Origin of the sequence: Paenibacillus sp. FSL L8-0435 (genome assembly GCF_037965655.1) — a bacterium.
In the GTDB taxonomy this organism is placed as follows: Bacteria; Bacillota; Bacilli; order Paenibacillales; family Paenibacillaceae; genus Paenibacillus.
Map to the genome: position 1 here is coordinate 6,574,045 of NZ_CP150185.1, position 57,671 is coordinate 6,631,715.

Sequence of the window (57,671 nt, forward strand, 5' to 3'; positions counted from 1 at the left end):
TTTCTCGGCAGCAGAATGTACGTCTTGGGTCCAGCAGCTCCGCGCTGCACGTCCTGATTTGACGGTATGGGCTTACACGGGATTCGAATATGAAGAACTGATTACCGACCCTGCAAGAGCGGAGCTTGCCCGGTTGTGCGATGTGATTATTGACGGTCGATACGTTGAAGCGGAGCGTGATGTCTCCCTTCCCTTCCGCGGCAGCCGGAACCAGCGTTTGATTGATGTCCGTGCAACACTAGCCAATCGAACCATCGTTACAATGCAGCTCAGTATGCGGTAAACATTGGTTTTATTCTCCTCAACAACTAACAAGGCACGGGTCCCCAGGGGACTCGTGTCTTGTTGGCGTATCACAGTCTGCTTTAAGAAATAGGTTTTATCCATTCTCTCTATTTCCTTCTCTATTGCATGACGATATATTATATAGGTAGTTATTAAGTTAGCATTTAAAATTTAACCGTTTACATAAGGTAACCAGGGAGGAATCATCTTTTATATGGATATTGTTCAAGCATTAATTACATGTATGCCTTTCTTTCGAGATACGATTCGTCAGGATGTAACCCTCTCCGTGATTGATCGTGAAAAATTCCTATATTTCTCAGCAGGGGAATCGTTAAAGCAACTGAATTATCAACCTGGCGACCCTCTATTGGATGGAAATCGAAATTTTGCTGATCTCAACGGCGGTACAGTCAAACGATTCGATCACTACCCTAAAGATTTATTCGGTGTTCCTTTTGACGTGGCTTTCATTCCCATTAAAAACGAACAAGGTGAAGTCATCGCCCTGTTTAACCTGCTCTACAGTATGGATGATCAGGACCAGCTGCAACAGCTCATGGATGCTACCGAAAATCTGACTAACCAGTTAATTGACAGTGTTCAGCATGTGGCAGCACACTCCGAGGAACTCAGTGCCACAACCGAAGAGATCCGGAACAATTCCAAACAAGCCGTACAGAAATCAGGCAATGTAACTCAAGTCGCCAGTTTCATTCGTGAAATCTCCGAACAAACCAATCTGCTCGGCTTGAATGCTGCCATTGAAGCTGCTCGTGTAGGGGAAGCTGGTGCAGGTTTTTGGCGTTGTTGCCAAAGAAATTCGCAAACTGTCTGTGGATACCAAAGAAGCGACGGCACGTATTGAAGATTCTCTTCTCTCAGTTCGGCAATCCATTCAAGGCATGGAGAATGAACTTGGTGAGATCACGGCAAGCTCCCAAGAGCAGGCTGAACTCGTAAACAATTTCATGAGCACAATTGAGCAACTGAATGAAACCAACAAACAATTGAAGCAATTTGTGCAAAAAATGATTACGTTTGACGGTAAATAAAGATACGTTTAATAGCAAACAACAAACTAAAGCCTCCGAATGTATTCGGAGGCTTTATCATTAGCTATATGACTTAACGAATCTCGAAGTGACTGATGCGTACACCTGCTGACAGCACAATGTATACATCCAGCTTACCTGCTGCACCTGTGAGTTCCGCCTTCACGGTAGACCACTGCTGGGCTTCACCTTGTGCCAGTTCCACACGTCCTGCGAGCGTACCCTCCGGAGAGCCGAGTCGCAATTCCAACACAGCACCTGCTTGTTCTGCGGATACACGAGCTTCAATTGCTGCTACCCCACTACCCAGATCGGCATCCTTGAAGGCAATCCATCCCTGCTCTCCAACTACATGGACAGCACTTCCGCCCTCTTTACTCTCATCCAGATCAACACCCAGGTAAGCATCATAATTCTCGGCACGAGTAGCCACAGCCAGATTACGAGCAGGGATTGTCTCTCCTTCTACCGTCAAGTCTGCAACCAGCTGAACATCAGAGGATGACTTGGCAACCATAATAGAGTAAGTTCCACTTTCCACGACATACCGATCACGAGTTACATCCCAGATGGCCAGTTCCTGAACAGGCAAGGTGAAGCTGACTTTTGCTGTAGCTCCCGCTTCGATATGAAGACGACGGAATCCTTTTAAAGTTTTGAGTGGACGTTTCACCCGGGATTTGCCTGCACGAACGTACAACTGTACAACCTCGTCACTGGCAATTGAACCGGTATTGGTTACATCTACAGTTACCGTAACGCTGCCCTCTGTACCCACTTGAGTTGGGCTAAGTTCCAAATTGCTGTATTTAAACGTTGCATACGTCAGACCATGTCCAAATGGATACAATACATTACCTTCAAAATATTGATATGTCCGACCAGATTGAATGATATCGTAATCCTTGATGTCGGTCAGTTGATCTGCTGATTGTACCCATGTCATGTTCAAACGTCCGGCAGGCGCATAGTCGCCATAGAGTACGTCAGCCACTGCGTTACCCAGTTCCTGTCCTGCGTGTGAAGTGTACAATACTGCCGGGATGTTCTCCTGAACCCAATTCGATGTGAATGGATAACTACCCACGATGACCACAACTGTATTCGGGTTCGCGGCATAGACCGCCTCAACCAGACGTTGCTGAGATTCGGCCAGATCCAGACTTGGACGATCAATTTCTTCTTTACCATTTACAAGCGGATTATTACCCACAAAGACAATTGCCGTTTCCGCAGCCTTGGCAGCTTCTACTGCTTCCTCAAGTCCATTCACAATAATATCCTGCTTGAATGTCTCTGTGGCGCCAAAGGTTTTCAGGTCTTCGGACACCGCAAATGCATCGTTTCCACCATTAGGTGCAGTCACCGTTTTGCCATTCCAAGTGGTCAGACCTACACTGCCATCCTCTTGTGGCAACAGGTGGAATACTTCCTTCACGAACCAGCCGTACACTTCATCTGCGGAAGCCGTTACGGTCTCTTCATCTGTGGTCAGATATTTGCCGTTGCTTTCCGCCTGCAAGGTATAACTTCCGAAGCCCCAGTCGGACACCATGAACGTTTCTGCTTCTCCCGAAGCAACAACAGGTGATTTCTCACCTTCTGCCAGTCCAATTTTCTTCCCATTGGCTACGGAAGTTAACGTAATGCGATCATTTCCATCCTTGAACGATACTTTATCGCTGCCTACTTTGCCACGGATCGCTTCAAGTGGGGATACGTTATACGGCATGGTGCCTGCATACCAGTCACGATAGACCGTTCCACCCAGTTGACCAATCACAGCCACTTTACCAGCTTTTGTTTTGTCCAGCGGGAGCGTGCCTTTGTCGTTTTTGAGCAATACCACTTGTTCTCTTGCGGCTCTGAGCGACAGTTCTTTTGCTTTCTCTGTCATCATGGACTCTTCACCGATAGAAGCATACGGGTTGCCCTCTTCCGGATCGAACTCACCCAGACGGAAACGCACACGGAATGTATTGAACAACGCCTTGTCGATGTCATCCATCGTGAGCGTACCTTGTTCCAATCCTTCACGCAGTGCCTGTTTGGACAGCTCAGCATCATCGGTGATGCTATCAATTCCGGCCTTCACAGATTCTACCGTACCCGGTGTGTGGGAATCATAGTATTTATGATCGTTCTTGATGCCCATTACGTCGCCTGCATCACTGACAATGAAACCATCCATGCCCCATTCGCCTTTGACAATCTCGTTCACAAATGGATGCAACAACGCTGGTGTACCATTAATGGAGTTGTACGCCGTCATCATGGACTGTGCGCCGCCTTCTTTAAATGGCTTCTCAAACGCCTTCAGATAATATTCACGCATGTTGCGCGGATCAATGCTGGACGAACCGCTTCCGCGATCCACTTCGTTATTATTCGCAAGAAAATGCTTCAAGGTAGCGACCGCTTTGTAATACTTCGGATGGTCGCCCTGAATTCCTTTGACCAATGCTGTTGTCAGCTCGGCTGTCAGTTCCGGATCTTCACCATACGCCTCTTCATTCCGTCCCCAGCGCGGGTCACGTTCCATATCTACTGTAGGTGCCCACAGGGTAAGACCGTTCACTGCCGGATTGCGTTTATAAAATACACGTGCCTCGTCTCCAAGCACGGAACCAATCTCTTTCATCAAATCCGCATCCCATGTGCATGCCAGCCCCACCGGTTGTGGGAAAGATGTTGCTTCTCCAAGCCAGGCCAAGCCGTGGGCAGCTTCTGTTCCGTGTTTGTATGCAGGTACACCCAAACGGTCTACTGCCGGTTGATATTGCAGCATGGATTCAATTTTTTCATCTTCCGTCAAGCGGGATACAAGGTCCTTCACACGGGTGTCTAACTCTAGTGCTGTATCTTGAAACGGATATTTCGTTTGGTTGGTGGTCATAAAGAATCTCCTTTGGTTATCGGTAGTTAATTAAAATGATAGCGAATACATATATCAAGAAAAAACGGGGATTAATTCGGATGAAATCTTTCTTCCAATAGATAGATTAATCCTTTTATAATCAACGTTTACAGGTGTAAAACCTGATCTCCTTTTCAAAACCTAAAACGATTTCGGTGATTCTATCATATAGCATGTTTAACAAAAAAAACAGAGGTTCTGTGCAGGAAATTGTGAACATCCCCTCTGCAAAATCTAAACAACACCGTTTTTTCCTGGCATAGTCTGGCAATCATGAATAAGAGTACAACGATGTGCGCTGAACAACATCCCATGCGATAGATTGAAGATAATCAAGGAGGAAAAAAAATGAGCGACAATCAGCAGCCCAAGACGGGTCTGCCCCCGGTCCCCGAATCACTGTGGCGTGCTACGCATGAATTCGATAGCTATCCGAAACTGACAGAAGATATTACCGCTGATGTGGCTATTATCGGTGCCGGTATTGCAGGCATTACCACCGCGTATCTGCTGGCACAGACGGGTATGCGTGTGGTCGTGCTAGAGGCTGGAAAAGTACTGGATGGTACGACCGGCCATACCACGGCCAAGGTATCTGCCCAACACGGTGTCATATTTGATGAAATTATGCATCATTTCGGACAAGAACAGGCTCGAATGTACTATGAAGGTAATGCCGATGCCGCGAAGTGGATGCGCAATCTGGTGAAGGAAAAACAGATTGATTGCCAGTGGGCAGAGGAAGATGCCTACGTCTACATTCAATCGGAGGAAAACATCAAAAAACTGGAGATCGAGCTGACCGCCTATGGCAAACTCAATATTCCTGGTGAGTGGGTCGATCCCCTCCCCATTCCGGTTCCCGCAAGAGCAGGCATTCGCATGCCGGGTCAGGCACGATATGATCCGCTGGCCTACCTTCACTTCTTGCTTAATTCAGCCGTAAAACACGGGGTACAGATCTACGAGCATACGACAGTTACGGATGTAGAGGAAGATGCTTCTCTGCATGTAAGAACCTATGGCGATGGCCCATCTGTAACAGCAGAACATGTTGTTGTAGCTTCTCATTTCCCTGTCTATGATCCCGGATTCTATTTCACGCGGTTACATGCGGAACGATCCTACGCCGTATTAGTCGAACCGGAGAAACCCTATGCCGGCGGCATGTACATCTCGGACGATACACCGTCCCGCTCCTTGCGTACCGTCTTACATGACGGCAAGGAACTTATCCTCTTTGGCGGCGAAAATCACAAAACCGGACAAGGCATCTGCACCTTCGGTCATTATGAACGCCTGGAGCAGTTCGCAGCGGAGACATTTGGCATCCGCAACATCCCTTTTCGCTGGTCAGCCCAGGATCTAATCTCTATCGACAAGGTGCCCTACATTGGACCGATTACCGGAAGACATGAACGTGTCTATGTGGCGACCGGGTTTGCCAAATGGGGTATGACGACTGGTACGATGGCAGGACACATTCTTGCGGATCGCATCACTGGACGTGACAACCCTCATGCTGCCATATTCGATCCGGCAAGATTCAAAGCTGATCCTGGTATGAAACACTTTATAGTGGAAAATGTGAATGTAGCCAAGGAATTAATCTCCGGTAAAGTGGGCATTGTGCACAAAAACGTTAGCGATATTGGTGAAGACGAAGGAGCCGTCGTTCGTCATAAAGGCAAACGTGCTGGCGCCTATAAGGACAACAGTGGCAAGCTGTTTCTGGTGGATACCACCTGCACCCATTTGGGGTGCGAAGTCGAATGGAACGAGGGCGAGCGTTCGTGGGATTGCCCATGCCATGGTTCCCGCTTCGATTATGCAGGCCATGTCATTGAGGGCCCTGCTGTGGAAGACCTTAAAGTTCTGGATGCACAAGAATAACCGACATTTAGCGATTCACCTGTAAACCAAAGAAACCAAAGTTCATCTCACAGACCGGATCGGAATCCGCCTTCAGACGGAAGCAACCGATCCGGTTTTTGCGTATGCTGAATTATATAGCTAAACAGACAGCCTCGGCTAAGCATCCAAATTAAACGAACTTATGATCGAGAAATCGTGATACGGAACTATTTTAAAGTCACTACCTTGCATTAAACAGTACTGGATGCTATGATGACTTCACCACTACTGAACAATATACACTAGCGATAAATGAAGCTACGAAGGAGGAACCTGTGTGAATGTGAACATCCAGTTCAAAAAAGGAGTATTGGAGCTGTGCGTCCTGGTATTAATTAACCGCCAGGATCGGTATGGCTACGAACTGGCTCAGGCGGTCTCCAAACATATCGAAGTTGCTGAAGGTGCACTGTATCCCTTGCTTCGCCGGCTTGTGAATGACGGTTACTGCACCACCTACCTGCAAGAATCAAGCGAAGGACCGCCGCGCAAGTATTACCGACTGTCTGATACTGGTCGCGACTACATGACGGCACTGACAACAGAATGGAATGAATTTGTGCGCAATGTCGCAAATCTGATTGAGGAAGGAATCCCTAATGAATAGACAACAATTTATGAAAGCCATGGAAGTTCATCTACGGCCGATGGACCCATTCGAACGGGCTGAGTTGCTCGCCGACTATGATCAACATTTCGAGCTCGGACTACGAGAAGGCCGACTGGAAGAAGAGATTGCTCGGGAACTGGGACACCCGGAAGAGATCGCCAAGGAAGCACTTGGTGATCGTTATGACATTCATACGCCGGGTTCAGATGCGTTCTATGCACCGACGTATCGCGAAATGCGGTCACCTAGAAACAACACCAGAGCCACTCGCAAATTTTTCACAGCCATCGGCCTGTTATTCCTGAATCTAATTCTTGGCATTCCTCTTGGTCTCATAATGTGGTCGGTATGGCTTGTTATTGCCAGCCTATCCTTGCTGGTATTGGCTCCTGTGGCAGCAGTTTTGGACTTTGTATTCCTGGGGCAACTCGATAAACCGGAAATTTTCGTTGCGATTGGCGCTTTCGGTGTCGGCATTTTGTTTGCTATCGTATCGAAGTATGTCTTTAGAGCCTTCAAAATCGTCACTCTTCAATATATTAGATGGAATAAAAACACGATGAAAGGAGATGTTTCCGCATGAGTACCAAAAAATGGCTTGCGCTCGCCGTGATATGTATCGGAATAGGTTTACTTGGAACATCCATCTATGGCGTTCAGTTCGGGGATGAACGGGAGCATTATTCTAAACGATGGGATTTCAAAGCAGATGAATTGCAGAACATTATCATGAATGCTAATTTCAGTGCAGATATTGAATTTGTTGTAAGCCCGGATTCGAATGGTTATATCGAAGTGGATGGCAAATGGGACTCTGCCGTAGTCAAAAGCTTCGAACAAGCCAATTTATCCAACGGCACATTCCAACTGTCTCAGACAGAACGTGAACGATTACAATTTTTCACCCTGTATTGGAATGATCAAGACTCCACAATAACTGTGGCCCTGCCCGAAGGGCACCAATTAAATGAGGTTAAGCTGGATTCTTCTTCAAGTGACTGGGATCTGACAGATCTGAGTGCCAAGCAGCTTGAGCTGAATAACACCTCAGGTTCCATACGTCTGGAAAACATCAAGGTACCCCGTATTGAGCTGGCTCTAACTTCGGGTGACATTACCGCTTCCATGATTGATGGAGACATGACCGTGAAACAGACATCGGGAAGCCTCACTGTTGATCAGGTAATAGGTCATTTAAACAGTGAGATCGAATCAGGTGATATTGAGATCACTGAATTAAACGGCGCAGCCGATGTTCAATTCACTTCGGGTAGCATTCATATTGAACAGTCCCATTCCGCCCCGATTAATGCGTCTGGAACATCAGGAGATATTTTCATTCAAGCTGCACCTGATTTTAACGGAATCTATGATGCTAAGGCTACTTCGGGCAGTGTAGATGTACCTGAATCGCCAATGGTGAGCCGGGAAGTGATCAAGGCCCGTACTTCTTCTGGCAGCATCGAGATTACCAAATAGTGATGAAGCCAATTTCCGAACTGTGGGTAATAATAGTATAATTGAATGCTAGTCCATTTCTAAGGAGGAATTACCCACATGGAACTTAAAAATAAAACAGCGATCATCACAGGTGCCGGAAAAGGTATCGGCCGTGCCATCGCTGAAGCACTTGCAAAAGAAGGAGTGCACCTCGGCCTTATTGCACGTACCGCTTCCGATCTTCAGGCTCTGCAACAGTCACTTAGTCAACAATACGGTGTAAAAGTAACCAGTGCTGTAGCAGATATCTCGGATCGCACGCAGGCGGAAGCCGCTGTAGCAGCCATTGAGATGGAACTCGGCGCGGTGGATATTCTCATCAATAATGCAGGGATCGGAAAGTTCGGGACGTTCATGGAGATGGAACCGGAAGAGTGGGAGCGCATCCTGCATGTTAATGTCATGGGTACATACTACGTGACTCGTGCTGTCCTTCCGAGCATGATCAAGGAAAGTAGCGGCAGCATTATCAATATTGCTTCCACTGCAGGTGAGCGCGGATTCGCTACAGGTTCGGCATACTGTGCATCCAAGTTTGCTCTACTCGGCATGACCGAATCTCTAATGCAGGAAGTGCGAAAGTCCAACATTCGTGTAACAGCACTGACTCCAAGCACCGTTAATACGGAGCTTGCGACCAATGCCGGACTGAAAATTGGCGACGAAGATCGCATGATGCAAGCGGAAGATGTCGCTGAACTTGCACTCGCAACGCTCAAGCTGTCCGACCGTGTCTTTGTCAAAGCCGCAGGCATCTGGACGACTAATCCACAATAGACAGGGTGCCTCTGTCTATTCTAAGGAATCTCTCGCACCTTATTGTTCCCTTTTGCAGGAATTGAGAAACGTAACGAATCATAGCGACGTTATTTCGCCACAAGTCTGTGGAATGTAGCCAAATTACACACACAGCAGTGAAATAAAGCGCCTGAGATTCGTTACATCTCGAGATCTGCCTAGAATCATCTAATAGGGCTCGCTCATTTCGTTAGAAATATAAAAGGACGTTTCCCATTGTACATGTATGCAGGTTCGCATGTTCATGACTTGGGAGCCGTCCTTTTTGTATTTTACAAATGATCCAGACCCAATTCTTTGGACACCGCAATGAGCACCACCGCAGGCTCCTCTCCGATATTGGTCACTTCATGGGGCACGATCGCATTCCAGGTAAACGAATCACCCACGTCAAGAACTTCCACATCTTCGCATTGCTCCGCACGAATCTTGCCCTGCAACACCAGATGGCTTTCCTCCCCGGCATGTTTGCTAACCCCGGTTGAAGCACCTGGCGGTAACTCCACAATGGACATACGCATCGCACCTTTGGCTGTAAGCTGCTGCACCTTGATCTGTCCGCTTCCGGCTGTCGTCTCCTTGCGCTCGTTCTTACGTACCACATTCATCCGCTGCTCCGGTGTAAGCAGCAAATAGGGAAGTGGCACTTCCAGATAATCCGCAATACTTTCAAGCGTAGCAATGGAAGGTGACGTTTTGTTATTTTCCACGTTACTAATAAAACCTTTGGACAACCCCGTGCCCTCGCACATCTGCATGATCGTAATCTGTTTCTGCTTGCGGATCGTACGAATAGCCAAGCCAATATCCATATTGCGTCCCTCCCCTTCTATTGATCTATATAAAACATCAGACGTAAGCTTAGCTACTTCAGGTTATCTATTCGGCACGTGCCTCTACAAATATAATCCGATTGCCAAACGGATCTGTCACGGTCATTTCTCTTGATTGCCAAGGGGTCTCCTCTATACCGGGTCTCGCATGTTTGTACTCTTTCTGACGAAGTGCACCATGGAATGTATCCAAGTTATCCGTTTCCACGCGCAAGGCAGCTCCAGGTGTACAATCTCCATGATGTTCAGACAGATGAATCACGATGGAATCAAGCGAAATCTGCATATATAAGGGCATATTTTGCTCAAATCGATGTTCCCAATCCAATTGGAAACCCAGGTATTCCAGGTAGAACTCTCTAGCTTTATTTTCATCAAATATTCTCAAAATAGGCACGATACTTTTTAACATCCTGATCACGTCCTCGGGAATAAGATATGAACCATGCGCAGCGGCATTTATTGTAGAACCATTCAAGATTTTTTATAAACAACATATATTCATCATACAAAAAAAGTATTGACCCTACAATGAAACCATGATAAATTTTGTTCATAAATAAGAATATTTATTTCATATTAGTGAACTTTATTGTCAGAACGATATATTTAACTCATTCCTCTTCAGGTGGTGTTTTCAATGAATTCTCCTTATATACATGAAGTCCGATTACCGTCTCATTACAATCCAGATCAGCGTTATCCCGTGATTTTCGCCTTACATGGCATGGGATCAGATGAACAGGATATGCTTCGTTTAATGGAGCCTATGCAGTCTGATTTTATTATTGTTGCTATCCGTGGGCCTATCGTTCAGGGTAGTGGTTATGCTTATTTTCAGATTAAAAGCATTGGCAACCCCATCCGTGAATTGTATGATGCCTCCGTGTTGGGACTGCAACAGTTGATTGTTGATCTTTCCGCCAAATATGCTATTGATCCCACGCGGCGTTATATCACCGGATTCAGCCAGGGCGCCATTATGGCAATGACCCTATCGCTGGTGATGGGAGATGCGATTAAAGGCATTGTAGCGATGAGTGGGTACATCCCGCAATTTGTGAAAGACGATTACAAGCTGCAACCCGATTCGGAGCTGTCTGTGTTTATCTCGCATGGAGATCAAGATCATCTATTCCCGCTGCAACTGGGCGAAGATAACGCCGATTTCTTCCGTCAACATACCGATCACGTCACATATGTACCTTATAACGGTGGGCACCAGGTGACCCCCGATCTATACCAACAATTCCAACACTGGCTTCGAACGGATGCAAATCTGACTACCGAAGACCCGAAAGGACTGAATGCATAATGATGCCATCTCTGTTTATTGCTCACGGTGCCCCTTCACTGGCTTTGGAGGAGAATGCGTACACTGAGTTTGTGCAAAAACTTGGAGAAGAACTGCCGAAACCCAAAGCAATCGTATTGTTCTCTGCTCACTGGGAATCCACAACTCAGCTTGTATCCTCGGTAGCCAACTATGAGACCATTTATGATTTCGGTGGTTTCCAGCCCGAGCTGTATCAGATCAAGTACCCGGCTCAAGGACAGGCAAAGACCACAGCCGAGGTGGAACGTTTATTCACAGAAGCCGGGATTCCGGTACAGACCGATGATGTTCGTGGACTGGATCACGGCGCTTGGGTTGTTCTACGCCTGCTCTACCCGAATGCGGATATTCCTGTAATTGCCTTGTCCGTGAATCGCTATCTGACAGGTGAGCAGCAATATCAAGTCGGACAGGCACTCGCTTCCTTGCGCGAGCAGGACATTCTCGTGATTGGCAGCGGCGGAACTGTCCACAATCTGCGTCGATTGAACTGGGAAAGCAATGGCGTTGACCCGTGGGCATCAGAGTTCGACAACTGGCTGCATGACAAGCTGGTGAGCTGGGATACGGAGTCTCTCTTCTCCTATGATAAACTGGCACCTTCAGCTCAAGCCGCCGTACCTACGCCAGAGCATTTTGTACCGCTGTTACTCGCCATGGGTGCGGGAGATCAGAACAAACGGGCATCGCTCCTGTTCAAAGCCTATCAGTATGGCAACCTGAGCTTGTCCTGTTGGAAGTTTGATTAAAGAGGACTATGTAAAAGATTAGTTTCATTTATATAGTAGATAAATAATTAGCGTGGGTTACAGGGATTACCCCTGTAACCCACGCTTATTTGTTGTTAGGAGCGACTTTCATGATGGTTGTATGTAATCGATTGGGATGGAGACAGGTGTGCTGATATGCAACAACCGCCTTTGAATAATGAGACCATTGTAGTATGTAAGCAAGGACTCCGGTTTCTTGTGTGCTTTTCTGGATTATAACTATAATATGAGGTGAAATCAGGCACAGTTTGCTCGCACATCACTCACCATATTATCTGAATAGCTCATACGGAGGGAATTGGATGCCAGAACAGCGTATATATGAATTGATGGATGAACTGGATATGTTGCTGGAGGAGAAGGTACAGGATGAGGAAAACCGGGAGCTACTCAACGAATATCGCGAGTTTGAAGGCGTGACGGATGAGCAACTTGACGCATTCGAGCAGGAGCACGGTATCCGATTACCTGCTGATTTTCGTGCATTTTATAAACGTAAAAATGGGAGTGGTTATGGCTTTCACGTCTTGTTTCCAAGCCTTGAGGAAGGACGAGAGTCCGAGCCATTTTACCTGTTATCTCTGGAAAAGATTCAAAAGGAGCAGTCCACGCTGGTGGAGAACCGCATGGATGATTATTTGACCGATGAAGAGATCCGTGAGCTTGATCCCCGAATCAAACCCTACCTTTTTCAAAAGAAATGGATCACGTTTGGCATGCTTGGAGGTGGCTCACTGTACCTGATGTTCGACTTTGATCCGACAGAGCAAGGAACGGTTGGACAGATTATTATGTACGTGCATGACCCGGATTTTGTATATTATGTCGCTGGGACGTTTACGGAACTGTTGGAACAATCCAACCGGAATTTACGTGCCTTGGAGGCTATCGAGTACTGAGTTGCACATGGTGATATGACCTTTTTTGCATAATGCTGGGATATGTCAAAGCGGTTATAATAACATTTAGTGGAAATGCACATGCTGTATAGATAAACTGCCTTTTCTACACCTAATACATTGATCTGGGAGGAACATACGAAGTGGCTGAACAACCGAAGTCTGAGAGTTTTATGTCTCTCGTCAAAAAAGGAAACACATCCTCAGCCGTAGCGATGGCAGGTAATGCCGTACTTGCTGTGTGCAAAGGGGGAGCTTTCCTATTCAGTGGCAGTGGCGCCATGTTCGCTTCGGCGATGCATTCACTCGCTGATGCCATTAACCAAGGGTTTGTCTTTGTTGGAAGTGTGTTGTCCGAGAAAAAACCTACACGCCGCTTCCCAACCGGATTCGGACGGGTCATTAACATTTTCTGCATGATCGCCGTTATTGTTGTTACCATTATGGCGTATGAAACGATCCATGAAGGCATCCATCTGTTGCAGCATCCTGTTGGTCATACCGGCGGTCTCTGGATTAACATCGGAGTGCTTGTTCTGAACATTGTCATTGACGGGGCCATTCTGATCAAAGCCATGAAGGAAATCCTCAAAGAAGCACGTGCACCCAAAGCCGCCGGATTTGCCTTGGTCCCTGCTGCCATCAAAAATGTAGGCCGTGCTGCGCCACCAACCCGTCTCGTATTCTACGAAGATGTTGTGGCAGTACTCGGTGCGACACTCGCCTTGATCTCCGTTGTAGTCATTGCATTAACCAATTTTGCATTGCTCGATGGCATTGTGACAACAATTATTGGATGTCTGATGATCGCTGTAGCCTTCCGGGTTGGTTATGATAATATGATCGGATTGATTGGTGTTGCGGCTCCCCAGGATATCGAGGACAAAGTGTCTCAGACCATTCTGGCAGACACACACGTTGCCGATATTCAGATGATGCGTATCATTCAGGAAGGCCGTTATTATCATGTCGAAGGTCTGATTGAACTCACCAAAGGACTCAGTCTTGCCGATGCAGATGACATCAAGTTCCGTATTCAGGAGAAGTTGATGACGAACCCCGATATCGCCGATGCTGCCATCTCCATTATTGAGGATGACGGTGTGAACAGCTGGGGCAAGAAACATTCGGATGTAGTGAAATAACAAGCTTCGTTTTGGATAAAAAAAATGACAGAACCCACTCTTCAACAGAGTGGGTCTTTAGCATGTTCAACTACACCCTCATCTAGGGAGTATATTTTCTCCAATTTACGTACCTAGACTTTGGTCTAGGTTCACTTTAACTCCAAAGACGGAGGATAGACTTTTCCAGTTCATGGTATGCTGTGAATAACGAAAGTAATTGCTCTACATACAACTGTTCGGAGAATTGATTTTGTATTGAGAAGGAGAGATATTATGGCTAAACGTACGATCCTTGCGCCTGTTCTCATTTTGCTGGGCGTGTACCTGATTCTGAACCAGGGAGGTTCACTCGGTCCGGGTACGATCTTTGCGAACTTCTGGCCCACATTATTCGTGATTCCACTCGGGCTGTTCTTCCACTGGCTCTACTTCTCCATGATTGGCAGAGGGGTTGGACTTCTGGTTCCTGGTGGGTTGCTGCTCACGGTTGGTATCGTCTGTCAGATCGCCATGCTGTTTAACAACTGGGGGACGATGTGGCCGGGCTTCATTCTTGCTGTTGCTGTTGGTCTGTTCGAATTGTATTGGTTCGGTGGTCGGAATAAATGGTTGCTGATCCCCATCAACATTCTAACAGTTATATCGTTGCTGTTCTTCGCTGTGATGTCGATTGGCACGATGCTGAGCAGCTTGAGCTTTATTCAACCGTTCGTGGCGATTGTGCTGATTATGGGTGGGGCGTGGATCATGGTGGGTCGCAAAAAGCGCATGTAACCCTTTATTCGTTCCCACTTGATCACTGCGGTGACAGAACAACTTCGGATTGCTGTTATCCCCGGATTTTTTTGAATCCCATCTAGCAATGGGAAAATCCGTTGATAAAGGCGACCGCTTCGCTTCCTTCGTTTGTTCTGTCCCCTCCGTTAACGTGTGCACGAAAAAATAACCTGAGCTTTTTGCTCTGAAGCGGGTAACAAAAAAAGGGTTACTGCTTGTCATTCAATTGAAATGACGAGCAGCAACCCTTTTTGTTTTTTTGCAAATCTAACGAACTGTACATACGCTATTGGCGGTTATTTACTGTGCATTTTAAACTCCAGGAACAGGTCGTTATAATGCGAGAGCATTTTTTTACCCAGATTATCGTAGACCTCCAGCTTGCCTGTCAGTGTCTCGTCCGGATAGAAGCGTTCATCCTCGGAGATATCCTCTGGCAGCAGCTTAAGTGCCTCGGCGTTCGGTGTGGAATATCCGACATACTCCGCATTGCGAGCGGCATGATCCGGGTCCAACATGAAGTTGATAAACTGGTGTGCTCCTTCAATATTACTCGCCGTCTTCGGGATAACCATGTTATCGAACCAGAGGTTCGAGCCTTCTTCCGGCACCATATAATCCAGCTTGTCGTTCTCATCCATAATCTCGGACGCATCTCCAGACCATACAAGTCCAACGGCTGCTTCCTCATTAGCGAGTAACATTTTGATCTCGTCTCCGACAATCGCTCTCACGTTAGGTGTCAATGTAGACAGCTTCTTCAGCGCCTCTTGCAGATGATCTTCGTTGGTATCGTTCAGGGAATACCCGAGACTGTTTAATCCCATCCCAATGACTTCACGTGCACCGTCAAGGAGCAGGATTTGATTTTTCAGACGTGGGTCCCACAGGTCATTCCAGCTATCAAACGTCAACCCATCCACCAGTTCGGGATTGAACACAACCCCCACTGTTCCCCAGAAATAAGGGATCGAGTACTTGTTGCCTTCGTCAAAGGACAAGTCCAAGAACCGCGGATCGATATTGCTCAGATTAGTCAATTTGCTGTGATCAATTGGAACGAGCAGGTCTTCCTCTTTCATTTTGCTAATCGCATATTCGGAAGGAATCGCCACATCAAACGTAGTACCGCCCTGCTCAATCTTGGTCAGCATCGCTTCATTGGAGTCAAACGTCTGATAGATCACTTTAATGCCCGTCTCGTCCTCAAACTCCTTAAGCAGATCCGGGTCGATATAATCGCCCCAGTTATAGATGGTCAGCGTGTTGCCGCCAGAATACCCCTGACTCTTGTTCAGATACGAAGCCAGGATCATCAGGGCAAAGGCGGCCACGAATACAATTGCAAATGTCCGTACCAGTTGCTTCATGGACGCAGCCCCTTCCCTCCAGGTGGAATCCGCGTTGCACGGCGGTTAATGAAGTAATATCCAACGACCAGCAACACTGTCAGCAGGAACAACAGGGTGGACAAGGCATTGATGGACAAGGATACGCCCTGCCTTGCTCTGGAGTATATCTCTACAGAGAGTGTGGAGTATCCATTACCTGTGACGAAGAATGTTACTGCAAAATCATCGAGCGAGTACGTCAAGGCCATGAAGAATCCGGCAAAAATACCCGGTTTCACGTATGGCAGCACCACACGCGTCAGAATCTGCCAGGAACCAGCGCCCAGATCCCGTGCTGCATCCATCAGTGTCGGACTCATCTCCTGTAGCTTCGGCAGTACCATGATGACAACAATCGGCACACTGAACGCAATATGAGACAACAGAACCGAAGTAAAGCCCAGTTTGATGCCAATCATGGTAAACAGGATCAGGAACGATGCACCAATGATGACATCGGGACTCACGATGAGCACGTTATTGAGTGACAGCAGCGTATTTTTGGTCCGTTTGCGACGCACATGGTAGATTGCCAGTGCTCCTGCAACACCAAGGATCGTTGAGATCGCCGATGACAGCAGTGCGATGATAAATGTATTCAGCACAATGATGAGCAGCCGAGTATCAGCGAATACCTCTCTGTACCATTCAAGCGTGAATCCTTCGAAGCTGCGCATATGCCCGCCACTATTGAAGGAATAGAAGATCAGATACGCAATCGGTGCGTACAATATGGCGAATACAACGGCTAGATAGACGTTAGACAGCTTTCCGTTTCTTCCCATTACGCACCTCCTTCTTGCCTGATCCAGTCAGGAACATAATAATCGCCATCGCAATAATCAAAAAGACGGCAATCGTTGAACCCATCCCCCAGTCTTGGGTGACGAGAAAATGCTGTTCGATCGCTGTTCCCAGCGTAATTACACGGTTCCCCGCAATAAGGCGGGTAATCATGAACAGAGACAGCGCAGGAATAAATACAGCCTGACAGCCTGATTTCACACCGCTAATCGTCAGTGGAAAGATAACCCGGCGGAAGGTCAGCCACGATGAGGCCCCCAGATCACGCGCAGCGTAGATCAATGATGGATTCATCTCTTCCAGCGCATTGAAGATCGGCAGAATCATGAATGGAATGAAGATGTACACCGAGACAAAGATAAAACTGAAATCGGTGAACAAAATCTGCTGTGTACCAATACCCACGACTTCAAGTAAGGAGTTGGTTAGACCATACGTTCCGAACAGGCCGATGAAGGCATACGCTTTTAGCAAAAGATTGATCCAGCTTGGCAGAATGATCAGCAGCAACCATAACTGCTTGTGCTTCGTCCGGGTCAGCATATACGCCGTCGGGTAGGAGATCAGCAGCGAGAAGGCCGTAATCAGAAATGCATACCAGAACGAACTGAGCGTCATCTGCAAGTACACCGGTGTGAAGAACCGGGCGTAGTTGCCAAACGTGAAGTTCCCTTCAACGTCGAAGAACGAGTAATAGATGACCAGCAGAACCGGCGCCACAACAAACAACACCATCCATAATACATATGGAATCAGATACGCATTGCGTGTGCTGGCCTTAGTCTGCATGAGCGGCCTCTTGATAGGCTTCGAGTCGTTTATCGAACTCTTCCTCGGTCTCGTTAAAGCGCATAACATGTACCGCTTCCGGGTCAAAATAGAGTCCAATCCGTGCGCCTACAACGGCTTTCTTGGTTGAATGAACAAGCCACTCATTGCCCGCATCGTCGTACGTGGATATCTCGTAATGCACCCCACGGAATAACTGGGAGTCCACATTAACCTTGAGCTTGCCTTGGTCTTCCGTTGTAATCTCCAGATCCTCTGGACGAATGACAATCTCTACCGGCTCGTCCCGCTGGAGACCCTGATCGACACACTCGTGCTGTGCGCCAGCGAATTCCACCACAAAGTCCTGCTTCATTTTGCCCGATACAATGTTCGATTCCCCGATAAAGTCCGCCACAAAGCGGTTAATCGGCTCATCATAGATATCATTCGGTGTACCGCTCTGTTGAATCACGCCGCCATTCAGGACAAAGATCTCATCCGACATCGCTAGAGCCTCTTCCTGATCATGCGTAACAAAGATAAACGTGATGCCCAGTCGCTGTTGCAGCTCCCGTAACTCGTACTGCATTTCGGTCCGCAGCTTCAGATCGAGTGCTGACAAAGGCTCGTCCAGCAGGAGAATTTCAGGTTCGTTCACAATGGCACGTGCAATCGCGACACGTTGCCGTTGTCCGCCAGACATTTCACCAATTTCACGGTTTTCATAACCGGACAGATTGACGAATTTGAGGGCTTCCAACACTTTGCTGCGAATTTCAGCTGTTTTCATCTTTTTGATCCGCAAACCAAAAGCTACGTTCTCAAATACATTCAAATGTGGAAATAACGCGTAATCCTGAAATACAGTATTCACCTGCCGCTGGTGGGCAGGCACTCGGTTGATGAGCGCACCGTTAAAATAAATACTGCCCTGTGTCGGCTCCGCAAAGCCGGCAATCAGCCGCAATATCGTTGTTTTCCCGCACCCTGACGGGCCAAGAAGCGTATAAAATTTACCCCGCTCAATCTCAAAGCTGACTGCCTTCAATACGGCTTCATCCTGATCGTATTGCTGAGTCACCGCTTCGAAGCGGATAATCGGTTGTTGTTCTGACATGCTTCACATCGCCCCCTTATACTTGAGGTACATCTTAAGTCTGTACACTTTCGTCCATGTTTCCTTATTGATAACCCATCTATTATATATGATTCAGGTATATCCGCAATGGTTTTGATGTAAACACCACGTGTCATTTCTTCTTATTTTCATAAATCCTGCATACATTACGGGTATATGTCGATATCTACGCATTCATTTGGAAAATAAAGCATATTAGGGATTCCATTTTATGTGTGAGAGGAGTCTTGGCTCTTGGAAATTCGTCGTAACCTGCCTTTGCTAATGACCATTTGTTTCCTAAGTCAGATGGGCGGATTCATGATCCTGCCCCTGTTTCCTTTGTTTATTGAGGAATTCGGCCTGTCCGGCTGGATGATGGGGGTTATTTTTGCACTTTTTTATGTAGGGAAAGTAATTGGTGGTGTTCCTGCGGCGGCAATTTATAGAAAACTCGGAGGAAAAAAGTCGCTCATCCTCATGCTGATCCTGTTGGCAGTCTGTATGGGTGGCTTCGCGCTGTCTACTGCTGCGGTGTTATTCGGCCTGCTACGACTGCTGCAAGGGCTCGCTTCCACGGGCCTTACCGTGGTCGTACGTTCCATCATCGGGGATGGGGGCAATGTAGACAACCGCGGCCTGTACAATGGATATATCAGCAGCAGTGAGGGCGGCGGTATGATACTCGGTCCCGTCATTAGTGGCTGGCTGGCTATGCATTGGCCGCTGTCGGTTCCTTTTTTGCTCGTTACCGTATGTTGTCTGATGGCCGTGGTCGCTGCGATGGGGATGAAGACGACGGCACAAGCTAGAGCCAATCATGGATCTGGGGATACGTTAAGTGATCACCTATTAGAAGATCCTTCGGCTACTGTGACACAAGAACCTATCGATAAATCATCACATTCGCCACTCTCCACGGATAACGTTGTTGTAGATTCCACCATCAGTGAATCCCACCCTTTTGCTGCATCCACTGAACCTCCTCCTTTATCTTCATCACCGTCTGACGCAAAGCATACTCAAGGTTTGTCTACAAGGCTCACACAGCATCAGCAGCTTATCGGTTACGGCACGGTACATTTTCTTGAGATGAGCGCGTATGCGGTATTCCTCACCTATTTTGCACTGTATGCAGCTCACATCATGCATTGGGACCCGTTTGCCACCAGTCTCGCCTTCACCGTCTCCGGGATCTCTACGCTTGCCGCTGCTCCCTTTGTTGGTTATCTCTCTGACCGGTTAGGCGATCGCCTGTTGCTTTGCATGCTCGGCATGTTCCTGATTGGAATCGAAGTTGCTGTATTTCTAAGCACGTCCTCCCATCTATGGGTCTACGTTGGCATGCTCATTGGCGGGGTTGGCGGTGCATGTTACATGGATTCGTTCTTTGCCCATATTGGTGATCACATCCCAGACGAGAGTCGAAGTTCTGTCATAGGCAAAATTGTCTCTGCGGCCGAGATCGGCTCCATCGTATCTCCACTGGTTGCTGCGTTGCTTACGGAAGTTGGATCGCTTTACTCCGTGTTTGTGTTCAACCTGGTGCTGATTGCTGCTGCCATTATAGTTCAGGCCGTGATGCGCAGTCGGTATCGATTGAAAGAGGGGTAGCCCTTCGTTTGGATAAAAAAGGATCACAAAAAATGACCCGCCTGCACAATTAATGTGCAAACGGGCATTTCATTGGTGCATCTCCGGCCTGTGGTTGGTGATTCTCTACCTGTGCATTCTGCTGCTCGCTGCTTCGCGGCTCTGCGGCAGATGCCACACCATCTTTCAGGGTATACGCCTGATCCTGATGGAAAAAGTTCGGCTTCACGATCTCATTACGATAGGAGCTGTGGAATATATGCGTTATAGCCGGGGACACTGGCGGAATCAGCCACACCCAATCTCCGGTCAATTCACGCCCAGCCTTCTCCTCCCGCTGTTCAAATAACTGGAACTGCGCTGCTGCCGTGTGGTGATCCACAATGCTCACACCTGCTTTTTTGAACGAATGCAGCACAGCCACATTCAGCTCTACCAACGCACGGTCCTTCCACAAGGTCGTTTCACTCGAGGTATTCAATCCAAATGCTGCCGCCACTGCAGGCAACTTGTTATACCGAAACGTGTCTGCCAGATTACGGGCGCCGATCTCGGTACCCATATACCAACCATTGAACGGTGCTGCCAGGTAGGACACACCACCAATCTCCAGTCGCATATCGGCGATCATCGGCACACCGTACCAGCGCATGCCAAGCTCCGCAATCTCTTTCCGCTCCGGGTGTTCGATAAGAACTTCCACAATCTCTTCTTCGGGTATAACATACCACTCTGGAGCTTGTCCTTGCGCCTGAATTATGAGTGGCAAGACATCATAGGAGCTACCTGCCCCCTGCCAGCCAAGTGACATCGCCGCCTTGGTCAGTTCCACCGAAGCAGGATCTCCAATAATGCCTTGCTCTGTCTCATATCCTGCATATCGAATGAGCTGATGATTCCAGATACGTACCGGAGTTCCATTCGGCCCATCCGGTGGAAGAATGGTAATCATCGGGATTACTTTGCCACCGTTGGATGCCACATGGATATGATTCAACACAGCTTCTGCTGCCGTCCCTGCCGTATCAGCATGACGTGCGTCCACGATCCGCAATTTATCCCAGAACAGCCGCCCGATGCAGCGGTTGCTGTTCCGCCAGGCCATTTTACAACCTTGCTCCAATTCTTCTGTGGTATGCACATAAGTACCAGTTACTTCGATCTCTCCCATAACGGCAACAAGCCGGGCCTCTGCGTCTTCACGCGAATGGCCCAGCTCTTCATAACATGTATATATAAACCGTTCAGCTTCTTCCTGCAATTGTTCCAGGTCTGACCGCATCGTTCATTCCACCATTCTGTACATCTTGAATGCCATCATTATACGGCAAGCGCACCGGATTTGTAAGCGAACGGACACTTTGTTCACGGACTCTACATATCGTTGTCAGGATGTAGGGTGACTTTGCTTATTTGCCCAGAAATGCGGTTAACATCCAGACCTCTTTATCCAGCGCAGCGGTGAATCCAATCAGCATATCTTCCGTTGCGTTATCCTCTGCTTCTCCCGCTTCGTGAATGCCTTGATGAATCACTTTCACCATTGTACGCAGATCAGCAACCACCGACTCTACCATACGCTCAGCAGACAACTGCCCTTGTGCCTCTTCAATTGGAGAAAGACGCAGCTGTTCAGCCATCGTAGCCACCGGACGTCCACCAATAGCCAGCAAACGTTCTGCAACTTCGTCCATATTCGCCGTAGCCAAGTTGTACAACTCTTCGAATTTGGCATGCAGTGTGAAGAAATGAGGTCCTTGGACATACCAGTGGAAGTTATGCAGTTTCGTGTATAGTACGGACCAACCTGCGATCTGACGGTTCAGGACTTCTTGAAGTGCTGTGGCATTGTTAGCAAAAGTGTTGTTTCTAGTTTGGATTGTGCTCATGGAATTTATCCCCTCTCGAATATAAAAATAGAATTTGAATTTTATAATGGATTGCTTTGATTCGCTTCTTTTAATTTAGACTTAATCTAAATCTTGTTTTAATTATAACACCGCATATCCTGTTTGGGAAGGATTTCGCCCTGTCTTGTACATGAAGATTCCATGAAGCTGAGCTTCATCCTATATCATTATAAAAAGTGGAGTTCACTGGCCACACGGCTGATTAATGAGGATCTGTAGTACTGCTTGCACCAGATCCCACTTTTTATTTATACCTTTAATTACGCTCACATACTGCGAATATTCTCACAGTGCAAATAACGCAAAAACAGCCCTTCATCTCCGTGAGATGATAGGACCGCATGAACCCACCTGTACAATTTTATTGCTTAACAAACTCAAAAGTCAGGATACGACTGATCTCTTCATAGCTCCGTGCTACAAAATGAGGTTGATGATCGGACTCCGGCAGCGCCTCCCGATGGTTGAACCAGATGACTGTCCACCCCGCATCGACCGCACCTACCACATCATTACGCCACGAGTCGCCAATGTAATAGCTGGAACGGGCATCTGTCCCGGAATGCTTACTCACATATTCAAACAACCTGCGATCCGGCTTTGCATAACCAGTTGTACCGGAGATGAAGACCAGATGCTCGTCCACGAGACTAAGCACATCCAGTGCTTCAAGCTTGCGGCGCTGATGCTCTCCTTCTCCATTGGTAATTAGACCAACGGTATGGCCTTCTGCCTGAAGCCTTCTGATCAGCTCATACGCTCCTTCAAAAGGTACAATCTCAAACTGTCTGCTCAGATACTGTGCTTGTAGTTCTTCAGCCTGTCCCGATTGTAGGGGGAGTCCGAACTCTTCCATCGTCAACTCAAACCTCCGACGGCGCATTCGCTCTACTGCATCCGCTTCTGGTACAGCGGACAGATCTTCTTGTGCAGACAGCCAGTCACTATAATAACGAAAACGATGATAGGCCTCAGCATAAGGGAACTCATCGGGCAGGCCGAGAACGTCCTGCAACGCGCCACAAAGTGGCTGCAAGTGATCATATAACGTATCATCCACGTCGAAAAATATGGTTTTAGCATTATCTATTTCACTCATAATGGTTGTCTATCCTCCTGCTTTTGCGTCCAAACACTCTTTTCTTACTACTATATATGTATTCCTATGCCTCGTCCAAAAGGGATTTGTTGCGTGATCATCTCTACTCCAGAACAGTACCCATAATAACGCTTAGACCAGAATTGATCGGACGGCTTTATATGTTAAAATAAGGATGATTAAATCTGAGGTGATGACGATGTTCAACCCAAAATTCTTCTCCTATTAGTTGTGCTCAAGGCACTGGCTACTCAAGCCAAAATCTAGCCCGGTACAACGGGGATGAAGATGTTCACACAGGAAGAGATTCAATCATGGGAAAATGAAACAGCTTTTGCACAGAGACACAACAAGAAGTTCATTGATCCAAGAAAAGAAAAGCTGAAAGATCACCGTAAAGGAATCAAGAGCACGCATTACAACAAAGAAAGTAAACCCGATCGTAAACATGATTATCGTCTGTATAGAACCAAAATGAAGCGTCTCATGCACCACGAGCAATACGATCTTCTGCACAACTATAAACGAACGAGCGGTTGGCTAACTTGGTAAACTGGAGTTAGAAGAGTAGTCCTTACATAACATTACTGCGCTACATCAAAAACAGTAGCCTTTTAAGTTAAGAAGGACTTCTTTTTTCAATCAATTACATACCGTTTCATTCGTTACTGACAGTTAGAATATATCGAGGAGGCCTTTATTCATGTGGAAAGAGCATCTTCATAGCATTTCGAAGGAGTATACGTTCAGTCCCCCTGCATCTGGTGATGACATTGCAAAGATGGAAGACTCCTTACAGGTTACGCTCCCTCGTGAATTAAAAGAAATATTGCTCGAAACCAATGGAGTCAGAGCTATTTACGATTTGGGACTTATCTGGTCAGAAGATCGAATTAAGAATGAAAACAGACATTATCGGGATGACCACTCCCAAGATTACTACATGCCCTTTGATCACCTGCTCTTCTTCGGGGAAAGTGGGATTGGGGATTTATTTGCTTTTCCTGTGACAGGGGATGGAACGTGTAGAGATGACGTGTTTGTGTGGAATCATGAAAATGACAGCCGAAAATGGGTCGCACCTTCAGTGTCCAAATATTTGGAGTGGACTTTAGAAGGCAAAATAAAAATTTAATTTACGGACTAACGGACCCTAATCTACGATGAATAATTAGATAATTTTGTATTTCCATTTAATGAATATTATATTAATGAACACATTACAAATGAATAAAAGGTGGAATGAACTTATGAGTACATCAGAAAAGAAATGTCATGATTGCGGAGGAACATCTTTCGTAGAAGCATCGGATTACATCAACCTTCGTCCATTGGATAAGAAAATGACTCTCGGTGTGGAAAAAATGTACACGGTTTGTCTGGATTGTGGCGAAGTTGTTTCCATTAAAGTGAAGAACCCAGAGAAGTTGCTAAAATAATAATAATTCCAATAAGCACAGACAAAAACACCCTAGCTCACAATTGTGAAATTGGTCATACCCCTGTCAAGTAGACAGATGAAAAAAGCTATGCTGCCAGTGCGCATCGATATTCAATCGGTGCGCGCTGTTTGAGTTTGGCTTGAAATCGTCGGTAGTTGTAATGGTACATGTAATCTTCCACGGCTTGTCGAATCTCTGCTTCTGAATTACACTGGTTAAGGTACAGCTTCTCTGTCTTGAGATGCGAAAAGAAGGATTCGATGCATGCGTTATCCAGGCAGGTTGCTTTGCGAGAGTGGCTGCCCTTCACGCCGAATGCTTCTAATCGTGTGTTGTACGCCTGAGACGTGTATTGGAAGCCTTGATCCGAATGGAGCACGGCTTCCGAAACGTCTCTTTTTTGTGTCCATTGTTCCACCGTATCCAATACGAGCTGAACATCGTTCCGTTTAGATAATTGCCAAGCTACAATTTCGTTGTTGAACAAGTCTTGAATGACAGACAGATAAACGAATGTGTTTCCATCCGAAATATAAGTAATATCCGTCACCATTTTTTGCTGGGGGGCTGTGGCATGAAATTTGCGCTTCAGGCGATTCGGATAAATCACAGATGGCGTATAGCTGGACTTCTTCCGCTTCTTACGAATGACCGATTGGATCGATAGTTCCCGCATGATTCGCCATACTTTCTTGTGATTAACGTTCAGACCAGCCTCCCAGAGCGCCGTTGTCATGCGAGGATAACCAAACTCTCGGTTTGCAAAATGAATAGCCATCATGTGTTCTTTGATCTCACGATCACGGTCTTGTCTTGCGTCTCGCTGCGGCTGTGTTGCTCGCCATTTGTAATAACTGGAACGGGGTATTCCTGTAATCGATAATAGGCGTGTAATGCTATGCGAGCAGCGCAATTCGTCTATGATATCGTAGTTCTCCCGTTGGCTCAGCGCTTCTCCTTTACTAGATTTGGATACCGCTTTTTTAAATAATCCACCTGTGCTTGAAGGTAGTCACGTTCTTCTTCTACACTGCTAAAGGCAGTACGGGGACGTCCTTTCATTGGATTCGGAACATTGTTTTTTCGCTCATCGAACGCTTCCCCGTTTTTCCACTTTTTCACCCACACCTTCAGTTGTGAACAGTTTCGAATTCCTTCGCGTTCAGCTACCACTTTATAACTTGAAGACCCTTCGACATAGGATCTAACCGCATTCAATTTAAATTCTTCGGTATACGTCTGAAATGTTTGTCCTTTTTTTGCCATAAAAATATCCCCTCCAAGTGTCACTTGAACCCTCATGATAACATGAAGGCTTTTTCAAGTGTCTACTTAAAGGGGATAATACCAAATAGGGTGTTTTTTCATGTGCATCACGACATATGTGTCTTCAAACTATACAATCAACGATACAACCTTACCTGCATTCACATCAATCAAGCCATGGTCCGTAATCTTCAACGCGGGACTTACCGCAAGGGAATGGGTGCTGATCGACATGATTGGGTTGTAATGCACATATCCAAGAGACAACATCGCTGCTCTCAATTCCTTCACTTGATGGGAAACCACTGCAAGTGGTTCTTCCGTCAAAATGCCACCTACAGGAAGTTCCAGATGGGATAGCACCTTGCCATCTTCCACCACACAGAACCCACCCTGGCTCGAAATTACCGTGTTAGCTGCCAATATCATATCTTCACGATTACGTCCTACAACCAGCAGGTTGTGATTGTCGTGTGAATATGTCGTTGCAATGGCGCCGCGTTTGATGGTGTCTCCACCGATCAGGCCATGTGCACGATTGCCGTTCACGCCATAACGTTCAAAGGTCGCGATCTGCGCATATCCACTTTCTTCCCACTGCAATTCGCCATCTGAGGACTGAACCGATGCAATATGCTCTTCCACAAAAGTAGAACCATCCTTGACCATCATGACACGGCATTGGTACTCACCTTCACCAGCGAGATCAACCCCTGATCCACTGACTTTTGGGTCTGCCAACTGAATTGCAAAATCTGCTACGCCCAGCTTCTCCAACTGTACGCTCTTATAGAAGTGAGGTGGGAACTGCCCGGTTATGCGCTCCTGCTTATACGGTTCGTAATCGTCATAAGCTTTGCGGCCGTTTTTGTACACCTGATCAATAGAGAGATCATCCAAGTTGGATACCAACACATAATCGGCCACTTTGCCTGGGGCAACGCTGCCACGATCAGTCATTTTCATCCGGGAAGCAGGGGTAGATGTTGCTGCATAGATCGCGTCTTCCGGACGCATGCCCATCTGAATTGCTTTGCGTACGATATGATCCAGATGGCCACGCTCCACCAGTGAATCCGGCATCACATCATCCGTAACAAAGCAGAAATGCTGCGCCACATCATGTTGAATCAGGTACTCCATGACTTCCGGGGTCATTGATTTCTCCTGAATTTCAATAAACATACCTGCCGCAATCCGCGCCTGCAATCCCTCAATGCTCTGATGGGTATGATCGGAATCGATGCCTGCGTAGATCAGTCGATGCAGATCGAGTCCAAGCAGTTTCGGTGTATGTCCTTCGATCACCAGATCAGGATAGTTTTTGCGGACATGCTGTAGAATCTGGTTCGTCTTGCACTCCGGATCACGTATGACATCGACATAGTTCATGATCTCGCCCAGACAGATGATCTCGCCAGTGGCGAGCAGCACGTCCATATCTTCGATCTCGATCGAACCGCCTGTTGTCTCCATCGGGGTTGCCGGAACGGAACTTGGGATCGCATAGAACATGTCCACCGTCGTCTCCCGACTCGCAGCCATCATCTCCTGCACACCCTCCAGCCCAAATACATTCGCCATCTCATGCGGTTCCGCTACAATGGATGTTACGCCGCAGCCAATCAGACCATGGGAAAAGGTTTCCGGTGTCACCATCGTGCTTTCGATATGCAGATGGATATCGATCAAGCCAGGAATCATGTATCTTCTCCGCGCATCAATGACTTCGTCTGCCTGAATCATCTCCGGTCCGTCGGGTCCAACATACAGGAATCTGCCGTCGAGTACTGCAACGTTGTTCATTTCAAACCGTTTATAATAACTGTTATACACATGTACATTCACAATTAGTTGATCTGCACGCATGGGGCATAATCTCCTTCTTCACAAACATTTCACTGCGATCCGGACTGGACGATGACCCTGCACTTTAATCTAATGCAATACACTTGATTGCGTACCACTACCTCGTCCGGAATCATCGCATGAAATGCCTTCTTTGCTGCTCTTATTTCTTCAAGCTATTCCTACATTCACGACTACTCTACCAATACAAGCTTGTCCTGTGGGAAAATCAGGCTAACACGCTGCCCACTAAGGTACGGTGTTTCCATCTCCTGATTTGCTGTAAAGTCACCAAGCTCCGTCTCGATTACATACTGATAACTGCGTCCCAGATACGTGCTGACTTTGATAATGCCCGGCAAGGCGTTCACCACATCCGCAGAGGTATCTCCACTAACGATCAGATCATCTGGGCGAATCGCACCTTTGCGTGCACCAGGACGTGCTGTTCCAGGATGTGCGGTAGCTGTAAACGTACGTCCACCTGCGCTCAGGGTAATTAATTCACCTGCATCACTGCGATCCGCAAATTCAATAAAATTATGGAACCCGATGAATCGTGCTACAAATTCAGTCGCCGGATATTTGAAAATGGTTTCCGGGCGGTCGAGCTGCTCGACCACACCTTTGTTCATAATCGCTACCTGATCCGAGATCGAGAAGCACTCTTCCTGGTCATGAGAGACATACAGCGTTGTAATGCCCAGCTCTTGCTGAATCCGGCGAATCTCCACCCGCATGTTGAGGCGAAGGTTGGCATCCAGGTTACTGAGTGGTTCGTCGAACAAGAGCAGGTCAGGTTCAATCACCAATGCGCGGGCAATCGCCACACGTTGACGCTGTCCACCAGACAATTCTTGTGGAAAACGTTTCTCAAATCCATTCAGGTTAACCACTTCCAGGATTCGCATCACACGGGAAGAGATATCCTTGTCTTTTACTTTACGCATCCGCAGGCCAAAGGCCACGTTGTCATAGACAGACAGATGCGGGAATAACGCATAACTCTGAAATACAAATCCGAAGTTCCGCTTGTTCGCCGGAACCTTCGTATAATCCTTGCCGCCAAACATAAACTTGCCCTGTGATGCTTCCAGGAATCCGGCGATGAGGCGCAGCGTAGTTGTTTTGCCGCAACCGCTCGGTCCGAGCAGGGAGAGCAGTTTACCTTTTTCCAGCTCCAACTGAAAATCCTTCAGGATTGTCTGCTTATCGTATGCCACGGATACGTGGTCTAATGTCAGCAATGCCATAGCGTTCTGCGCCTCCAATTAACGTTTAGTAAAGTATGAAAATCCGCCCATGATCCGTTCGATCACAAACATTAAGAGTCCGGTCAGCACCATCAAGAGCACGGAAATCGCTGCAATCGTTGGGTCAAAATAATTCTCGACATACGTCAGCATCTGGATCGGTAATGTGCTTACCCCTGGTCCGGTCATGAACACCGAGATGTCCACATTGTTGAAGGATTCCAGGAAGGCAATCAACACGGCAGCGATAATTCCTGAGCGGATGTTAGGAAGCACGATCGTGAAGAACGTTCTTACACGTCCCGCGCCAAGACTCAGCGCAGCTTCTTCCACTGCAAAGTCAAAGCTCGACAGACTCGATGCAATAACCCGAATGATAAATGGAAGCATGATAATCGTATGACCGATCAACAGTCCGAGATACATCGGCAGATGGTAGATTACGATCAGGTATTTCATCAATGTAAAACCAAGCACGATTCCCGGGATCAGTACCGGGGACAGGAACAGTGCGTTCAGCACAGACTTGCCTTTGAAATCGTAACGACTGAGTGCATACGCAGCCGGAACTCCGAGCACCAGCGCCAACAAGTTTCCCAGTAAGGAAATGATGATGGACGTCTGGAACGTGCGGAGGAAACCGCCTGTGTTGAAAATATTCTCATACCAGCGGAAGGAGAACCCTTCCGGCGGAAATTTGAGTACCGTTCCCGGTTCAAACGAAGTGACCGATATGATCAGAAGCGGGCCCAGCAGAAAGATAAAGACCAGCAGACTGAACAGACCCAGCCCGATATGTTTCTCCCGCATATGTGTCTACCCCTTCGGATTTAAAGTTTTGGCCATTTTGTTCATGACACCGACCACGACAAATGTAATTACAATCATAATCGCGGCAACAACCGAGGCCAGATACCAGTCGTTGAGGGTCATGGCGTTCTGATACAGGAACGTAGCAATTACACGCTGCTTGCCTCCAAGGAGGGCAGGTGTGGTATACGCCGTCAGGCTTCCAACAAAGACAAGCACGGCTCCGATCACAAGTCCTGGCACAGCCAGTGGGAACACGACCCGGCGGAATGCCGTAATGCGCGATGCACCCAGACTTTGTGCTGCCTTGAGCAGGTCACCGTCAATGTTCTCCAGCACACCCACCAGAGAGATAATCATCAGTGGCAGGAACAGATGTGTCAGACCGATCATCATCGCTGCTGGTGTGTACAGAATGTCCAGCGGCTTGTCCACGATACCCAGACCAACAAGGGTGTTATTGATCAGCCCTTTGCGTCCAAGAATGATCATCCAGCTAAAAGAGCGCACGACCGGACTCGTCAGCAGCGGGAAGATTGCCAGTGCCAGCAAAATGCCTTTACGGCGCGGCGCTTTCTGCGAGATATAATAAGCTGTCGGGAATCCGAGCACCACACAGACGATGGTGGTGACCACGCTGACTTGCAGCGTCGTAAGCAATATTTTCAAAAAGTATGGGTCTCTGAAAAAATGCATGTATCCTTCAAACGTGAAGGAGTTTTCTTGGAAAAACGTCGACCCGATCGTCAGGACAATCGGAATGATCATAAATGCCGCCAAAAACACAAATCCCGGCAGCAATAGCCAGTAGATTACTGATTTCTTCATCGCGATACTCCTGACTTGTAAAATGGTTTTATTCACACGTTTCACTGGCGCACATTTCAAAAATAAACGTTCACTCATCGCACCAGCCGTTCCGGTTACGAATCGTTCTTACGATCGCTGTTATCCTTGGATTTTCTTGATCTCCTTCTTAGTAGAAGGAAAAATCCAAGGATAGTGTATGCTTCCGAAGCAGCTTTCTTTCAGAAAGCTTTTAGGCGAACGCTTCGCTTCTTCAGAATCGATTTCGTCCCCTACACTACCAGCGAATTAGGTGGGTTGATTTTAGACTGAGCTCCAATGCCGTGAAGTTCATAACTACGCGTTTAATGCGTTGATAAACAGTTCAAGGAAGCTTTCTGCATCTACAGTTTCGCAGACGAGGGTGTTGGGCTGCTCACCCAAACGGTTTTGGAAGTCGCATACCATCTGACCATCGCACAGGCGGCTGGCGGTTTCGACATCGACATAATACGATTTGCGTCCTACCAGTTCCGGGGCAAGGGCTACACCCACGGCTAGTGGGTCATGTAAAGCGCAAGCGCGGACGCCGTTCATTTGTTCATAACGGTTGATATAAATCTCTGTGCTTTGAGCGACGTATGCACGAATTACAGGATCTGTGAGGCGCTCAATCGTTGCTTCATTCAGCAATGTTTGACGCGTCACATCCAGTCCGACCTGAGTAAGCTTCTCGATGCCTGCGTGCAGTACGATGCGAGCTGCTTCTGGATCAGCGTATGTGTTGTACTCGGCAGTCGGTGTAATATTGCCATGTCCGCGAACAACACCACCCATGAAGATGACTTCCTTCAATAAAGAAGGCAGTTCAGGACACTTCATCAACGCGAGGGCCAAGTTGGTTAATGGTGCGGTCATAATTAATGTCAGTTCGCCTGGATACAACTTGGCTTGCTCCACGATAAAGTCTGGCGCAAAACCTTCCTCGGCTTTCTTAGACACGGCCGGATCAGGCAGCGCACCGCCCAACCCGTCCTGTCCATGTACCCGGTGTTCATAATGCGACTTGCGAGTAAGCGGTCCAGCTGCTCCGGCAATGACCGGGATCGTTGGTGCACCCGCGAGTTCAAGAATTTTGCACGTATTCTCTGTTGCCTGCTGGAGTGATACGTTCCCACAGACTGTGGTGATACCGAGGATGTCCAGCTTCCGGCTTTTGACCGCCAGCAAGATCGCCAGTGCATCGTCAATCCCCGTGTCCACGTCCAGAATGATGCGATTTTGCGCTTCACTCATCCGTTCTCAACTCCTATACGGTGATATGGTTGCTTGCTGCAAATGATATAAGTTGAACATGTTGATCAAAGATACTTTTAAATCAGTCGGTTACTTGTTTTTATTGTGCAATCTCACGGTTCCAGCGATCTGTCCAGCCCTTAACCTGTTGATTCACGAATTCCATATCCAGCTTGTTGAGCTTCTCAACAACTTCAGCGCCGTATGTTACACCTTCTGCTTCTTCAGCAGTCAGTTCAACCTTTGTGTTAACCGGGGAATCGACCTTGGCTTTAGCAGATTTCGCTTGTACATCCTGGCTCAGCTGCCAGTTGATGAACTCTTCAGCCAGCTCTTTGTTTTTGCTGCCTTTCACGACATTGATTGTGTTCATCACGGCATATGCACCTTCGCTAGGTGTAACAAACTTGGCATTAGGCACGGCTGCTTTCAGATCTTTGAAATACATTTCCATGATCGGTCCGCCCGCAATCTCTTCTTGGGAGAACATGTTCACGAACTCGGAAGTTTGGCTATAGAATTTAACCACATTGCCGCTCAGTTTTTTCAGTTCAGCAAATGCCGCATCTTCATTAAACGTATCGTTCCCAGCTACACGGGAAGCTGCATCCACAACCATTGGGCCAGCTGTTGCTGTAATATTCGGGATGGTCAGATTACCCTCGAACGCCGGGTCCCACAGGTCACTCCATGAAGTCACTTCTTTGGATACGAGATCCGGGTTATAAGCAATACCGAGCTGTCCAACCGTGTAGGCCGGGCCATAATCTTCACCAAGTGGTGCTTTGGCAATATCATAAATGTCATTTACATTTGGGATTTTGGAACGGTCGATTTTCTCAAACAGACCTTCATCGATACCTTGTTGTGCATAGTAGTCAGACAGGTAGATGACATCGACATTTGATGTACCTTGACGAATTTTGTTCAGACGTTCAGCGTTATTGCCCACTTCGAGCACGATGTCTACATTATGTTCTTTTTCAAAGGGACCAAATACTTCTTCATTGAAGAAATCTTCGGAGAAGCCCCAAGTGGAGATAACCAATTTGTTAGCTGCGGTTCCCCCACTGCCTGATCCGCCTGTTGCATCCTCCGTACTGCTGCCACAACCTGCAAGTAATACCGATGTCATTGCCACTGCTGCCAAACCGCTAATCCACTTTTTCATCATGATCCTTATTCCCCCTGATATGTGTGATTTAACAACCCAACCATTAAGTTGAACTAGCTTACATGCTCTGCTAAGCATTTACACATAACGGAGAGGACAGAAATAACCTGAAGAAGCGGAGCGTGCGCCTTTATCACCGGATTTCACCTTTTAAAGGATCAAAAAATCTGGGGATAACAGCGATCGGAAGGTTGTTCTATCATCAAGTGCCCGTGTAAATTACGTTAGTTGAGTGTGTATAGTTCGACTTAAAAAACAAAAAGAAAAGCGCTCTTGTATAAACAAGAACACTTTTCTTCGTAAACAAAGGAAAGCGACACCCGCTGCCGGTACATCATCGGTTTCTGCTTCAGAATCAATCCAAAGACAGACGCCATCATATGAAATTGTACGGAACCTGATCATGAATCCGGATAACCTCGGTATATATCAACAAGAATCAATCCTGCCGATCCATCCTTAGGCCTGTTCCAGAATCACATTCGTGATCGCCCACTGAGTGGACGCATCATAATCCCGCAATATAGCTTCAATTGGCAAACCCATGTGTTGCTCGAGCTTCTCCCGGAATTTCTTCTTATATAAGACAGACATGCGGAAGTCCACTTCCAGCTTTAAGCCGGGGGCCTCCCCTTCCAGGGCGTCAGAGCGCGGTGAACGTCGGTGCTTCGCGTAGAAGGTCACAATATTCTGGTCAATGGTCACTCTCAGGAGAGTGGTGCCAAATCCGAACAGTTCCTTCGAAATTTCGTTATAATACTGGCACATCTTCTTCTTGCTCTCATTGCTGTCCAGTAGTTCCATGAACTCACCCACATCTCTTACTACCGTACATTCGACGTGTTAACACGATTGATTATACATAAATATACGATCATAGGCAACCCAAAAGATATAGTTAACATGATAATAACACATAAAAGCGAACGATGAGACATTAACAGCAGAAAACAATTCGGCTTATACCACAGTGAATTTACATTAATATGCCTGCATGTCATTCCTATACTATTGTTGCTTCTACACTCCGCTTTAATACACAGGATTCGTGGCTTTGTTTCAACTTTCCCTAAATGGGCACTTATTCCTGCGAAACATAGACAAACTTCGTCATTAACCGTTAAAATGAGACACAATGTTGACATGTTTTTATTTTCTAGAAATTGGAGGCTTATATCATGAAATGTCCAGTATGTAATCATGAAAATGGAGATGCCCATTTTTGCGAGAGGTGCGGCTCTAATCTAACGCAAACAACCTCATCACCAACTCCTGTACCGAACCCGGAATCTGCTGCTGCTTCCGAACCCGAATATACCCGTTGGTCCAGCACGCAGGCTACCTCTTCCCAGACATCTTCTCCATCCAACACACCATCCGTCTCCATTCACAAGGAACAGGCGAGAGAATCAACAGGTATCAATGACCATGCTTCTGAAGGAGGCAATAGCTCCAATCAGTGGAATAATATTGTGCAGAATGAGAAAGTTCAGCAAGCCAAAGAAGTAAGTAAACAGTATCTGTCCTATTTCCTCAGTGTATTAGCCCGTCCTTATCAGACGATGAAAACCGTTGGCGACCAGCATTCACTAAACGGATGGCTAACGATGGCGCTAATTGCAATTCTATCTTCTACATACTTCTTAATTACCTTTAGTCGCATAGGCATGGACGGCTTGTTCATTGGTGGATTTTTAAGGCCGCTATTGTTCACCGTCATTATCTTGATTGCCTCTATTGCACTGATGTACGCTATTCTGAAGATTGAAAAAATAACCTTCCGCCCCAAAACACTGGTTGCCCAGTTTGGTACATTGCTTGTTCCTGCTGTCGTATCCCTTGTTCTGGCGAATCTGTTTATTATCATCTCGTATTCCATCGCGATCTCATTGCTTGCTGTCTCGTATATCATTATCTTTGTTGCTCTGAACTCGGTGCTGTTCCAATATCCACTGAATCGTACCAAAGCAGCCATCGATAGCATGTACAGCGTGTTGATCGCTAATGTGGTCGTGTTCTTTATTCTGTATCGATTGTTGGGTGAGATTATCATTGGACTGATTGGCATGATGCTTTCACCGTTTGGTCGTCTGTGAATTATATAAGTTGAACTAAAGATTATTTACACTTGTTACTTCGATGACAGAACAACCTTCCGATCGCTGTTATCTCCAGATTTTTTTTAATTCACTTTTTGCAAAGTGAAAATCTGGCGATAAAGGCGAACGCTCCGCTTCTTCAGGTTCTTTCTGTCCTCTACGTTTTCGTGTAAATGATTATTCCAATAGATATAAATTTTCCTGACTCTTTTGATTTATATTAAGGCGCTCCCTGCTCACTCGGGGAACGTCTTTTTTGGTTTTCTAAGGCAGCATTGCGCCGAGCATGTTTCATACACTATAATGTGTAGTGCAACAGGTATGTTCTTATTTACGTAACAAACACGGAACCAGCAACTCCCGCTACGTAATGAGAGGATTCACTGTTGTTATTAACACTACATTATGTAGTGTATTAATGACTCATTTTACAAAGAAAGCAGAGGAACTCTCTATGGACATGACTCATATGAATCATATGCAAATGGAGCACGAGGCAGGTACATCCTACCTGTGGCTCATCGTAGGTGTAATCGTATTACTGTTCTCCATCGCCGCCTATATCTGGGCATCACGCACACAGGGCAAAATCCTGGGCCACATGAAAAAGAAAGAGCGGGCGGACATCCAGAAAAAAAGTCGATCCCTTCGGCTGGCTGCACATGTAATGATGGCTGTGTCGATGATTACGTTTGGCCTGTTCTTCATGCAAGGAGCAGGTAAAACATATAATGTAGCCGATCTGGCATCCAACGCGACCATCGATGTTACGGACGATAAATATTATGGAGCTGACCATACGGAGGACCCTATTCAGTATGAGATGAAGATCCCGACTTCAGGGCCGCATAATCCGCATGATATCAAGTTTGGATTTTACACCGACTTCCCGGGCTACAATTACCTGGTACACAATCTGGAGCACGGGGATATCATCATCTATTATCGTGAGAACGCAAGCGAGGATTTGAAGGAACATCTGAAATACCTCGCTAAATTCCGCGAAGCCGGAGCAGGTATTCTGGCTGTACCCAACAAGGATATTCCCGAAGGCAGTGAAGTCGTGGTGACCGCATGGACCAAAACAATGAAGCTCGACCAATTCGACGATGCCAAGGTGGGTACTTTTATCAATAAATATATTAATCAGGGACCTGAAAAGATTCCTGCCTCTGTTCGCCAGGGCGGCGGAACGATGTAATGACTTAATCACTCAGTCATATGAAGCCCCTCTAAGGAGTAACAATGAGGCTTCTTCCAATGATAAGCATGGTCAATATAGGATTGAAACGAAACTAGCTCCCGGATCAAATTGACTCGGGGGCTAATTCTTTATGGACCGGATGCCGATATTTCAAGTAGAAAATGGTATATTTGATATACAATACATACGAACCAAAGAAGAACGACAAGCATCAAGTAAAGAGACAAAGAGAAGATTGATTCAACAGATCAAGGGGGAACACTTTTACCAATGAACAGTTTGTTTATGAGGATCTTTTTATTTTTTTCCTGTCTGATGCTGGCTGCGGGTGCGGTTCTTGGCATTACCATGTACCGTTCATCGGCCCAACTGGTCGAGCAATCCATGGGGATGCAGGCACAGGCTGTGGGTGAACGGGCAGCTGCATTAATTGACACCTCTCTGTATGCACCACTCAGTACCGGACAGGACGAGACAGCGTATTACGGCATATTGCGTGAGCAGCTCAGTCAGTTGCGCGAGGCCAATGGACTCAAGTATCTGTACACACTTGGTACACGCGAAGAAAATGGAACAAATACATATTTCTACGTTGTGGATGGGGCTGCTGTCGATGTCGCAGAGGATGACTTCTCCCCTTACGGTTCCGCAGAAGAGACCCATTATGAAGGAATGCTGCAAGCTTTTGAACAGAATGAGCCTATTCGGGGCGAACTCACACAGGATGAATACGGCGCTACCATTACAGCATATGTGCCGATCCATGGGCCTGACGGGAAAGTACTAGGATTGGTCGGTGCGGATCTGGACTCTACTGCAGTCTATGAACTGATGTCCCGCAACCGTATGACCATGATCTGGACAGCCTTGGTTATTGTTCTGCTGAGTGTCTTGCTGGTGTATGGATTCGCCCATTACTTGACCCGACCATTGGTGAAGTTGAAGAAGTTAATTACCCAGGTAGGAAAAGGCGACCTGACCGTCAACGTTGAACTTAGTCGCAAGGACGAGGTAGGACAGCTCGCTTCGGAGTTCAAACATCTGGTTACAGGTACCCGGGATGTCATGACGGGCATCCGTCAAAGCTCCGATTCTCTGCTACAGGCTGCAGAAGGTGTATCGAAACATTCACAGGCGACTGCAGAAGCCAGTCAGCGTATTGCCGAGCATACGAATCATACAGCCAGTGGCGCTGCTGAACAGGTAGCTCGTGCGGGCGAAGTAACGGTAGCCATGGAAGAAATTACACGCAGCATGCAGCACATTGCGAATTCTTCTTCTATGGTCGCGGATGTATCACAAGAAACGACCAATAACGCGGTGCAAGGTCAAGCCAACATCAACACGGCGATGGACAGCATGGACAAAATTCATCAAGCAAATGTGCAGATGGTGGCCTCCACCTCTCAGCTGGAGCAGTACTCAGGTAAAATTGAATCGGTAGCACACCTGATGAAAGGCATCGCTTCACAGACCAATCTGCTCGCACTTAATGCAAGTATTGAAGCGGCTCGTGCAGGAGAGTATGGTAGCGGGTTTGCGGTGGTTGCCTCCGAGGTTCGCAAGCTTGCGGGGGAATCAGAGCAATCGTCCCAGCATGTAACCGAACTGATCGCCGAGATGACACGCCAGACTGCCCTGTTGTCAGAACATATGTCTGCCAGCACATCAGCAGTCCAATCCGGTCTCGCTGTTGTTCAGGAGGCAGGCCGTTCATTCACATTCATTCATACCGGGATTGAGACGATGAATGAACGTCTGCACGAAGTATCCGCAGCATCTGAGCAGCTGTCTGCCAGTGCAGAAGAAGTATCCGCTTCTGTGGAGGATATGGAACATATCTCACGCGAATCCTCTTCGAGCATACAGAAGGTGTCTCATGCTACCGGAAGCCAACTGCAATCCATGGATGAGATGAGTGCATCCGCCGAATCTCTGCGGGTATTGTCCAGTGAGTTGAACGGATTGATTGGTCGATTTAAAATATAGCGGGCAGCTTAGATTGCTATATAGATCGGCTATATAGATTGAACTAAAGAATATTCACACATACCACTTCGATGACAGAACAACCTTCCGATCGCTGTTATCGACCTATATAATCGGCCCAAAACAAATAGCCGCACGGCAGGGACGGGATTATGGGGTCAACCCCATACCCAGACCACTGCCTGCGGCTTTATTTTTGTTGTACCTTTAAGGATGGCAAGCCCCAAGGCTGCCTGAATTAGTAGCGCTGCGGAGCAGCTTTTTTACCCAAATCCGTCATGTACGTAAAGAACGCTTCCGGATCGGTATCATACACCAGTTGTACTGGACGTCCGTCTGCTTGCTCCACCGTGCGGCCCTGGCTAGGACCATCCGGGATAACAATACAGTTCACGGTTTTCTTCTTCACGATGTCCTCGCGTCCAACGGAAGCCGTTGTCAGTACATCCCACAGATAGTATGTGGAATTTGTCTCACTGTACACCAGTGGCGGACAACCTGCGTAACAGTTCCCCAGGAAATCGACGCCTTCGAAGCGACGCTCTGCTGCCCAGCGGTTACGAACGGCTGGAGTTAGCGGTACTTTATTCGTGCTTTCCAGTGCAACCAGATCGATCTGGATACCACTCTGCCATACACGGTAAGCCGCTTCCGGGTCCCAGAATACGTTCCACTCTGCTGTGCCATCATGCTCAGGTTCTTCTACGTTACCACGCTCGAATGTACCACCCATCCATACCAGCTTGTCGATTTTCTCTTCAATGTCTGGTGCTTCGTCCAGTGCACGCGCAAGGTCAGTCAGTGGGCCTGTGAACAGGAGCAACGTTTTGCCTTTGGTATTGCGCACTTTCTCGATCAGATGCTGGTGTGCTGGAACGGCAGAGAGTGGTGCTTCCATTTTGCCGGACTCGTTCAGTACAGGAAGTGCATCTACATAGAAGGAATGCAGTCTCCACGCCGCAGGAAATGGATTTTTCCCTCTGGAGTTGGATTTGGATACCTCTACGGAATATGTACCGAAACGATCGATAATTTTACGGCTGGCATCTGTTGCTGGCTCCAGATATCCGTCTGCCGGAATAACCGATACGCCGGTTACATGTACATTGTCCATTTGCAGAAGCATGAACAGCGATACAAGATCATCTACGCCGCCGTCATGGTTGAAATACACATTAAGTTGGTTCGTCATGCTTGCTTTCATCCTTCCCCTGGTTGTCCCATTGATGTTGATCATCCGTCTGCCCAAGGCCGACGCTCTCTCTATTATGTCCCATAACCCTTAGCTACGTAAACCTTCCCCATGCAAAGAAAACAAGGATCACGCCTCATCCTGCGGATATTTTACAGTTCCACCATTCCATCTCAGGAGGACAACTGGTAGAGGTCATCATCGTTCGGAGAATAAAGAAATGGACAGCAGGCTTGAAGCTCCGCCGTCCATCTCACCCCATCCATGCATTACATGGACTGGTTCTGTTTCTCCTCATTCTTCTCGGCAATCGGCACATACTTGCCTGGCCAGAAGGCCCATTTGCCCAGTAATGCGGTGATCGCCGGTACCATGAATGGACGAACCAGGAAGGTATCCAACATCACACCAACAGCTGTGATTATACCAAACTGCACCAACACCTGAATTGGCAATGTAGCAAGTACCGCAAACGTTCCTGCCAAGATCAGACCTGCAGATGTAATAACCGAACTTGTCTCGCCAACACCTTCTCTGATCGCTTGACGAAGCGGCATCGTTTTGCGTTTCTGCCAGATGCTAGAGATCATGAAGATGTTGTAGTCTTCACCCAGTGCCACGAGGAATACGAAGGAATACAGCGGAATCGCTCCCTGAATGGCATCTGCGCCAAGTCCGTAGTGAATGATGATCCAACCCAGACCCAGTGCAGAGAAATACGACAGAACAACCGTTGCAATCAGATACGCCGTGGCCACAACGGAACGCAAGTATAATAGTAACAACAAAGTAATCATGCCGATGACTACCGGAATAATGATCTTGGCATCCCGTTCTCCGGTTACTTCAATGTCATACTGTTCAGCCGTCTGACCATCGATCCAGACCTGACTGTCCACATTAGCTACACCAGCATCTTGAAGCGCCTGTTCCGCAGTAGCCCGCAGATCTGGAACATGCTGCATTGCCTCCATGGAATATGGATTCAGATTGAATTCCACATCAAAGGCGGTAATGTTGGCATTCTCGGCACCCTGCTGAGCATCGCCTACTTTGCTAATGTAATCCAGCGATTCGAGACGCTGTTTCAGATCAGTTTCTTTGCCTTCGGCATCAACGATCACTTTGACTGGAGCCAGCTCACCTTGGGAGAACTGTTCGCCAATGACGGTGAAACCTTCGCGGGAAGGCACATCCTCCGGGAAGGAAGACAACAGATCATACGTGAATTTAACCTGAGTAGAGAATGCCGCCAGTCCTCCCAGCAATACCAACGTAATTGCAAGAACAGTCCATGGCTTTGTTATTACAACACGGCCAATCCAGCTTTCCTTGATTTTGCGCGGGGCCGGAGCCGGTTTGCCTTTTTTCTTCGCACGTTCCACTTCCATCTCATGTGTACGTGGTACGAACGGGTAGAATGAACCCCGACCGAAGATCGCCAGGAGCGCCGGAACCAGCGTCAGACTTGCAATAAACATAATAAAGATGGACAGACTGAATGGTACGGCAAAGCGTTGATATGCACCGTATTCAGCCAGCAACAACACGAGTAGTGCTGCAACGACCGTGAATCCACTCATGGCAATGGCGCCGGAAGATCCGGTAATTGCCTGAAAAATGGCTTTCTTTTTGTCCGGCTCATGATAGAGAATTTGACGGTATCTGGAGATCATAAACAGACAGTAATCCGTTCCTGCTCCAAATAACAATACCGTCATGATCGAGATCGACTGTGCGTCTACCGTAATCCAGCCCTTATCCGCCATGAATCCCAGAATCGGGCTTGTCACCATATACGCGAAACCAACCGCAATAATCGGGATAATTGCCAATACCGGCGAGCGGTAGATCAACAACAGCAGGACTAATACCAGAACAACCGTAGCGATCAGCAAGGATACATCGGCGGAGGAGAATAGCCCGCTCGCATCAATGGATATCCCTACTGGCCCTGTCACACGGGCAATTAGTGTATTGGTATCATCTATGGCTACATCAAACGGGTTTGCCCCGAAGATGTCTTGTGTTTTTTGCTCAAGTGCTTCAATAGCTTCCTTCAATTGTTCCGAATCGGCACCTTCATTGAAGAAAAGTGGCATAACCAAGGTACTTCCATCTTCCGAAAGCTGGCCTTTCAATGCCTGTGGTGGTAATTGATAGAGTGGCACAACGGACTGTTGTTGTTCTACCGGATCTTGATCCAGTCGCTCCGTTAATGCCTGAATGTTCTCAATTTGCTCATCCGTCAGACCGCCGGCTTGACGCCATACGATCAGCGCGGGCAGTCCTTCACCGCCAGGGAATTCCTTCTCGGCAAGTGCAGCTGCCTGAACCGATGGTTTGGATTCACTCAGATCCTGTGCGTTATTGGTTTCACGTTCACCTACAGCAGGCCATACCATGCCAAGCACAACGGCGATAATGATCCATACCAACAGCGTAATCCATTTGCTTCGTTTGCCAGCAACCCAGCGGCCGTAACCCGAACCTTCCTGCATTGTCTCTTCATCTCCCTATTTTGTTTCTATGAAGCCCTAATATATATGATGGTGTAGTAATGAACCACGGGTCATAGTATAATTGAGTTAATTATATATACCGGAAGGTTAATTTTGCAATGCCTAATTTTGTGAACACTTCTAACAAGCAATTAAATACGTAAAGAGGTATGTACTTATGAGCAAAAAAACAAACATTCCCCGTTCACCGGGTAGACCCAAAGCAGGTGTGGATCAAGCGTCTGTGCAAACCAACATATTAATGACCGCGTCACGATTGTTTATGGAATACGGGTATGAACCCGTTTCTCTCCAGCAGATCGCTTCGTTATGTAATGTGACCAAAGCATCGATCTATTATCACTTCTCCAGCAAAGCCGAGCTGTTCACCGTTGCCATTACCCGTATGATGGCGATGGGCATGCAGCAGACTTCTCTCCGTCTGGATGAACCCGGTCCATTGCAAGAACGTCTGGTTAAGGTTGCCGAAGCGAAGATGCAGCACTCCCATATTGAAACGGAGACCATGATGCGAGAAGCCGAGAAACATCTGGACCCGGAGCAACTCGCTCAGATTCGGGAAGCAGAGGTTCGCATCTTTGAAGTACTAGCCACCCATTTTCAGAAGGAGATGGACAACGGTTATTTGCGGGTCGGGAACCCTATGCTGCTTGCCCATGCATTTACGTCACTGCTGATGCTCGCGAACCGCGAAGATGTACGCAACATGAATGGCGGCAGCATCGAGGAACTTGCACGGGAACTGGTGGGGCTATTTCTGGATGGAGCGGTTAAGCGGAACTAATAATCGCCCCAGATTCTAGCCAATGCGGCAATACCCGGGTCAATGCGTTCCGGCTCTATTCCGGCAAAACCGATAATGAACTCTCTTTTGCCATCTACTGGTTCGCTCCCGTTTGCCCACAAATACTCCGTTGAACTGATTTGTATCCCTGCCTCTATCGCTATGGTTACCAATTCTGTGGCTGACTGTTTGGTCGCCATTCGCAATACCAGATGGAATCCAGAATGTTGACCCCTTATTTCAACCCGATCACCAAAATGCATCTGAATGGCCTGAACGATCAGGTCATGCTTTCGTTTGTAGACATTACGCATTTTTCGGATATGCTTACCCAGTTCTCCTTCATGCATGAACATCTCCAATGTTCGCTGATGGAGCCGGGAAGCTGATTGCTCGAATAGAATAGTCTTATACATTTGGCGAAAATGATCCATTAATTCTCTCGGAAGCACCATGTAATGGATACAAAGAGCAGGTGCGAGCACCTGCGAGAAACCACCCATATAGATCACGCGGCTTCCTTCACGCAGCCCCTGCATGGAAGGGATTGGCCTCCCATGATACCGGAACTCCCCATCGTAATCATCTTCAATGATATATGCCTTTGTTCGTTCCGCCCAATCCAGCAACGCCAATCTGCGAGTAATGGGCATAGTCATACCTAGTGGAAATTGGTGAGAGGGCGACACACCCGCCAATTTCACTCCGGCCTTTTCCAGCTCCCTCAAGTTAATGCCATCAGTGTCCAGAGAGATCGGGACAACCTGATAACCATAATTGCGGAATGTGCCAGGTAACAGTCGGTATCCAGGATTCTCTACACCGATGGAATGTGTTGATTCTCCCTTGTGAAGCAAGGTCTGTGCTAATAGGGACATTAGCAGATGCTGTTCAGCACCCACAACAATCTGCTCTGGAGAACAGCTGACTGCCCTGAACTGCGCAAGATAGACAGCAATTTCACATCGTAGCCCCCATTCTCCCTGAGGGTCCCCATAGAACAATAGCTCCTCCGCTTCTTCCCGCCATACCCGATTAACATATTGGTGCCACTTGGCAAATGGGAACAGGCTGAAATCATTGCGTGACATATGAAAATCATATTGTACTTCTCTAGCAGGGCGTATGCCCTGCTGTTCTGACCATGTCGTTCGAGCCTCGGGAGCTTTCCCGGCTGTCTGTGGGTCTGTCTTCCCGATCTGCATGGCATGATAGCTGTCTACCAAGGCACGGACACGATAGCCGCGTCGTGGCTGACTGTATACATATCCTTCGGCGATCAACTGTTGATAGGCCCATTCCACAGGAGTGGTGCTTACCCCAAGCATCTCAGCAAGCTTTCGCACCGAAGGCAATCGGCTATGCTCAGCCAATACCCCGTGAATGATTCCCCTTTTGATATGATCCGAGAGCTGTACATAGATTGGCGCACTATCGTTCTCATCCAACTTTGGCAATTGAATCATACTGCTGCACCTCATCTGTCCTGTAAAATGAATTAAAACTGTATATTTGGAAGTATACAGTATTGGGATATACTCATGTCATCATCAATATGTAACGCCAACTTTAAGAGGCAGGGCGATCTCAATCTGTCCCGCCTTGAACCTATAGGAGGAACAACTTATGTCACCACCAAAACCATCCCCACGTATCCCCCGTCTGCTGGAAACGTCGCGCATATATCTGCGTCCTTTCGAGATTACAGATGTGGATGCATACTTCCATGGCCTGTTTGACGCCAAGATGCGTAGGCTGACAGGAACACAGAACAGTTTCACACGCGCTCAGGTTGAACGTTATGTTGAGAGCGCTGCACAAGATGACACCCGACTCATGCTACTTATTGCTTTACAGGAAAATGACCAGATCATCGGAGATGTCGTCCTGATGGACATGCATGCCAAGAATCGCAGTGCACATATTCGGGTTGCCATCGATCAGGCTGAGCATCAAGGAATAGGTTACGGTAGCGAGGCGTTGCTACTTATGCTGGACTACGGCTTTGGCATCTGTAACTTGCATCGAATCGAGCTTGAGGTGTACGCCTTCAACGAGCGAGCCATTCGCACGTATGAAAAGCTTGGATTCCAGCGCGAGGGTGTGAAGCGGGATGTGTTGTTTTATAACCATCAATATCATGATGCGATTCAGATGAGCATGCTGGAGGATGAGTTCAGGCAACGTCATATGAAAGATCAGGCAGGGAATGTTTGATTTTTCGATCAGTCAAAATCAAACTAAAAAACCGGGGGATCTAATAACCCTCCCCGGTTAGAAACTTCAGATGACCCGTCAGCACCGAAAGCTCGGCGGGTGTTTTCATATACAATTCGCCGTCCGTGTCAGCTGACATCGGCGCATCCGTCTTCACTTTTAACGTAGATGCCTTGAAGTATGAAATGCTCTCACTTTGAGGTTGCCAATCTCCCTCTGGCTTGTGCGACAGCATCTCTCGCAGCAGCGGAATGCCTGTCTCATGAATAATGAGCACGTCCAGTTCGCCATCCTGCAACGCATCCGGTGCAAAGGGCAGGGCATTCGTTCCCAGAAAACGCCCATTGGCTGCGTAGATCATCACCGCTGCGCCTTCCATCTCTTTCCCATCCGCCTCCAGTTGGTAACGAAACGGCTCTGTATGACTAATTGTCTGTAAGGTGCTGATGAAGTAACTGAGCTTACCCAGCGCGCCTTTCAGATTTTCGTTAATATTCTGCGATGCATCACTGATCAAACCGATGCCGAAAAAGTTCGTGAACACCCGATCATTAGCCCGTCCAACATCAATGGATACCACCCGACCTGCCAGTATTTCTTGTGCCGCAGTCTTTGCATCCGGTGAAATCCCGAGCGAACGCGCAAAGTCATTACAGGTGCCTCCGGGCAATATACCAATCAACGGAGGATGTTGCAGATCGGCCAGTCCATTCACGCATTCATGCACCGTGCCATCCCCACCCAGGATAAACACCACATCGAATTGCTCCCCGCGTTCACGACACAGCTTCTCTCCTTCACCAGCTTCATCCGTACGCACAATGACGAGTTCATGGACAGCGGGAGCCAGCACACCAGCCACAAGGCCCACTGTATTCTCACGATTGGCCTTGCCCGAATGATGATGATGAATTAACAACGCTTTGTTAAACTCCATCCCTCTTCCTCCATTCCAATGCTTGTTAACCTTTACCCACAAAGGTTGAAGCCGTAAACAAGCCCTTCGTTAAGCACTCATCATGATTCCAAATAGGTTTCCCAATCAGGTATGCATCCTAATCCTCATTCATTCGTAATAGCTAGATGGCCCGTTTATCTTATAAAACCATTTCCTTGTTTAACCAGATGTATGCATGAGAAAAAGGGTTTCTCGGCACCTTAATGTCATAAGGTTGCAAATTTTGCTGGTGAGAACCCATTCAAATCGAGTCAAAACGGTTATATCTATACCATATACGAATGGAGGGATTCCCTATGATTCCAGCAACGTTGGAACAATTGGAGCAAGTTCGCAAGGAATGCCGTACCATGGTTCGCAAAAGAGCTACCGCTTCCGCCGGTACAACACTCGTTCCGCTGCCCGGTACAGACGTACTGGCTGATGTGGGGATGCTGATGCAGCTGTTGCCTGCCATTAACAATAAATTCGGATTATCACAAAAACAGCTGGACGGTATGGACCCCGAGACCAAATCCATGATCTATGGATTCGTGATGTCCATCGGAAGCAAAGTCATCGGTCGTATGATCACCAAGGAATTGGTGGTACAGGTTCTGAAAAGAGTCGGCGTACGCGTAGCCACCAAATCGGTCGCCAAATTTGTCCCCTTTGCAGGACAGGGATTGGCTGCCGCACTCAGCTTCACAGCCATGCGCTATGTGGGTAACAAACATGTGGATGACTGTTATGAGGTTGTGAAACGCATGATTGAGCAGCGCGAATTAATCCCGGGTGAACCCGCTCCGCCTGCACTGGAAGAAGCTAACAGCGACGACGTGAAGGCAGAAGTGAAGTCGGTCTCTAGCAATGACATTGATGAACTTGCTAAGGAGTCTAAGGATCAATAAAATGCGGGTCATGCCATGCCCAAACAGAGGCTTACAAAGTATCTCATGACGAATCTGGATTCCTAATCGGTGAGCTTATGCTCGCGTGCTTGTATCTAGATCGGTGTACGATGAATTCAAAATATAAACAAACGGGACAAAGCAGTGTAGTTACACCGCTTCGTCCCGTTTTTATTTTTGCAGCATGGCATATGTAAGACAATTATGACTATGGTTTACTAGAATATTTTAACGAACTCAGCACACTCTAATAGGCATAATTTCACAATTCCGGCATTCTAACGAATCGTAGACACTTTATTTCCTCATTCTGCGGTTTCTTTTACCACTTTGTGCTGCTTATCCGAGAAATACATGTCTCAAGTTCGTTAGAGCTGGGAGTGCTTGATAACCCTTCATATAAGGTGTCTACGATTCGTTAGCATGACTGAGGATGAAGACTCCCCTATCTGCACCTCACGCAAACAACTGAAAGGCTGACGAGCACCACAACCCAGATACCATGCAACGTTCTTTCATATCCTATAAATCCATCGTATCGAAACGGATCCAATCAACTCCACATTAGAATCCACTCCTCTGGATACACGATAAATAGCCGAGAGCATCCCTAGGAGTGCTCCCGGCTATTCTTGTTAGTTAAATCTGCAATCAGATCGCCTGCGGTTGTTGCTCCGCAAACTGACTATTGTACAGATCCGCATAGAAGCCCTGACTTGCCATCAATTCATCATGATTGCCCTGCTCAATCACGTTACCATGATCCATAACCAGGATCAGATCGGCGCCGCGAATGGTAGACAAACGGTGTGCAATGACAAAGCTTGTGCGATCCTTCATCAGATCATTCATTGCTTTCTGGATAAATACTTCGGTCCGTGTATCCACGCTACTCGTTGCTTCATCCAGAATGAGGATAGCCGGGTTCGCCAGAATCGCTCTTGCAATGGTCAGCAACTGTTTCTGCCCTTGAGAGATATTCGACGCCTCTTCATTCAGCACCGTATCATAACCATCAGGCAGTGTACGGATAAAGTGATCCGCATGTGCCGCAACGGCTGCCTTGATTACATCCTCTTCCGTAGAACCTTCTCGACCATAGGCGATGTTGTCCCGAATCGTTCCGTTGAACAACCAGGTATCCTGAAGCACCATGCCGAACAGACTGCGCAGCTTGCCACGCTCCATGTCCTTAATGTCGGCACCGTCAATCGTAATCCGACCATCCTGAATTTCGTAGAAACGCATTAACAGGTTGATCAGGGTTGTTTTACCGGCTCCCGTTGGTCCAACAATGGCGACCGTCTGTCCCGGTTTTACATCTATATTCATGTTATGAATGAGCAGTTCATTTTCTTTATATCCAAAGTTAACACCTTGGAATGCAACCGCACCTTTAGGCTGCCGTAATTGCACAGGTTGTTTAGACTCAGCAACTTCTTCCTCTTCATCCAGCAACTCGAATACCCGTTCTGCCGAAGCAATCGTTGATTGAATGATATTGGAGATATTTGCAATCTGGTTAATCGGTTGTGTGAATTGACGGGAATACTGTGTGAAGGCCAGAATATCCCCGATAGAGATAGAGCCGCGTGTAACGAAAATCCCACCAACCACACAGATCAGCACATAACCCAGGTTGCCCACAAAACTCATGAGCGGCATAATAATACCCGAGATAAACTGGGCTTTCCAGCCGGATTCATACAATTCTTCATTGACCTTCTCAAATTGCTGTACGGATTGTTCTTCACGTCCAAAAGCTTTGACAACCTTGTGTCCCGTGTACATCTCTTCGACATGACCATTCAGTTCCCCAAGGGATTTCTGTTGACCGGCAAAGTGTTTTTGCGAACGGGAAGCAACAAGCATAACAACAACCACACTGAGTGGCAGCGTCAAAATCGTGATTAGCGTCATCCATGGACTAATCGTCAGCATCATGATAATTACGCCGACAATCGTGACGATAGACGTAATGAACTGTGCCAAACTTTGCTGAAGTGTATTACTGATATTGTCCACGTCATTCGTGGCACGGCTAAGTGTCTCCCCAGTTGTGCGGGAGTCAAAATATTTCAAAGGAAGACGTCCAACCTTCGCACTGATCTGCTCACGCATGTCATACACAACACGTTGGGCCACACCGGCCATCAGGTATTGCTGAACATACATAAATGCAGCACTGAACAGATAGAGTCCGCCAAGCAGGTACAATACTTTCATTAATGCAGGAAAATCAATTCCGGCTCCCTGTACACCCTGAAGGATGGCAATGGCGCCTTTACTGAGAATATCCGTTCCTTCGGCCATAATTTTTGGACTGATGATGCTGAATACGGTACTCAAAATAGCTGCAACCAGCACACCTAACAGACGAGAACTATGGGGCTGGAGATAACGAATCAAGCGCCGCAGTGTGCCTTTGAAATCCTTCGCTTTCTCCACTGGAGGCCGCATACCCATTCCGCCTCCAGGGTGACCCGGCCCACCAGGGGAACGAGCCGACTTGCGTTCTGTACGTTCACTCATGCGATCTCCTCCTCTGTCAGCTGGGAGGATACAATCTCACGATACACTTCATTGTGCTCCAGCAGCTCTTTATGTGTTCCTGAACCGACAATTCGGCCCTCATCCATAACCAGGATGCGATCGGCATCCATTACTGTACTTACGCGTTGCGCAACAATCAGTACAGCTGCTTCTGTCGTTTCGGACTTCAGCGCAGCACGAAGTTTAGCATCCGTTTTGAAATCGAGAGCAGAGAAACTGTCATCAAAGATATAGACTTCCGGACGGCGAACAAGTGCGCGAGCGATGGACAGACGTTGCTTTTGTCCACCAGATACGTTGTTACCACCTTGTGCGATAAGGCTATCATATCCCTCTTTCATCTCGGTAATGAAGTTCTCAGCCTGAGCCGTACGGGCCGCATGAACAACTTCATCCATTGTGGCATCGTCTTTCCCATGACGAATATTCTCCGTAATCGTACCCGTAAAGAGGACTGCCTTTTGTGGTACAAAGCCAATTTTGGCACGCAGATCTTCCTGCCGAATTTCACGCACATCCGTACCATTGACCCGAACACTGCCTTCGGTCACATCATAAAATCGTGGAATAAGACTGAGCAATGTCGATTTCCCAGAACCCGTACCGCCAATGATGGCTGTTGTCTCTCCTGAGCGAGCTGTGAAGGAGATATCGGACAAAGCTGGATTCTCTGCGCCCGGATAACGGAAAGTTACATTCTCAAACTCAATCATACCCTGCATGGATTTCATGCCACGAGGCTGCTCGGGATTGCTAAGATCCGGCTGCATATCAAGCACTTCGTTGATCCGTTCCGCCGATGCTGAAGCTCTTGGAATCATGACAAAGATCATCGAAACCATAATCAGTGAGAACATGATTTGCATTGCATATTGGATGAAGGCAATCAATGCACCGATGTTCATATTGCCGCTGTCGATCCGCATTCCACCAAAATAAAGGATGGCAATCATCGAAAAGTTCATAACCAGCATCATCACAGGCATGATGGTCGCCATGAGCACATTAACTTTGATCGAAGAATCTCTCAGTTCTGTATTGGCCCCGTTAAAGCGCACTTTCTCATGCTCCCCACGGTTGAAGGAACGAACAACCCGAATCCCTGTTAACTGCTCACGCAGCACCAGGTTGAGACGGTCCAGCTTTTTCTGAATGGTTTTGAACAGAGGTAAACCCTTGGCACCAATCAGCGCAATGGCTCCGCCCAGTACCGGAAGCACGACCAGGAAAATCGTAGATAATTTGGCGTCCTGAGATACCGCCATGAAGATACCCCCGATACACATGAGCGGAGCCATGATCATCATTCGCAGCATCATTGTAAGTACATTCTGTACCTGTGTGATGTCATTCGTCGTACGCGTAATCAGTGAAGCAGTACCCATCTTATCGAACTCCTGGAGCGAGAAGTTCTCCACATGGCGGAATACTCTGCTACGCAGTTGTTTGGCAAAACCGCCCGCTGTTCGAGATGAGAGGTAACTGGCGATCACGGAACACGCTGTTCCTCCAATCGCGATGACCAACATCCATCCACCAATCTGCCAGATATACGGGATATCCCCTTTAATGATGCCGTCATTCACGATATCTGCCATTAACGTAGGCAGGTACAATTCAGCAAGCGACTGAAACAGTACCAAAACCAGAATGAAAATAATCGGAATTCGGTATGGCTTCAGCATGCGAAACAGTTTCATCATGGCGTATCATCTCCTCTTGTCGAATCATCCTTTTGCAAGGAAGTTAATGTATCAAAAAAGGTGTATACCTTGGTCAACAACTCAGCCAGCTGAGTACTGTCTTGCTCACCCAAATGCTCAACTAACTTATTGAATATTTCCATGCGTTCTTGGTGAGCAGCCCGAATAATTTCACGACCTGCTTCAGTAATCGTGATGCGGACAGCACGTCTATCCTCCGGGTCCATCGTCCGTTTGACCAGCCCCTCATCTTCAAGGCCGCGAATAACAGGTGTAATGGTCGGTGACTTCACTCGTAGCAATGCGCTGATTTCCGAGACTTTCATCCCGGGATGATTGGATTCGATCGTATCATTGAAATCAGGCGGATTGTCCTGCCAGTTCAATTGTTCTCCCGGATGCATCCCGTGGAGTAAACAACCCAGCACCATAATTTCATTGTGATTGCGCCCATGAGGTTTATGCTGCCTCCATTTGCCTTTATTAAACTGCATAATGGAGTACAAAAGCTTCTGAGCGACCGGATCTATACCAGTCATAATGGGTCCCTCCTTCTTTCTTTATCATTCCATAGACATCCAACATCATAGGACATCTATTAAATAGTAATACAATTAAATAGATGCACAATTAATTAGGTGTACTAAGTATATTATCGTAAGAAGCCAATGTCAAACATCTAAAAATAACCAATATAAACCCATAAACAAGAGCCTATACGCGCTTGATTTTGGGTTTTGTCATTTTGCCGTCATTGGAGCCCGTTATACTTATTATGTGCAATTCCATGAATTCAACTTACAAAGAAACTCCCATTCTATACTCCAGTGGATGATGACCCGGGAGTATAGAATGGGAGCATTTTTATTACGATTGAAAATTAGAAACCAGAGAATCTCCTTGATTGCATAACATGAACATGATTAGGTACGTTTGTTAATCATCAGGACTGTGAAGCAGAGACTGTTTTAAGCACTGAGGCAAACGGGAAATATTCTTTTGCATTGTTGTAGGCGATGCCCTGTACGATCTGACCAAGCAACTCCATATCCTGCGGTGCCTCCCCTTGTTCGGCCCATTCACCGATGAGGTTGCAAACCAGACGACGGAAATACTCATGTCGCGTGTAGGAAAGGAAGCTGCGTGAATCAGTCAGCATGCCGACAAATCGGCTGAGCAGACCAACATTCGCCAGGGCTTTCATCTGGGCTAACATGCCATCCTTGGTATCATTGAACCACCAGGCGGCACCAAGCTGAATTTTGCCCGGAATGCCCCCGCCCTGGAAGCTGCCGATAATCGCTGCGAGCACTTCGTTGTCCCTTGGATTCAGAGAATACAGAATCGTTTTGGGCAGTGCTTGCTGCTCATCCAACGCATCAAGTAATCCAATCATCGCTGACGACAGCGGTGTATCATTCACGGCGTCGTAACCGGTATCCGGCCCAAGCTTGGCAAACATCCGCGTATTGTTGTTACGGGCTGCATTGATATGAAACTGCATCACCCAGCCCCGATCTGCATACAGTTTGCCCAGGAACGTCAGCGTTACCGTCTTGTACTTATCCTCTTCCTCCCGACTCACCTTGTGGCCCGCAAGTGCCTTTGCAAAGATAGCTGCCGCTTCTTCGCGTGTAGCCACTCCGTAAGGGACATAATCGAGTGCATGGTCAGAGACTCTGCCACCGACGGAATGGAAGAATTCCACCCGGGACTCCAGCGCAGCAAGAAAGGATTCATAATCGGAAATGGCGGTGCCAGATGCCTGCGACAGCTTACCCACCCATTCCACGAAGGTCTCCCGGTTCAATTCCAAGCCTTTATCCGGGCGGAAAGAAGGTAATACCGCCGTATCAAAGCCTTCGATTTCCTGAATCTTCAGATGATACTCCAGAGAATCCGTTGGATCATCGGTTGTGCACACAACAGTGACATTAGATTTGGTAATCAGATCACGTGCACCGAATCCGTCACTGTTCAATTTGGCATTTACTTTTTCCCATATGGCTGGTGCGCTTGTCTCATTCAATACCTCGTAGACGCCGAAATATCGCTGTAATTCCAAGTGAGACCAGGCGTACAGCGGATTACCGATCATCATGGGTACCGTTTTGGCGTAAGCCAGAAAACGATCGTAATCGGTTACTCCCTCGCCGCCGGTCACATATTGCTCTTCAATTCCGTTTGCGCGCATGAGCCGCCACTTATAGTGATCACCGTATAACCAAGCCTCTGTAAGATTGCCAAAGGTTTTGTTCTCGTAGATCTCCTGAGGACTGAGGTGGCAATGATAATCAATAATCGGCATGTCTTTGGCATAATCCTCATATAACTTGATCGCCGTTTCATTGTGCAGCAAAAATTGTTCATCCAAAAAAGATTTCATTCGCCTCGCACGCTCCCTTTAGGTGAGTTTACGTTCATATGGGTTCACTTCCCATCTTTACGCTACACTGTTTATCATCAAAGTTCAATATAAAATGATAGCGTTATCAAAAAAGGTTGATTTAGGCATATATTCTGGAACAAGGTATACTGGATTTAACGCAAGGATGCTGATCTGAAGATCACATAAGGAGATGAAATGAATTGAAAATTACTTTTCTCGGCACAGGAGATATGTTTAGCGTGGAGCAGCACCACAATAGTATGTTGGCCGAATTTGGAGGGACGCATCTGGTCATTGATTTTCCGGAATCAAATGCTAAAGCACTCAAGGAATATGGATTCGCCATGACCGATATCCACAATGTGTTCATTACCCATTTGCATGAAGATCATATTAATGGTGTACAGATGCTGGGTTATTACTCACAGATCGTAGGCGACCGCAAACCCCGTTTGTTCATCCACGAACAATTGGTAGAGACACTCTGGAACATTCTATCCCCCGGCATGCGCTACACAACGGATGGTGAACGTACCATGGGCGATTACTACGATGTCGTTCCCCTGCCAGATGGAGGCACATTCGAACTGGGCGGCGTGACGTTTGAGACGTTTCGGACGCAACATGTTCCCGGTATGATCAGCAATGGGCTACTCGCCAAACCTTACTTCTATTACAGTGCAGACAGTACACTGGACCAGGCACGGGTGGAGCAAGTTGCCGCTGATGTGCAGCTGATTTTCCATGAATGTCATATGCACGATCTGGTGATCAAATCCCATACCTCATTGAAGGATCTGGAGCAGTTACCCGCGGAAGTGAGACAGAAAACCTTACTGATGCATTATCATGATGAGTACGCGGATGCCGACAGACGGGAACAGTTCAACCGCGAGCATGATCTGAGAATGGTTGGCACGTTGGAATCATTTGAACTGGAGTAGGTAAACAGAGAACTTATTAAGAACATACCAAAAACCACCTGCCCGGCGGAACTGGTCGGTTCAGGTGGAATAATGGTCTATATATGGTCGTTTCTAATATCATTTATTCTAATCTGTTACTCAGCGTCAGCACAGTCCTCATTTTGTTCGGGAAGAGCCCATACCGACAAGCCTCCACCGCACACATGGAAGGTGGCCCAGCCGTCTTTCTCAATGGTAATCTGATCATCACAGCTCTTCGTCAGATCCACCCAGACTTCACCAGCACGATGCTCTCCGATGAACATTCTCTTCTCACCGTCATCCCCGTTAGAGATAACTACCGCACAACCGGAACCTTCGATTTCCTCTACGCCACGACGTACCCAGCCAATCGTATTCGCGTGATCAAAGTAATCTTCCTGCTCTCCATATGCCTTGTTGCAACGGGCAGACAGCAGAATGTCCAGAATTTCTTTTTTGCCATCCACAGGTTCAGGTCCACCAATGCCATAATAATCCCCGTAAAATACAACCGGATAACCATCGCGACGTAATAGCGTCAGGGCATACGCGCTCGGCTTAAACCAATCACCAATCCATGATTCCAACGCTTCATGAGGTTGGGAGTCGTGGTTATCTACAAAAGTTACCGCATGGGTAGGATGGGTCTGCACCAAGGTATCGTCAAAAATTTTGGAGAGATCAAAGTCTCTACCTGCAAGCGATGCCTCATGCAACTTGTAGTGAAGAGACACATCAAACAGGTCGATCTGATAGTCTACCGTATCAAGGAATTCACGACATGCATCCAGGTTCGAATTCCAGAACTCACCTACGATGTAGAAATCCTGACCGCGTTTGCGGATCATCTCTGCTGCGAACTCCTTAATGAATTCGTGGTTGATATGCTTAATCGCATCCAGCCGGAACCCTCCACACTGGAGGGTATCGATCAGCCATTTCCCCCAATCGATCATCTCGCGCCTTACATCCGGGTGGTTATAATCTATATTGGCGAACATCAGATAGTCATAGTTGCCAAACTCATCATCGACATTCTCATTCCATTTTTTATTCTCTCCTGCGATGCGGAATACACCTGTTCGTTCTCCCTTGGCGTCAAAGTCTGTACCGTTGAAATGTTCAGAGCTCCACTTAAAGGAGGAGTATTGATCTCCGCGACCCGGGAATGTGAATTTGGTCCAGCCCTCAATCTCGAACGGTTTGGAAATTTCCTTCGTCCGATCATTCGGATCAACCTCAATCACTTTGAACACTTCCGTCTCATCTGCTCCGGCCTTGTGATTCATAACCAGATCCACATAGACGGCTATACCGTTCTTCTGACACTCAGCAATGGCCTCCACCAATTCCTGCTTGGTGCCATATTTGGTTCGTACGGTACCCTTTTGATCAAATTCGCCCAGATCATACAGATCATATACACCATAACCTGTATCTTCTGCTGACACCGCCTTGGTTACGGGTGGTACCCATACCGAGTCAATACCTTTGGCTTTCAGTTCCGGGGCCATTTCAGCCAGTCGCTTCCAATGATCTCCGTCTGCAGCCAGGTGCCATTCAAAAAACTGCATCATGGTATGATTTCTCTTCATTATAACCGACCTCCTTGATTGCTTTCGAAGCGGACCGCGGAACGGATAGGGTAATTCGCCGTTGTTCGTTCGTTGCTAACCAAGTTATAACCCTTTCACCCTACCCTTCAATCATGTAAAGGAAAGAAATCTGAGAAAAATGTTAAAATTCTTGGTTCAGCATTTGCCTGATCCCATTGAAATTATTGTGAAGATACATCATGTTCAAATTCGCTTGTAGTCCCGCCACTCCTCGGGCAGCAGGGAACGATACGGCTCTTGGATAAAACGATCGTCGACCAGCACCAGCACGCCCCTGTCTTCTTCCGTTCGAATCAGCCTTCCTCCTGCCTGCAGCACCTTGTTCATACCGGGGAAAATATAGGCATAATTGAACCCGTTGCGGCCTGTACGGTCATAATAATCACGAAGCACATTGTTCTCAAGACCAATCTGTGGCAACCCCGCACCTACCACAACGACGCCATTCAAGCGGTCTCCCGGCAGATCGACACCTTCCGAGAATACCCCACCCATGACGGCAAATACCAATCGTGTCCGTTCAGGGTTTGGCTGGAATCCATCCAAAAACTGCTCCCGTTCCAGTTCGTTCATGCCTTGTTTTTGTATGACCGTATCCGCTTCACTTGCAAGCTGTGCATAGGTTTCGTATATCTCGCGCATATAAGGATAGGAAGGGAAGAACACCATCAGATTACTGCGCGGCCATTCGGCCACCAGCTGTTGCAGCATCTCCGCAATGGGTCGCCGGGACTGTTCCCTGTCCTTATAACGCACGGATAAGGGCAGGAGTCTCACATCCAATTGTTCGCGCTGAAATGGGGATGGAATCTGCAATGTATAATCCTCTTCCTCTGCACCCAGCATATCCCGATAATAGCGAAGGGGTGACAATGTGGCCGAGAAATGAATGAGGGAGCGGAATCCTTTGGCCGTCTGACGAAGCAGTACCGAAGGGTCGAGACAGAATAACTTCACTCTCACTTCACTTCGAACACACTCTGCATACGTAATAAAACGTTCATCATACAGCTTGGCAATACGCAGGAAATTCTGTGCCGTGAAGTAGGCATCCAACAGCAGCTGATCCGTCTCGGCATTCCCCGAGCCACCTTCAACAAGACATTGCTCCGCGACCATGACAAAAGGCTCCAGCCGTTCAATCAGTTCCTCCGGTGCTTCCTGCTGGATGATCTTCCCTTCTTCTCCACCGTTTTTCCGAAGGGTAATCAGATACTTATCAATGGC

The 57,671-nt window shown here is 47.4% G+C and carries 51 protein-coding genes and 1 pseudogene (2 of these 52 only partly in view); 24 read left to right on the forward strand and 28 right to left on the reverse strand.

The window, feature by feature from the left end:
- The 3 genes from nrdG to NST33_RS29055 all read left to right on the forward strand — a co-directional run.
- A protein-coding gene (gene nrdG, locus NST33_RS29045) for an anaerobic ribonucleoside-triphosphate reductase activating protein (RefSeq protein WP_339306013.1) crosses the window boundary here: on the forward strand, nt 1-283 show its 3' portion. The gene continues 227 nt to the left of window position 1, outside the view; the window shows 283 of its 510 coding nt (coding positions 228-510); the start codon falls outside the window, past its left edge; it ends in the stop codon at nt 281-283.
- Between the two features lie 216 nt (nt 284-499).
- Nucleotides 500-1,153: a methyl-accepting chemotaxis protein gene (locus tag NST33_RS29050; protein WP_339306015.1), complete on the forward strand. Its 654-nt coding sequence runs from the start codon at nt 500-502 to the stop codon at nt 1,151-1,153.
- Nucleotides 1,122-1,340: a hypothetical protein gene (locus NST33_RS29055; RefSeq protein WP_339306017.1), complete on the forward strand. Its 219-nt coding sequence runs from the start codon at nt 1,122-1,124 to the stop codon at nt 1,338-1,340. The genes NST33_RS29050 and NST33_RS29055 overlap by 32 nt, the downstream gene beginning before the upstream one ends.
- Before the next feature lie 73 nt (nt 1,341-1,413).
- On the opposite strand, the gene NST33_RS29060 is transcribed toward NST33_RS29055, so the two are convergent.
- Nucleotides 1,414-4,236 carry a glycoside hydrolase family 3 C-terminal domain-containing protein gene (locus NST33_RS29060; RefSeq protein WP_339306019.1) on the reverse strand — a complete coding sequence of 941 codons (2,823 nt, stop codon included), beginning with the start codon at nt 4,234-4,236 and terminating at the stop codon, nt 1,414-1,416.
- 369 nt (nt 4,237-4,605) lie between these two features.
- Here NST33_RS29060 and NST33_RS29065 point away from each other — a divergent pair, with 369 nt between their 5' ends.
- From NST33_RS29065 to NST33_RS29085, 5 genes are all read left to right on the forward strand, one after another.
- A complete protein-coding gene (locus tag NST33_RS29065) occupies nt 4,606-6,150 on the forward strand; it encodes an FAD-dependent oxidoreductase (RefSeq protein WP_221825576.1) in 1,545 nt (514 codons plus the stop codon).
- Between the two features lie 298 nt (nt 6,151-6,448).
- Nucleotides 6,449-6,778, forward strand: a complete 330-nt coding sequence (locus NST33_RS29070; protein ID WP_036667851.1) for a PadR family transcriptional regulator — start codon at nt 6,449-6,451, stop codon at nt 6,776-6,778.
- Nucleotides 6,771-7,364, forward strand: a complete 594-nt coding sequence (locus NST33_RS29075) for a DUF1700 domain-containing protein (protein ID WP_221825578.1) — start codon at nt 6,771-6,773, stop codon at nt 7,362-7,364. Before NST33_RS29070 ends, NST33_RS29075 begins: the two co-directional genes overlap by 8 nt.
- Nucleotides 7,361-8,260 (forward strand): DUF4097 family beta strand repeat-containing protein, encoded by a 900-nt coding sequence (locus NST33_RS29080; protein ID WP_339306022.1) that lies wholly within the window; start codon nt 7,361-7,363, stop codon nt 8,258-8,260. Before NST33_RS29075 ends, NST33_RS29080 begins: the two co-directional genes overlap by 4 nt.
- 78 nt (nt 8,261-8,338) lie before the next feature.
- Nucleotides 8,339-9,058 carry a 3-ketoacyl-ACP reductase gene (locus tag NST33_RS29085; RefSeq protein ID WP_221825582.1) on the forward strand — a complete coding sequence of 240 codons (720 nt, stop codon included), beginning with the start codon at nt 8,339-8,341 and terminating at the stop codon, nt 9,056-9,058.
- A gap of 293 nt (nt 9,059-9,351) precedes the next feature.
- Here the strand turns inward: NST33_RS29085 and NST33_RS29090 are convergent, their stop codons facing one another.
- Together NST33_RS29090 and NST33_RS29095 are read right to left on the reverse strand one after the other, a co-directional pair.
- A complete protein-coding gene (locus NST33_RS29090) occupies nt 9,352-9,891 on the reverse strand; it encodes an XRE family transcriptional regulator (RefSeq protein ID WP_339180183.1) in 540 nt (179 codons plus the stop codon).
- Nucleotides 9,892-9,958: 67 nt separating this feature from the next.
- Entirely contained in the window at nt 9,959-10,324 is a 366-nt protein-coding gene (locus NST33_RS29095) for a glyoxalase superfamily protein (RefSeq protein WP_221825587.1), read from the reverse strand.
- Between the two features lie 228 nt (nt 10,325-10,552).
- Between NST33_RS29095 and NST33_RS29100 the strand changes: the two genes are divergently transcribed.
- From NST33_RS29100 to NST33_RS29120, 5 genes are all read left to right on the forward strand, one after another.
- Nucleotides 10,553-11,227: an alpha/beta hydrolase-fold protein gene (locus NST33_RS29100; protein ID WP_339306024.1), complete on the forward strand. Its 675-nt coding sequence runs from the start codon at nt 10,553-10,555 to the stop codon at nt 11,225-11,227.
- Complete coding sequence (locus NST33_RS29105) at nt 11,227-11,997, forward strand: class III extradiol ring-cleavage dioxygenase (protein ID WP_221825593.1); 771 nt, start codon at nt 11,227-11,229, stop codon at nt 11,995-11,997. Before NST33_RS29100 ends, NST33_RS29105 begins: the two co-directional genes overlap by 1 nt.
- A gap of 323 nt (nt 11,998-12,320) precedes the next feature.
- On the forward strand, nt 12,321-12,917 hold the full coding sequence (locus tag NST33_RS29110; protein WP_221825595.1) for an SMI1/KNR4 family protein: 597 nt from the start codon (nt 12,321-12,323) through the stop codon (nt 12,915-12,917).
- Nucleotides 12,918-13,060: 143 nt separating this feature from the next.
- A complete protein-coding gene (locus tag NST33_RS29115) occupies nt 13,061-14,062 on the forward strand; it encodes a cation diffusion facilitator family transporter (RefSeq protein ID WP_091036009.1) in 1,002 nt (333 codons plus the stop codon).
- 255 nt (nt 14,063-14,317) lie between these two features.
- Nucleotides 14,318-14,818: a hypothetical protein gene (locus NST33_RS29120; RefSeq protein ID WP_221825597.1), complete on the forward strand. Its 501-nt coding sequence runs from the start codon at nt 14,318-14,320 to the stop codon at nt 14,816-14,818.
- 299 nt (nt 14,819-15,117) lie between these two features.
- On the opposite strand, the gene NST33_RS29125 is transcribed toward NST33_RS29120, so the two are convergent.
- Genes NST33_RS29125 through NST33_RS29140 form a run of 4 tightly spaced genes read right to left on the reverse strand, consistent with a single transcriptional unit; the run spans nt 15,118 to nt 18,904 of the window.
- Complete coding sequence (locus NST33_RS29125; protein WP_036667861.1) at nt 15,118-16,191, reverse strand: ABC transporter substrate-binding protein; 1,074 nt, start codon at nt 16,189-16,191, stop codon at nt 15,118-15,120.
- On the reverse strand, nt 16,188-16,997 hold the full coding sequence (locus tag NST33_RS29130; protein WP_062836831.1) for an ABC transporter permease: 810 nt from the start codon (nt 16,995-16,997) through the stop codon (nt 16,188-16,190). Before NST33_RS29130 ends, NST33_RS29125 begins: the two co-directional genes overlap by 4 nt.
- Entirely contained in the window at nt 16,972-17,805 is an 834-nt protein-coding gene (locus tag NST33_RS29135) for an ABC transporter permease (protein WP_017691799.1), read from the reverse strand. Before NST33_RS29135 ends, NST33_RS29130 begins: the two co-directional genes overlap by 26 nt.
- Complete coding sequence (locus NST33_RS29140; RefSeq protein WP_036612848.1) at nt 17,795-18,904, reverse strand: ABC transporter ATP-binding protein; 1,110 nt, start codon at nt 18,902-18,904, stop codon at nt 17,795-17,797. Before NST33_RS29140 ends, NST33_RS29135 begins: the two co-directional genes overlap by 11 nt.
- A 255-nt stretch (nt 18,905-19,159) precedes the next feature.
- On the opposite strand from NST33_RS29140, the gene NST33_RS29145 reads away from it, so the two are divergent.
- Complete coding sequence (locus NST33_RS29145) at nt 19,160-20,518, forward strand: MFS transporter (protein ID WP_221825600.1); 1,359 nt, start codon at nt 19,160-19,162, stop codon at nt 20,516-20,518.
- Between the two features lie 49 nt (nt 20,519-20,567).
- On the opposite strand, the gene NST33_RS29150 is transcribed toward NST33_RS29145, so the two are convergent.
- The 3 genes from NST33_RS29150 to NST33_RS29160 form a co-directional block, all read right to left on the reverse strand.
- A complete protein-coding gene (locus tag NST33_RS29150) occupies nt 20,568-21,779 on the reverse strand; it encodes a nitric oxide synthase oxygenase (protein ID WP_221825605.1) in 1,212 nt (403 codons plus the stop codon).
- 127 nt (nt 21,780-21,906) lie between these two features.
- Nucleotides 21,907-22,386 (reverse strand): DNA starvation/stationary phase protection protein, encoded by a 480-nt coding sequence (locus NST33_RS29155; RefSeq protein WP_200869383.1) that lies wholly within the window; start codon nt 22,384-22,386, stop codon nt 21,907-21,909.
- Between the two features lie 382 nt (nt 22,387-22,768).
- The gene (locus tag NST33_RS29160; RefSeq protein WP_221825608.1) at nt 22,769-23,506 is read right to left on the reverse strand and encodes an HAD family hydrolase; all 738 of its coding nucleotides are present in this window, start codon (nt 23,504-23,506) and stop codon (nt 22,769-22,771) included.
- Between the two features lie 288 nt (nt 23,507-23,794).
- On the opposite strand from NST33_RS29160, the gene NST33_RS29165 reads away from it, so the two are divergent.
- From NST33_RS29165 to NST33_RS29175, 3 genes are all read left to right on the forward strand, one after another.
- On the forward strand, nt 23,795-24,058 hold the full coding sequence (locus NST33_RS29165) for a hypothetical protein (RefSeq protein ID WP_051447285.1): 264 nt from the start codon (nt 23,795-23,797) through the stop codon (nt 24,056-24,058).
- A gap of 151 nt (nt 24,059-24,209) precedes the next feature.
- On the forward strand, nt 24,210-24,641 hold the full coding sequence (locus NST33_RS29170; RefSeq protein WP_133386174.1) for an SMI1/KNR4 family protein: 432 nt from the start codon (nt 24,210-24,212) through the stop codon (nt 24,639-24,641).
- Between the two features lie 115 nt (nt 24,642-24,756).
- A complete protein-coding gene (locus NST33_RS29175) occupies nt 24,757-24,945 on the forward strand; it encodes a hypothetical protein (RefSeq protein WP_145149558.1) in 189 nt (62 codons plus the stop codon).
- An 88-nt stretch (nt 24,946-25,033) separates the two neighbouring features.
- Here NST33_RS29175 and NST33_RS29180 read toward each other — a convergent pair.
- The 8 genes and pseudogenes from NST33_RS29180 to NST33_RS29215 all read right to left on the reverse strand — a co-directional run bounded on the left by NST33_RS29180 (nt 25,034) and on the right by NST33_RS29215 (nt 34,185).
- Nucleotides 25,034-26,214, reverse strand: a pseudogene (locus NST33_RS29180) (IS3 family transposase).
- Between the two features lie 129 nt (nt 26,215-26,343).
- On the reverse strand, nt 26,344-28,083 hold the full coding sequence (locus NST33_RS29185) for an adenine deaminase C-terminal domain-containing protein (RefSeq protein WP_221819657.1): 1,740 nt from the start codon (nt 28,081-28,083) through the stop codon (nt 26,344-26,346).
- 173 nt (nt 28,084-28,256) lie between these two features.
- The gene (locus NST33_RS29190) at nt 28,257-29,315 is read right to left on the reverse strand and encodes an ABC transporter ATP-binding protein (RefSeq protein ID WP_221819659.1); all 1,059 of its coding nucleotides are present in this window, start codon (nt 29,313-29,315) and stop codon (nt 28,257-28,259) included.
- Nucleotides 29,316-29,333: 18 nt separating this feature from the next.
- On the reverse strand, nt 29,334-30,125 hold the full coding sequence (locus tag NST33_RS29195; RefSeq protein ID WP_017691790.1) for an ABC transporter permease: 792 nt from the start codon (nt 30,123-30,125) through the stop codon (nt 29,334-29,336).
- A 6-nt stretch (nt 30,126-30,131) separates the two neighbouring features.
- Nucleotides 30,132-30,953 carry an ABC transporter permease gene (locus tag NST33_RS29200; RefSeq protein ID WP_036612869.1) on the reverse strand — a complete coding sequence of 274 codons (822 nt, stop codon included), beginning with the start codon at nt 30,951-30,953 and terminating at the stop codon, nt 30,132-30,134.
- 315 nt (nt 30,954-31,268) lie between these two features.
- Nucleotides 31,269-32,207: a nucleoside hydrolase gene (locus NST33_RS29205; RefSeq protein ID WP_339306029.1), complete on the reverse strand. Its 939-nt coding sequence runs from the start codon at nt 32,205-32,207 to the stop codon at nt 31,269-31,271.
- A gap of 100 nt (nt 32,208-32,307) precedes the next feature.
- Nucleotides 32,308-33,378 carry an ABC transporter substrate-binding protein gene (locus tag NST33_RS29210; RefSeq protein WP_221820266.1) on the reverse strand — a complete coding sequence of 357 codons (1,071 nt, stop codon included), beginning with the start codon at nt 33,376-33,378 and terminating at the stop codon, nt 32,308-32,310.
- A gap of 462 nt (nt 33,379-33,840) precedes the next feature.
- A complete protein-coding gene (locus tag NST33_RS29215) occupies nt 33,841-34,185 on the reverse strand; it encodes a Na-translocating system protein MpsC family protein (protein ID WP_017691786.1) in 345 nt (114 codons plus the stop codon).
- Between the two features lie 374 nt (nt 34,186-34,559).
- Between NST33_RS29215 and NST33_RS29220 the strand changes: the two genes are divergently transcribed.
- The 3 genes from NST33_RS29220 (at nt 34,560) to NST33_RS29230 (ending at nt 38,673) form a co-directional block, all read left to right on the forward strand.
- Complete coding sequence (locus NST33_RS29220) at nt 34,560-35,477, forward strand: hypothetical protein (RefSeq protein ID WP_339306030.1); 918 nt, start codon at nt 34,560-34,562, stop codon at nt 35,475-35,477.
- Nucleotides 35,478-35,898: 421 nt separating this feature from the next.
- Entirely contained in the window at nt 35,899-36,681 is a 783-nt protein-coding gene (locus NST33_RS29225) for a DUF3105 domain-containing protein (protein ID WP_339306032.1), read from the forward strand.
- A gap of 273 nt (nt 36,682-36,954) precedes the next feature.
- Nucleotides 36,955-38,673, forward strand: a complete 1,719-nt coding sequence (locus tag NST33_RS29230; protein ID WP_221819667.1) for a methyl-accepting chemotaxis protein — start codon at nt 36,955-36,957, stop codon at nt 38,671-38,673.
- A gap of 238 nt (nt 38,674-38,911) precedes the next feature.
- Here the strand turns inward: NST33_RS29230 and NST33_RS29235 are convergent, their stop codons facing one another.
- The gene (locus tag NST33_RS29235; RefSeq protein WP_221819669.1) at nt 38,912-39,865 is read right to left on the reverse strand and encodes a nucleoside hydrolase; all 954 of its coding nucleotides are present in this window, start codon (nt 39,863-39,865) and stop codon (nt 38,912-38,914) included.
- Nucleotides 39,866-40,134: 269 nt separating this feature from the next.
- Nucleotides 40,135-42,366, reverse strand: a complete 2,232-nt coding sequence (locus NST33_RS29240) for an MMPL family transporter (protein ID WP_221819671.1) — start codon at nt 42,364-42,366, stop codon at nt 40,135-40,137.
- A 178-nt stretch (nt 42,367-42,544) separates the two neighbouring features.
- Between NST33_RS29240 and NST33_RS29245 the strand changes: the two genes are divergently transcribed.
- Nucleotides 42,545-43,171 carry a TetR/AcrR family transcriptional regulator gene (locus tag NST33_RS29245; RefSeq protein WP_221819673.1) on the forward strand — a complete coding sequence of 209 codons (627 nt, stop codon included), beginning with the start codon at nt 42,545-42,547 and terminating at the stop codon, nt 43,169-43,171.
- Here the strand turns inward: NST33_RS29245 and NST33_RS29250 are convergent.
- Complete coding sequence (locus NST33_RS29250; RefSeq protein ID WP_221819675.1) at nt 43,168-44,637, reverse strand: PLP-dependent aminotransferase family protein; 1,470 nt, start codon at nt 44,635-44,637, stop codon at nt 43,168-43,170. The two genes, NST33_RS29245 and NST33_RS29250, sit on opposite strands and share 4 nt — an antisense overlap.
- 160 nt (nt 44,638-44,797) lie before the next feature.
- Here NST33_RS29250 and NST33_RS29255 point away from each other — a divergent pair, with 160 nt between their 5' ends.
- Nucleotides 44,798-45,388, forward strand: coding sequence for a GNAT family protein (locus NST33_RS29255; protein WP_221819677.1), 591 nt, complete (start codon nt 44,798-44,800; stop codon nt 45,386-45,388).
- A gap of 40 nt (nt 45,389-45,428) precedes the next feature.
- Here NST33_RS29255 and NST33_RS29260 read toward each other — a convergent pair whose 3' ends face one another.
- Nucleotides 45,429-46,325, reverse strand: a complete 897-nt coding sequence (locus NST33_RS29260) for a diacylglycerol kinase family protein (RefSeq protein WP_221819679.1) — start codon at nt 46,323-46,325, stop codon at nt 45,429-45,431.
- Nucleotides 46,326-46,642: 317 nt separating this feature from the next.
- Between NST33_RS29260 and NST33_RS29265 the strand changes: the two genes are divergently transcribed.
- Nucleotides 46,643-47,236, forward strand: a complete 594-nt coding sequence (locus NST33_RS29265; protein WP_339306036.1) for a hypothetical protein — start codon at nt 46,643-46,645, stop codon at nt 47,234-47,236.
- A gap of 651 nt (nt 47,237-47,887) precedes the next feature.
- Here NST33_RS29265 and NST33_RS29270 read toward each other — a convergent pair.
- From NST33_RS29270 to uxaC, 4 genes are all read right to left on the reverse strand, one after another.
- Entirely contained in the window at nt 47,888-49,768 is a 1,881-nt protein-coding gene (locus tag NST33_RS29270; RefSeq protein WP_339306038.1) for an ABC transporter ATP-binding protein, read from the reverse strand.
- A complete protein-coding gene (locus tag NST33_RS29275; RefSeq protein WP_339180245.1) occupies nt 49,765-51,492 on the reverse strand; it encodes an ABC transporter ATP-binding protein in 1,728 nt (575 codons plus the stop codon). The genes NST33_RS29270 and NST33_RS29275 overlap by 4 nt, the downstream gene beginning before the upstream one ends.
- Nucleotides 51,489-52,031, reverse strand: coding sequence for a MarR family transcriptional regulator (locus tag NST33_RS29280; RefSeq protein ID WP_074092645.1), 543 nt, complete (start codon nt 52,029-52,031; stop codon nt 51,489-51,491). The genes NST33_RS29275 and NST33_RS29280 overlap by 4 nt, the downstream gene beginning before the upstream one ends.
- Before the next feature lie 404 nt (nt 52,032-52,435).
- The gene (gene uxaC / locus NST33_RS29285; protein ID WP_339306041.1) at nt 52,436-53,878 is read right to left on the reverse strand and encodes a glucuronate isomerase; all 1,443 of its coding nucleotides are present in this window, start codon (nt 53,876-53,878) and stop codon (nt 52,436-52,438) included.
- Between the two features lie 203 nt (nt 53,879-54,081).
- Here uxaC and NST33_RS29290 point away from each other — a divergent pair, with 203 nt between their 5' ends.
- Entirely contained in the window at nt 54,082-54,825 is a 744-nt protein-coding gene (locus NST33_RS29290) for an MBL fold metallo-hydrolase (RefSeq protein ID WP_339306043.1), read from the forward strand.
- Nucleotides 54,826-54,941: 116 nt separating this feature from the next.
- On the opposite strand, the gene NST33_RS29295 is transcribed toward NST33_RS29290, so the two are convergent.
- Nucleotides 54,942-56,423 (reverse strand): alpha-amylase, encoded by a 1,482-nt coding sequence (locus NST33_RS29295; RefSeq protein ID WP_339306045.1) that lies wholly within the window; start codon nt 56,421-56,423, stop codon nt 54,942-54,944.
- Between the two features lie 204 nt (nt 56,424-56,627).
- Nucleotides 56,628-57,671: the end of an ATP-dependent DNA helicase gene (locus NST33_RS29300; protein ID WP_339306047.1), read on the reverse strand. The gene runs 1,269 nt beyond the window's last position; the window shows 1,044 of its 2,313 coding nt (coding positions 1,270-2,313); its start codon lies off the right edge, out of view — the gene reads right to left on this strand; it ends in the stop codon at nt 56,628-56,630.

Excerpts from the sequence above, each read along its gene's own strand:
- NST33_RS29260 (WP_221819679.1), bottom strand. The coding sequence starts at position 46,325 with ATGGAGTTTAACAAAGCGTTGTTAATTCATCATCATCATTCGGGCAAG.
- NST33_RS29190 (WP_221819659.1), bottom strand. The coding sequence starts at position 29,315 with ATGGCATTGCTGACATTAGACCACGTATCCGTGGCATACGATAAGCAG.
- NST33_RS29280 (WP_074092645.1), bottom strand. The coding sequence starts at position 52,031 with ATGACTGGTATAGATCCGGTCGCTCAGAAGCTTTTGTACTCCATTATG.
- NST33_RS29090 (WP_339180183.1), bottom strand. The coding sequence starts at position 9,891 with ATGGATATTGGCTTGGCTATTCGTACGATCCGCAAGCAGAAACAGATT.
- NST33_RS29135 (WP_017691799.1), bottom strand. The coding sequence starts at position 17,805 with ATGCAGACTAAGGCCAGCACACGCAATGCGTATCTGATTCCATATGTA.
- NST33_RS29080 (WP_339306022.1), top strand. The coding sequence starts at position 7,361 with ATGAGTACCAAAAAATGGCTTGCGCTCGCCGTGATATGTATCGGAATA.
- NST33_RS29235 (WP_221819669.1), bottom strand. The coding sequence starts at position 39,865 with ATGACGAACCAACTTAATGTGTATTTCAACCATGACGGCGGCGTAGAT.
- NST33_RS29060 (WP_339306019.1), bottom strand. The coding sequence starts at position 4,236 with ATGACCACCAACCAAACGAAATATCCGTTTCAAGATACAGCACTAGAG.
- NST33_RS29125 (WP_036667861.1), bottom strand. The coding sequence starts at position 16,191 with ATGAAGCAACTGGTACGGACATTTGCAATTGTATTCGTGGCCGCCTTT.
- NST33_RS29275 (WP_339180245.1), bottom strand. The coding sequence starts at position 51,492 with ATGATGAAACTGTTTCGCATGCTGAAGCCATACCGAATTCCGATTATT.
- uxaC (WP_339306041.1), bottom strand. The coding sequence starts at position 53,878 with ATGAAATCTTTTTTGGATGAACAATTTTTGCTGCACAATGAAACGGCG.
- NST33_RS29185 (WP_221819657.1), bottom strand. The coding sequence starts at position 28,083 with ATGCGTGCAGATCAACTAATTGTGAATGTACATGTGTATAACAGTTAT.
- NST33_RS29075 (WP_221825578.1), top strand. The coding sequence starts at position 6,771 with ATGAATAGACAACAATTTATGAAAGCCATGGAAGTTCATCTACGGCCG.
- NST33_RS29165 (WP_051447285.1), top strand. The coding sequence starts at position 23,795 with ATGTTCACACAGGAAGAGATTCAATCATGGGAAAATGAAACAGCTTTT.
- NST33_RS29130 (WP_062836831.1), bottom strand. The coding sequence starts at position 16,997 with ATGGGAAGAAACGGAAAGCTGTCTAACGTCTATCTAGCCGTTGTATTC.
- NST33_RS29110 (WP_221825595.1), top strand. The coding sequence starts at position 12,321 with ATGCCAGAACAGCGTATATATGAATTGATGGATGAACTGGATATGTTG.
- NST33_RS29050 (WP_339306015.1), top strand. The coding sequence starts at position 500 with ATGGATATTGTTCAAGCATTAATTACATGTATGCCTTTCTTTCGAGAT.
- NST33_RS29085 (WP_221825582.1), top strand. The coding sequence starts at position 8,339 with ATGGAACTTAAAAATAAAACAGCGATCATCACAGGTGCCGGAAAAGGT.
- NST33_RS29270 (WP_339306038.1), bottom strand. The coding sequence starts at position 49,768 with ATGAGTGAACGTACAGAACGCAAGTCGGCTCGTTCCCCTGGTGGGCCG.
- NST33_RS29105 (WP_221825593.1), top strand. The coding sequence starts at position 11,227 with ATGATGCCATCTCTGTTTATTGCTCACGGTGCCCCTTCACTGGCTTTG.
- NST33_RS29210 (WP_221820266.1), bottom strand. The coding sequence starts at position 33,378 with ATGAAAAAGTGGATTAGCGGTTTGGCAGCAGTGGCAATGACATCGGTA.
- NST33_RS29265 (WP_339306036.1), top strand. The coding sequence starts at position 46,643 with ATGATTCCAGCAACGTTGGAACAATTGGAGCAAGTTCGCAAGGAATGC.
- NST33_RS29205 (WP_339306029.1), bottom strand. The coding sequence starts at position 32,207 with ATGAGTGAAGCGCAAAATCGCATCATTCTGGACGTGGACACGGGGATT.
- NST33_RS29215 (WP_017691786.1), bottom strand. The coding sequence starts at position 34,185 with ATGGAACTACTGGACAGCAATGAGAGCAAGAAGAAGATGTGCCAGTAT.
- NST33_RS29245 (WP_221819673.1), top strand. The coding sequence starts at position 42,545 with ATGAGCAAAAAAACAAACATTCCCCGTTCACCGGGTAGACCCAAAGCA.
- NST33_RS29250 (WP_221819675.1), bottom strand. The coding sequence starts at position 44,637 with ATGATTCAATTGCCAAAGTTGGATGAGAACGATAGTGCGCCAATCTAT.
- NST33_RS29170 (WP_133386174.1), top strand. The coding sequence starts at position 24,210 with ATGTGGAAAGAGCATCTTCATAGCATTTCGAAGGAGTATACGTTCAGT.
- NST33_RS29065 (WP_221825576.1), top strand. The coding sequence starts at position 4,606 with ATGAGCGACAATCAGCAGCCCAAGACGGGTCTGCCCCCGGTCCCCGAA.
- NST33_RS29140 (WP_036612848.1), bottom strand. The coding sequence starts at position 18,904 with ATGTCAGAACAACAACCGATTATCCGCTTCGAAGCGGTGACTCAGCAA.
- NST33_RS29095 (WP_221825587.1), bottom strand. The coding sequence starts at position 10,324 with ATGTTAAAAAGTATCGTGCCTATTTTGAGAATATTTGATGAAAATAAA.
- NST33_RS29175 (WP_145149558.1), top strand. The coding sequence starts at position 24,757 with ATGAGTACATCAGAAAAGAAATGTCATGATTGCGGAGGAACATCTTTC.
- NST33_RS29160 (WP_221825608.1), bottom strand. The coding sequence starts at position 23,506 with ATGAGTGAAATAGATAATGCTAAAACCATATTTTTCGACGTGGATGAT.
- NST33_RS29120 (WP_221825597.1), top strand. The coding sequence starts at position 14,318 with ATGGCTAAACGTACGATCCTTGCGCCTGTTCTCATTTTGCTGGGCGTG.
- NST33_RS29100 (WP_339306024.1), top strand. The coding sequence starts at position 10,553 with ATGAATTCTCCTTATATACATGAAGTCCGATTACCGTCTCATTACAAT.
- NST33_RS29200 (WP_036612869.1), bottom strand. The coding sequence starts at position 30,953 with ATGAAGAAATCAGTAATCTACTGGCTATTGCTGCCGGGATTTGTGTTT.
- NST33_RS29150 (WP_221825605.1), bottom strand. The coding sequence starts at position 21,779 with ATGCGGTCAGACCTGGAACAATTGCAGGAAGAAGCTGAACGGTTTATA.
- NST33_RS29255 (WP_221819677.1), top strand. The coding sequence starts at position 44,798 with ATGTCACCACCAAAACCATCCCCACGTATCCCCCGTCTGCTGGAAACG.
- NST33_RS29230 (WP_221819667.1), top strand. The coding sequence starts at position 36,955 with ATGAACAGTTTGTTTATGAGGATCTTTTTATTTTTTTCCTGTCTGATG.
- NST33_RS29295 (WP_339306045.1), bottom strand. The coding sequence starts at position 56,423 with ATGAAGAGAAATCATACCATGATGCAGTTTTTTGAATGGCACCTGGCT.
- NST33_RS29225 (WP_339306032.1), top strand. The coding sequence starts at position 35,899 with ATGACTCATTTTACAAAGAAAGCAGAGGAACTCTCTATGGACATGACT.
- NST33_RS29195 (WP_017691790.1), bottom strand. The coding sequence starts at position 30,125 with ATGCGGGAGAAACATATCGGGCTGGGTCTGTTCAGTCTGCTGGTCTTT.
- NST33_RS29240 (WP_221819671.1), bottom strand. The coding sequence starts at position 42,366 with ATGCAGGAAGGTTCGGGTTACGGCCGCTGGGTTGCTGGCAAACGAAGC.
- NST33_RS29155 (WP_200869383.1), bottom strand. The coding sequence starts at position 22,386 with ATGAGCACAATCCAAACTAGAAACAACACTTTTGCTAACAATGCCACA.
- NST33_RS29220 (WP_339306030.1), top strand. The coding sequence starts at position 34,560 with ATGAAATGTCCAGTATGTAATCATGAAAATGGAGATGCCCATTTTTGC.